This window comes from Primorskyibacter flagellatus (assembly GCF_048268605.1).
Classification (GTDB): Bacteria; Pseudomonadota; Alphaproteobacteria; order Rhodobacterales; family Rhodobacteraceae; genus Primorskyibacter; species Primorskyibacter flagellatus.
Map to the genome: position 1 here is coordinate 1 of NZ_JBLWVF010000019.1, position 57671 is coordinate 57671.

39 protein-coding genes (1 of these 39 running past the window's edge) are annotated in these 57671 nt (G+C 60.9%); 24 read left to right on the top strand and 15 right to left on the bottom strand.

The genetic code is table 11. The annotated features are described in order from the left end of the window. Window positions 1-52: 52 nt before the first annotated feature. Window positions 53-802: a hypothetical protein gene (locus ACN0WV_RS16165; protein WP_417607145.1), complete on the bottom strand. Its 750-nt coding sequence runs from the start codon at window positions 800-802 to the stop codon at window positions 53-55. A 261-nt stretch (window positions 803-1063) separates the two neighbouring features. Here ACN0WV_RS16165 and ACN0WV_RS16170 point away from each other — a divergent pair, with 261 nt between their 5' ends. From ACN0WV_RS16170 to ACN0WV_RS16185, 4 genes are read left to right on the top strand one after another with little or no spacing between them, the layout of a single operon-like run. Further along, window positions 1064-1231: a hypothetical protein gene (locus ACN0WV_RS16170; RefSeq protein WP_198662713.1), complete on the top strand. Its 168-nt coding sequence runs from the start codon at window positions 1064-1066 to the stop codon at window positions 1229-1231. A gap of 46 nt (window positions 1232-1277) precedes the next feature. Beyond that, the gene (locus ACN0WV_RS16175; protein ID WP_232825028.1) at window positions 1278-2426 is read left to right on the top strand and encodes a Gfo/Idh/MocA family protein; all 1149 of its coding nucleotides are present in this window, start codon (window positions 1278-1280) and stop codon (window positions 2424-2426) included. After that, a complete protein-coding gene (locus ACN0WV_RS16180) occupies window positions 2423-3472 on the top strand; it encodes a Gfo/Idh/MocA family protein (RefSeq protein ID WP_269801568.1) in 1050 nt (349 codons plus the stop codon). The genes ACN0WV_RS16175 and ACN0WV_RS16180 overlap by 4 nt, the downstream gene beginning before the upstream one ends. Window positions 3473-3518: 46 nt before the next feature. Then, window positions 3519-4688, top strand: coding sequence for a glycosyltransferase family 4 protein (locus ACN0WV_RS16185; RefSeq protein WP_157960649.1), 1170 nt, complete (start codon window positions 3519-3521; stop codon window positions 4686-4688). 132 nt (window positions 4689-4820) lie between these two features. Here the strand turns inward: ACN0WV_RS16185 and ACN0WV_RS16190 are convergent, their stop codons facing one another. Beyond that, a complete protein-coding gene (locus ACN0WV_RS16190; RefSeq protein ID WP_417607148.1) occupies window positions 4821-5522 on the bottom strand; it encodes a hypothetical protein in 702 nt (233 codons plus the stop codon). 393 nt (window positions 5523-5915) lie between these two features. Between ACN0WV_RS16190 and ACN0WV_RS16195 the strand changes: the two genes are divergently transcribed. From ACN0WV_RS16195 to ACN0WV_RS16240, 10 genes are all read left to right on the top strand, one after another. Continuing rightward, window positions 5916-7007 (top strand): Gfo/Idh/MocA family protein, encoded by a 1092-nt coding sequence (locus ACN0WV_RS16195; protein WP_198662714.1) that lies wholly within the window; start codon window positions 5916-5918, stop codon window positions 7005-7007. Window positions 7008-7019: 12 nt separating this feature from the next. After that, window positions 7020-7889: a hypothetical protein gene (locus ACN0WV_RS16200; protein WP_116599816.1), complete on the top strand. Its 870-nt coding sequence runs from the start codon at window positions 7020-7022 to the stop codon at window positions 7887-7889. Between the two features lie 44 nt (window positions 7890-7933). After that, complete coding sequence (locus ACN0WV_RS16205; RefSeq protein WP_157960651.1) at window positions 7934-8683, top strand: WecB/TagA/CpsF family glycosyltransferase; 750 nt, start codon at window positions 7934-7936, stop codon at window positions 8681-8683. Between the two features lie 446 nt (window positions 8684-9129). After that, complete coding sequence (locus ACN0WV_RS16210; RefSeq protein ID WP_116599818.1) at window positions 9130-9813, top strand: sugar transferase; 684 nt, start codon at window positions 9130-9132, stop codon at window positions 9811-9813. Between the two features lie 183 nt (window positions 9814-9996). Beyond that, window positions 9997-12459: a tetratricopeptide repeat protein gene (locus ACN0WV_RS16215; RefSeq protein WP_116599819.1), complete on the top strand. Its 2463-nt coding sequence runs from the start codon at window positions 9997-9999 to the stop codon at window positions 12457-12459. A gap of 72 nt (window positions 12460-12531) precedes the next feature. After that, on the top strand, window positions 12532-13497 hold the full coding sequence (locus tag ACN0WV_RS16220; protein WP_232825029.1) for a glycosyltransferase family 2 protein: 966 nt from the start codon (window positions 12532-12534) through the stop codon (window positions 13495-13497). Window positions 13498-13736: 239 nt separating this feature from the next. Continuing rightward, window positions 13737-14897: a DegT/DnrJ/EryC1/StrS family aminotransferase gene (locus ACN0WV_RS16225; protein ID WP_116599821.1), complete on the top strand. Its 1161-nt coding sequence runs from the start codon at window positions 13737-13739 to the stop codon at window positions 14895-14897. Continuing rightward, the gene (locus tag ACN0WV_RS16230; protein ID WP_116599822.1) at window positions 14888-15949 is read left to right on the top strand and encodes a glycosyltransferase 61 family protein; all 1062 of its coding nucleotides are present in this window, start codon (window positions 14888-14890) and stop codon (window positions 15947-15949) included. Before ACN0WV_RS16225 ends, ACN0WV_RS16230 begins: the two co-directional genes overlap by 10 nt. Further along, window positions 15946-17166, top strand: coding sequence for a glycosyltransferase (locus ACN0WV_RS16235; RefSeq protein ID WP_116599823.1), 1221 nt, complete (start codon window positions 15946-15948; stop codon window positions 17164-17166). Before ACN0WV_RS16230 ends, ACN0WV_RS16235 begins: the two co-directional genes overlap by 4 nt. A gap of 16 nt (window positions 17167-17182) precedes the next feature. Further along, window positions 17183-17974: a YdcF family protein gene (locus ACN0WV_RS16240; protein WP_116599824.1), complete on the top strand. Its 792-nt coding sequence runs from the start codon at window positions 17183-17185 to the stop codon at window positions 17972-17974. A gap of 248 nt (window positions 17975-18222) precedes the next feature. On the opposite strand, the gene ACN0WV_RS16245 is transcribed toward ACN0WV_RS16240, so the two are convergent. Further along, window positions 18223-19245, bottom strand: a complete 1023-nt coding sequence (locus ACN0WV_RS16245) for a replication initiator protein A (protein ID WP_116599825.1) — start codon at window positions 19243-19245, stop codon at window positions 18223-18225. A gap of 462 nt (window positions 19246-19707) precedes the next feature. Between ACN0WV_RS16245 and ACN0WV_RS16250 the strand changes: the two genes are divergently transcribed. Both ACN0WV_RS16250 and ACN0WV_RS16255 read left to right on the top strand, forming a co-directional pair. Further along, entirely contained in the window at window positions 19708-21123 is a 1416-nt protein-coding gene (locus ACN0WV_RS16250; RefSeq protein WP_116599826.1) for an AAA family ATPase, read from the top strand. Window positions 21124-21151: 28 nt separating this feature from the next. Then, window positions 21152-22141: a ParB/RepB/Spo0J family partition protein gene (locus tag ACN0WV_RS16255; protein ID WP_116599827.1), complete on the top strand. Its 990-nt coding sequence runs from the start codon at window positions 21152-21154 to the stop codon at window positions 22139-22141. A gap of 117 nt (window positions 22142-22258) precedes the next feature. Here the strand turns inward: ACN0WV_RS16255 and ACN0WV_RS16260 are convergent, their stop codons facing one another. From ACN0WV_RS16260 to ACN0WV_RS16280, 5 genes are all read right to left on the bottom strand, one after another. Continuing rightward, window positions 22259-25495: a calcium-binding protein gene (locus ACN0WV_RS16260; protein ID WP_116599828.1), complete on the bottom strand. Its 3237-nt coding sequence runs from the start codon at window positions 25493-25495 to the stop codon at window positions 22259-22261. A 350-nt stretch (window positions 25496-25845) separates the two neighbouring features. Continuing rightward, the gene (asnB, locus tag ACN0WV_RS16265) at window positions 25846-27795 is read right to left on the bottom strand and encodes an asparagine synthase (glutamine-hydrolyzing) (protein WP_116599829.1); all 1950 of its coding nucleotides are present in this window, start codon (window positions 27793-27795) and stop codon (window positions 25846-25848) included. Further along, window positions 27795-28226, bottom strand: coding sequence for a hypothetical protein (locus tag ACN0WV_RS16270; protein WP_157960652.1), 432 nt, complete (start codon window positions 28224-28226; stop codon window positions 27795-27797). The genes asnB and ACN0WV_RS16270 overlap by 1 nt, the downstream gene beginning before the upstream one ends. A 197-nt stretch (window positions 28227-28423) precedes the next feature. Further along, entirely contained in the window at window positions 28424-29734 is a 1311-nt protein-coding gene (locus ACN0WV_RS16275) for a TonB-dependent receptor (protein ID WP_116599831.1), read from the bottom strand. Window positions 29735-29801: 67 nt separating this feature from the next. Beyond that, window positions 29802-30413: a polysaccharide biosynthesis/export family protein gene (locus tag ACN0WV_RS16280; RefSeq protein WP_116599832.1), complete on the bottom strand. Its 612-nt coding sequence runs from the start codon at window positions 30411-30413 to the stop codon at window positions 29802-29804. A 417-nt stretch (window positions 30414-30830) separates the two neighbouring features. Here ACN0WV_RS16280 and ACN0WV_RS16285 point away from each other — a divergent pair, with 417 nt between their 5' ends. The 5 genes from ACN0WV_RS16285 (at window position 30831) to ACN0WV_RS16305 (ending at window position 37171) form a co-directional block, all read left to right on the top strand. Further along, a complete protein-coding gene (locus ACN0WV_RS16285; RefSeq protein WP_116599833.1) occupies window positions 30831-31715 on the top strand; it encodes an ExeA family protein in 885 nt (294 codons plus the stop codon). Between the two features lie 25 nt (window positions 31716-31740). Further along, window positions 31741-33255, top strand: a complete 1515-nt coding sequence (locus tag ACN0WV_RS16290) for a GumC family protein (protein ID WP_417607154.1) — start codon at window positions 31741-31743, stop codon at window positions 33253-33255. A 39-nt stretch (window positions 33256-33294) separates the two neighbouring features. After that, entirely contained in the window at window positions 33295-34104 is an 810-nt protein-coding gene (locus ACN0WV_RS16295) for a tyrosine-protein kinase family protein (RefSeq protein ID WP_116599835.1), read from the top strand. 93 nt (window positions 34105-34197) lie between these two features. Continuing rightward, a complete protein-coding gene (locus tag ACN0WV_RS16300) occupies window positions 34198-35625 on the top strand; it encodes a mannose-1-phosphate guanylyltransferase/mannose-6-phosphate isomerase (protein ID WP_116599836.1) in 1428 nt (475 codons plus the stop codon). Between the two features lie 127 nt (window positions 35626-35752). Then, window positions 35753-37171 (top strand): oligosaccharide flippase family protein, encoded by a 1419-nt coding sequence (locus tag ACN0WV_RS16305; protein ID WP_116599837.1) that lies wholly within the window; start codon window positions 35753-35755, stop codon window positions 37169-37171. Here the strand turns inward: ACN0WV_RS16305 and ACN0WV_RS16310 are convergent. Next, window positions 37141-38001: a hypothetical protein gene (locus ACN0WV_RS16310; protein ID WP_417607157.1), complete on the bottom strand. Its 861-nt coding sequence runs from the start codon at window positions 37999-38001 to the stop codon at window positions 37141-37143. The genes ACN0WV_RS16305 and ACN0WV_RS16310 overlap by 31 nt on opposite strands. A gap of 225 nt (window positions 38002-38226) precedes the next feature. On the opposite strand from ACN0WV_RS16310, the gene ACN0WV_RS16315 reads away from it, so the two are divergent. Further along, window positions 38227-39339, top strand: a complete 1113-nt coding sequence (locus ACN0WV_RS16315) for a glycosyltransferase (protein ID WP_157960654.1) — start codon at window positions 38227-38229, stop codon at window positions 39337-39339. 106 nt (window positions 39340-39445) lie between these two features. Here ACN0WV_RS16315 and ACN0WV_RS16320 read toward each other — a convergent pair whose 3' ends face one another. From ACN0WV_RS16320 to ACN0WV_RS16335, 4 genes are read right to left on the bottom strand one after another with little or no spacing between them, the layout of a single operon-like run. After that, a complete protein-coding gene (locus tag ACN0WV_RS16320; protein ID WP_116599839.1) occupies window positions 39446-40087 on the bottom strand; it encodes a 4'-phosphopantetheinyl transferase family protein in 642 nt (213 codons plus the stop codon). Further along, window positions 40084-44781: a MupA/Atu3671 family FMN-dependent luciferase-like monooxygenase gene (locus ACN0WV_RS16325; RefSeq protein WP_116599840.1), complete on the bottom strand. Its 4698-nt coding sequence runs from the start codon at window positions 44779-44781 to the stop codon at window positions 40084-40086. Before ACN0WV_RS16325 ends, ACN0WV_RS16320 begins: the two co-directional genes overlap by 4 nt. Window positions 44782-44805: 24 nt before the next feature. Beyond that, complete coding sequence (locus ACN0WV_RS16330; protein ID WP_116599841.1) at window positions 44806-45831, bottom strand: glycosyltransferase family 2 protein; 1026 nt, start codon at window positions 45829-45831, stop codon at window positions 44806-44808. Beyond that, entirely contained in the window at window positions 45828-52250 is a 6423-nt protein-coding gene (locus ACN0WV_RS16335) for a type I polyketide synthase (protein ID WP_116599842.1), read from the bottom strand. Before ACN0WV_RS16335 ends, ACN0WV_RS16330 begins: the two co-directional genes overlap by 4 nt. 457 nt (window positions 52251-52707) lie before the next feature. Between ACN0WV_RS16335 and xrtD the strand changes: the two genes are divergently transcribed. Next, on the top strand, window positions 52708-54258 hold the full coding sequence (xrtD, locus tag ACN0WV_RS16340; protein WP_332871582.1) for a VPLPA-CTERM-specific exosortase XrtD: 1551 nt from the start codon (window positions 52708-52710) through the stop codon (window positions 54256-54258). A 250-nt stretch (window positions 54259-54508) separates the two neighbouring features. Then, entirely contained in the window at window positions 54509-56467 is a 1959-nt protein-coding gene (locus ACN0WV_RS16345; RefSeq protein WP_417607161.1) for a hypothetical protein, read from the top strand. Between the two features lie 378 nt (window positions 56468-56845). On the opposite strand, the gene ACN0WV_RS16350 is transcribed toward ACN0WV_RS16345, so the two are convergent. Next, window positions 56846-57349 carry an SGNH hydrolase domain-containing protein gene (locus ACN0WV_RS16350; RefSeq protein ID WP_332871583.1) on the bottom strand — a complete coding sequence of 168 codons (504 nt, stop codon included), beginning with the start codon at window positions 57347-57349 and terminating at the stop codon, window positions 56846-56848. A gap of 50 nt (window positions 57350-57399) precedes the next feature. Further along, window positions 57400-57671, bottom strand: the final stretch of a protein-coding gene (locus ACN0WV_RS16355) for an O-antigen ligase family protein (protein ID WP_116599846.1). It continues 1159 nt past the right edge of the window; only the last 272 of its 1431 coding nucleotides appear in the window; its start codon lies beyond the right edge, outside the window; it ends in the stop codon at window positions 57400-57402.

The window sequence follows — 57671 nt, forward strand, 5'->3', positions numbered from 1 at the left end:
CTGGGGGCTTTGCGCCACATAGGGTGGGTCAAATTTAATCGCTGAAACCGGGTCAGTTTTGAACGCTCATTGACACCATGTAGAGCAGGTTCGGCGCTTTGAACGCCACACGCCCCCCGCCCATATAGCCCACGATCAGCTCGCGGCTGGGATTGAATTCGAGACAGGGCGAGGTTTCGAACACGATCTCCCAGTCATCCGGCCCGGCCTGCACATCCTTGATCGAGCTGACGTCAGCCGCGATCCGCAATCCGGCCAGACGGGACCGGTAACATTCATTCGCGACATCAATGTAGGTATAGGACGAAATCAGCCCCCGGAAGGCTTCGCTGTCGATGAACTCGATATCCATGAAGCGCAGCGCGTCTTCTTTTGCCCATTGATCGGGGTATTTTTCCGCCGCCAGCGCGACATATCCGGCTATTCCCGTCTCGGGCGGGCGGATCCCGCTCTCGATCAGCCCGTTGCCTTCTTCAAGGTAGTAGATGGTGCCGTGATGGTTGATCATCAGGACATCCTCACCCCATTGGGTCAACCCGCCGCCATTGAGGAAATCGTTGTCATCCCTGGTGTATGTGGTGCCCAAGAGGGTCAGAAAGGCGGTTTCGACGCGCTGAACCCGTACGGCGGTTTCGCTGGGCATCCCGATTTCGCGGCGGACCTTGCGGATGACACGTTCAGCCAAACCATAAAGGGGGGCGATCTGTTCGCGGTGGGAAAAATAACCCAAGGCACCGACGCCCGCAGCGACTGCTGCCAGAACGCATGAGCAAAGGACAACACCGGCAAGCCAGCGTTTCATGGGAAAACCTCGGTTGGCCTTCTGTTTGTATATTGATATTTGTTTGAAAAGTCACGAAAGGTTGCAACCTCTCTGTGGACGATTCTGCACATGTCTGGTCCGGATACGACTTGTCACATAAACATCGCCGTGCTGCGGGCCTTTCAGGCCAAGGTCAATTTACCAAATGACACAAATGTCTGACATCAGAGCCAATGGGTCAGTTTAGGGTAATTTGATAAGAGAGGATTCCTGTCTCATCGTAACCACCAAGGGGTGAAGATGAGACAGCAATCCGGAACACGCAAAAGCCACGGCAACGCAGGCCGTCACGAACTTTTGGGCAGTTTCGGGCAGCCTGATCCCCTCAAGGATATCAAAACCCCACCTGATATGCGCGATGGGTCGTCAGGGTTGGAATTGCTTGCTGCTTTGCAGCTTTTGACGTAGTGATCTGCGTGAAAAATCTATTGAAATTCGAATATTCCGGCGTGGCATGGTAAACAAGATGAACTCTGTAGTGATCGTGGGAACCGGGTTCGTCGCCGACCTTTACATGCGATCCCAGGAGCTGCATCCGGACGTGGAGATTATTGGCGCTTTCGATATTCGACCTGACCGTCTTGCGGAATTTTGCAACCACTGGAAGGTGCAAGAGTTTGACAGTTTGGAAGCACTTTTAGACAGGCTGCCAGAAAACGGATTGGTGTTGAACCTGACAACGCCATCAGCACACTACCAGGTCACTCGCGACTGCCTTCTGGCAGGAAAACACGTTTATTCAGAAAAGCCGCTGGCGACTGATTTGAAACATGCCGAGGAACTTGTCGATCTGGCCAGGTCTCGAGGGTTGCAGCTAGGTGGGGCGCCCTGCTCCTATCTGTCCGAGGCGGCCATGTCGCTTGCAGAGGCGGTACAGGAAGACATATGTGGTCCGGTTCGGCTGATATATGCGGAAATGGATGACGGGTTCATCCCACAGGCCCCTCACGAAAAGTGGTTCAGCGAAAGCGGGGCGCCCTGGCCCTATGAGGATGAAATGCGGACCGGCTGTACGCTGGAGCATGCCGGTTATGTGCTCACATGGATGATTGCAATTTTCGGATCGATCCGATCGATAACGGCTTTCTCAGCACCGACGATCGACAAAGGGCTTGATCCGGCATGTCATACACCTGACATGTCGGTGGGCATATTGCGATTTGAGTCCGGTCCCATTCTGCGTCTGACCATTACCGTCGTTGCACCGCACAACCACGAACTGCTTGTGACCGGCGACAAGGGCATCCTGCAGATGAAGGATACATGGAACAATTATGCCAAGCTCTTGTACCGCCGACGCTTTCAGATCCGGAGGCGTCTCATGGAGTCGCCGCTACCCAAGCGATTGCGTTTTGGCAGGCGGCAGAGTGGCGCGCGCGCCTCGCGGCGGGGATCGTCGACCATGGATTACTTTCTAGGGCCGGTTGACCTTTTCCACTCCATTTCCAGGGGTGACGTGGATACGCGCGCAACGGAACTGGCCTTGCATACAACGGAAGCCACACTGGCCCTCCAGAATGCAGGCGAAGAGGGTGCCGTCTATCACATGCAATCAAGATGTGACCCGCTGCCGATCCTGGATCAGAAGGCCGCCGCGCCTTGAGCAGAGTATCCGCCCAAGAGAGTGTCCGCCTGGGAATTGTCGGGACCGGCGCAATGGCGTCCGAGATGGCGCGGGCGACAGCGACCATCCCGCAACTTGCGGTCACTGCAGTGCTTTCCCGAAGCGCCGACCGGGCGGATGCATTCTGCAAACTCCACTCGCTTGATGCCATAGGTTGCAGCGACATTGGTGACTTTTTCGACCAGACAGACGCCGTCTATATAGCGACCCCGCCGGGACAGCATGCGGCCCTGCTGGACAATGCGATTGATGCGGGTAAACCCGCTTTGTGTGAAAAGCCTCTGACCGGGTCACCGGAGGAGACAGGGAGAGTGCTGTCCAAGGCCCGGGCGCAGGGGGTCCTGGTCATGGAAGCGATCTGGACACTGGCCTTGCCTGCGTATCGCGCCCTGAAAACCAGAACGGCGCATTCTCGGCCGGGTTTTTTACAGTTTGATTTTTCTTATCCCCTGAACGCCAGCGATAAATCCCATTATCTAGATCCCGAAAATGGCGGCGTTCTGTTAGACCGGGCCGTCTACGGCTATGCAGCGGCCATCCACCTCCTGGGAGACGTGGTGAGCCAATCGGTCTTCGTAACCCGCAACGCGGATGGGCTTGATACCAGCGCAGAATTGCGTCTGGAACATGAAGGGCACGCACGATCTTTGATTACACTGGCTTTTGACCGGGTTGGCCCCAATCTCCTCCATCTCTCAAACGAATTCGGGTTACTGACCCTCGGGCCAAGCTCTCTGGCGGGCGAAACGCTTGTGCACAGGCCCTACCCCAAGCTTGCGCCATCTCAGGATGGACCAAAGCGGATAGGGCTCAAAGACAGGCTGAAATCCATGCCGGCCCTGCGCCGCCTGAAGGCGCGTGTGCCAACCCAGCCGGAATTCTTTGGTTTCGGCGCTTCAAGTTATGCACCGATACTTCAGGAATTTCAGACCACAATCGCGCAAGGCAAAATACAAAGCAACATTGTCCCGCATGATCTCAGCGAACGGGTTTCCCGGCTAACCCACGAAGCCCGATCACAGTAACAGGATTGACGGCATGAATTTTGCCTATCTCATGAATGCGTACCCCATGACCAGCACGACCTTTATCCGGCGTGAGATCGAGGCACATGAGCGAGCCGGTTTCAAGGTAAAGCGCTTTGCAATTCGTCCTTGGGATCAAAATCTCGTTGACCCAAAGGATATCGAGGAACAGAAAAGGACTTACTACCTTCTTGGGCAAGGGTTTTTCACCCTTGTGATGGCCTTCTTACGGGAATCTTTCACCAACCCCGCGGGGCTGTTGCGTGCGTTCCGCGCAACGCTGCAGATGATGGCAAACACGAATGCCAAGAAGTGGAAACAATTCGCCTATCTTCTGGAAGCCGTCCTGCTGAAACAGCAGACCGTTGCGCAGGGCATTCAACACCTGCATGTGCATTTTTCCACCAATTCCGCAAGCGTGGCACTGCTGTCCTTTTTACTGGGCGGACCATCTTACAGCGTAACCGTACATGGCCCCGACGAATTATTCGAGATGACGGAAAATTCTCTGTCGTTGAAAGTCGAGCACGCAACATTTATCGCGGCAATTACGGATTACTGCCGCAGAATGGTTGATTCCCATACGGGTGGACACAACACTGACAAAATCCACATTGTCCGTTGCGGTCTGGATCTTGCTGAATTTGCAGGGGCCACGGATGTCCCCCGGAATTTGAACCTTGTCTGCGTAGGGCGTCTTTGCACAGCGAAAGCACAGCATCTTCTTGTCGAAGCTGTCGGCGAGATCGCAGCCCGATATCCGGAGATGAAATTGGTCCTCATCGGTGATGGGGATCAACGCCCTCTGGTTGAGGCAACAATTGATCGGCTCGGGCTACAGCACCATGTGGAATTGGCGGGCTGGAAGACAAATGAAGAGGTGCGGGATGCTCTGCGCAAGTCACGGGCGCTGCTTTTGCCAAGCCTCGCGGAAGGTCTTCCCATCGTGATCATGGAGAGTTTCGCGTTGGGCCGCCCGGTCCTGACGACCCGAATCAATGGTATCCCGGAACTTGTCGACGCATCCTGCGGATGGTTGGCGCAGCCTGGTGATAAAGAGACACTGGTTGAATGCCTCGACGCGTTGTTATCAAAACAAACCGATGATCTGACGCGGATGGGTCAAACAGGACGAAAGCGTGTTCTTGATTTTCATGACCAGGATACAAACGCTGGACAACTTCGAGAACTGCTTGTGGCTCACCAATCCGAATGAAGCTGTGAAGCGGGCACAGAAAACCGGATAGTTGGCTAGGGCCATGACACAGAAGGGACCGGCCGGGGCGGGCTTGCGCTTTGGCCGGGATCGATCCGCGCGTAATATCCGGCGGGACCGCCGCTCGTGGTGCTACCGGGCAGCACGCCTGCGAGCGGCCCCCGCGCCCATCAACCCAAAGGCAGACGCGAACAACAACAGCGACGCTGGAAGCGGGACCGACGAAAGGTCACCCGATATTGACAGGCTGTCTAGGTCCGTGCGGAATTGCAAACCGTTGGACAGCCCGCCGCCACTCAGCCCACTGAAGTCGATTGACATAAGTGTGTACGCATCCGTCGCGCGCTCATGGCCAGCAAGCTTGAACCCTTTGGAATAGGTCACATCGATTACGCCTTCCGGATCATCGTCTCCGGCCACTTCAAAGGCGTAACCGCCCTTCGTCCCATAGGTGTCTTCGCCGGGCTGTGTGGACCTGCTGATGTCGAAGACAGCGTTAGCAGCGCGGACGTCCAGGGACAAAGACAAAAGCGACTTTGTCACGGACAATTCGAATGGCCGCCACCCATAAATCAAGCTAAATCCGGATCCAACAGACTGGCCAAAAGAATTCCTTGTCGGGCTCCAAGTAACCACCTCGGTTGTACCGTCAACATAAGACGCGGTCACAACCATTCCCGTCAGGTCGCGGCCTTGCGTGACCGTATTGTCTCTAATTCCATGGAAACTTTGGTACTGCTCTCCGATGGACTTATGCGTGACATTCACGGTTGACGCCATCGCAGCGCAAGGAATTGCAAGAAAAATCAACGGCAAAAGGAATTTTTTGAACACAAAAAAATACTCCGTAAACAACAAAAAATTATTTCTAAATCTGCGATAATGTAGCCTACACCGGCTTGTCAAGGAGCCTGTGTAGGCTCTGCCTCCGGAAAACTGGACTGTTGGGATCTGGGGTTGCCCGGGCCCGCTCACGATGACGGACCGGACGCGTCATGCCGTAAAAGAGCCACGGCGCATAACATTGCCCCAAGATCAGGATCCACAAAGTTTGGCATGCATCATATTTTACCATGGCCGCATAAATCCTGCCGCGCGGTTGTAATTTGCGCTATTGGACTTGCAACTTGCGTGGCGAGGAAGAATGCCCGATACACCGGGCGATTTCATCAAGGTCTGGTCTCTGTGACCGGCTGACATTTTTTACAAGAGGTTGAGGGCAGGATCGTGGAAAAACTGAAAGTCGGCGTTGTGGGGCTCGGAAAGATGGGCCTCAGCCACTTCGCCATGGTCAATGCGCATCCGGATGTGAAGACCATCGCCTGTGACGGTGCGGGGTTCATGGTCGATGTGCTCAGCAAGAACATCGATACGCCCATCTACCGTGATTATGACGAGATGCTGGCGAAGGAACCGCTCGACGCGGTGGTGATTGCCACGCCTTCGCGGCTGCATGCGCCGATGGTGACGGCGGCGCTCGACAAGGGGCTCCATGTCTTTTGTGAAAAACCCTTCTGCCTTGACTGGGCCGACAGCCAGCGGTTGACCGATGCGGCGACCCAGAAAAATCTGGTGGCGCAGGTGGGCTATCACTACCGCTATGTCGGTGCTTTCCGCGAAATGAAGCGGCTGATCGACGCCGGGGCCATCGGGCGCATCACCCATGTTCTGGCCGAGGCTTATGGCCCGGTCGTGCTGCGCCCCAAGCGCACAACCTGGCGCACCGACAAGGCCGAGGGGGGCGGTTGTCTTTACGACTACGCCGCCCATCCGCTGAACCTGCTGAACTGGTTCTTCGGCGCGCCCGACCGGGTGATGGGATCGCATCTGGGGCAGGTCTTTTCCGAAGGCACCGATGACGAGGTGTTCTCGACCTTGCGCTGGAACGAAGGCCCCACCGCGCAGCTTTCGGTAAACTGGTCGGACGAGAGCCACCGCAAGATGTCCACCAAGATCAGCCTTATCGGCACCAATGGCCGGCTGTATGCCGACCGGCAGGAATGCCAGGCCTATCTGCGCAAGCCCGTCGACGGGCTGGAGGGCTACGATGAAGGCTGGACGGTGAAATACACCACTGAACTGACCGAGGATCGCTGGTTCTATCTGCGCGGCGAGGAATATTCCGGCCAGCTTGACGATTTCATCTGCGCGGCGCGGGACGGCAAGGCACAGGCGTTGGAAAACGGCTTTGCCTCGGCCACCGAAACCGACCGCACGATGGCGATGATCATCGAGAACGCCGAAACCGGCAACGCTGTGGGCGAGGCCCGTACCGGTGCACCCCAGCCCGCGAAAAAGCGCGGCTGGTTCGGTCGCTGAGGAGGAAAAGAGATGGACAAGCTTCTGTTCGGCGACAATCAGTTCTTCGGCATCAACCACATGTCCGAGGAAAAGGCCCGCGCCCAGGCCATGCGGTTCCAGAAAACCCAAGCCATCATGGATGTGCTCGACGTGGCCTATGATGCGGGCATCAACACCTTCATGTGCACCACCCATGACCGCATCGCAGAAATTGCAAAGCGCGTGAAGGCCGACCCGGTGCGCTACGCCGATTTCCAGTTCTACCCCTGCATGCCCTATGCCCATAAATACGCCAACGCGGTGACGGAACATGGCATGGTGGGCGCGCTTCGCGAATTCATGCCCAAGGACGGGCTGCTGGCAACCGCGCTGACAGGCACCAAGGCGCTCGCGACGAAAGAGGTCGACGGCATCGCCAAGGTGCTGATCGACATGGAGATGAAGATGTTCGAAGGCACGAAGACGCCTGTCGTCTTCATCCAGAACGTCTTTACCGACCTGCTTCTGGGGATGGGGTTCACCCGCGCCCTGCGGATCTTTGACGATCACATCCGCGAGAAATGGGGCGCAGAGCCTGCCTATATCACCATGAACATGCCGATGCTGCTTGATGCGCTGGAAAAGGAAGGGATCGAACGCCCGATCATCTGTTCCAACATCAACAAGATCGGGTTCCGCATGTCGGGCGGGTTCGATGCCTATCTCGACGCGCTGAAGTCGGGCCGCGTGCGGGCGGTGGCAATGTCGGTCTATGCCTCCGGCGCGATCCCGGCGGATGAAGCCATTCACTGGATTTCGGAACTGCCCGGCGTGGAAAGCATCGTCTTCGGGGCCTCTTCGGCCGGCAATATCCACGGAACGAAGGCGCTGGTGGACAAATATATGGGGCAACCTGCGTGATGGCGGATGCAAGCAATACGGAGACAGCCGCGGGACTGGGTGAAATGAAGCGTGTGCAGATGCTGAACGCTTATGTCCATGACGTCTCCATGGACGATATCGTGGAGCATTTCCGCGAGGGGGTGATGCTCACGCTGCATGTGGACATGATCATGAAACTCCAGAAGGACCGGGAGTTCTACGACCTGCTGGAGCAGTTCGACGTGATCACCTGCGACAGCCAGATCATGTATTTCGCGACCAAATGGCTGGGCACGCCGGTACAGGAGCGGGTTTCTGGCAGCGACTATTTCCCGAAATTCTACATGCGATATGCGAATGACCCCTCCATGACGGTCTTCCTGAGCGGCGGCAAACCGGGCGTGGCAGATCTGGCCGCCAGGAATATCAACGCGAAAGTCGGCCGCGAGATGATCGTGGGCACAGACAGCCCGTCCTTCGATTTTGATCGCGATCCGGCCGAGATCGAGCGCATGATTGCCGCGATCAACGACAGCGGCGCAACGGTCTGCCTTGTCGGGCTCGCCGGCGGGCGGCAGGAAAAGTTCATCATGAAATACCGCGACCGGATGCCGGGCGTGAAGCTTTGGCTGCCTTTGGGGGGCACCATCGATTACGAAAGCGGCACGTTTGATCGCCCACCGGTCTGGATCACCGAATGGGGGTTCGAATGGCTCTACCGGCTGATCAAGGAACCCCGCGCGCGATTCCATCGTTATGTGATTCACGAACCACCCTTCCTCTGGGCCGTGCTCAAGCAGAAGCTAGGCCGTTACAAGGATCCCTTCGCCTGACCGGGTGCCGGATCCTTTCTGCACCATTCGACCTGAACCGTGACGTAACGGAACTCTGTGTCGGATTGCCGGGACAAATTTGAACAGGACATTCCGTGACACCAGCAGCCGAGACGTCTCCACGGCCCTCAGCTGCGCGGCCTTCGGGATGTCCATTGTCACACCCACGAGGCTAACGTCCCGAAATACAACAATTTAGCCCGTTTCAAACCAGCCTGTCAGCAACCCGACCTGTGTCCGCTACCAAGCAAAAATTGCGCCGCGAGGAAGGGATGCGCTCTGCACAAACATGCGGCAGCGGAGTGCGTTCCACGGGAATTCTGGGCCATCTTTCATTTGCAATTTTCTAAATATCTCGTTAATTTACAGAAATCATTTTGATAGTGTTGTGCCATTTACTGCGACGGATTTTTTTATTACCGAGCGTTTTCAGGAGTTAAGATATAATGACGATGTATTATCCGGATGTTTCCGCGGATGCGGAGGCTGTCCAATTTGGGATAGGCCAGTCGGATCGCGCTGCTAGCTTCTACCATCAAAACACGAAACGCTGGATCGATTTCGTTCTTGTGTTGCTGACCCTGCCTGTCGTGGCCCCCCTGATTGCACTGATGTGCCTGCTCGTCATGCTCGACGGGCATAACCCGTTCTATTCGCAACAGCGTATCGGCCGTGGCGGACGGGTATTTCGCATGTGGAAGATGCGCACCATGGTGCCCGGCGCAGGTGCCGCGCTTCAGACATATCTGGATTCCAATCCCAAAGCCCAGGCAGAGTGGAACGCCACCCAGAAGCTGCGCAACGACCCCCGGATCACCCTTGTCGGCCGCGTACTGCGCAAGACCTCTCTGGATGAGCTGCCGCAATTGTGGAACGTGCTGAATGGCACCATGTCTTTGGTCGGGCCGCGCCCGATGATGGTCTGTCAGCAGGACCTCTATCCCGGCCGTGCCTATTATGCGCTGCGCCCGGGCATCACCGGTTTGTGGCAGGTCTCTGATCGCAATGACAGCACCTTTGCCGGGCGTGCGGTGTTTGACGACCGCTACTCGCGCAGCGTGTCTTTCGGCACCGATCTGCGGGTGCTGGGTCAGACCGTTGGCGTCGTGCTGCGCGCGACCGGACACTGAACCAGCCACAGCTTTCAGACACGGCTGTCCAGCCCGTCTCAAAACCCGATCCGGAACGTTCATGACGTTTGCGGTTCGGGTTGTTTTTCTTGAACACCAGCATGTATATGAAGCACCATTCATCCTGAGCGCGCGCCCTCAGGGGGTGTACTCAATTAACAAGGTATTTCTGGAGGCCCTGCCATGTATATCCGCCCTCTTCGCAAAGCCTTGTTGATCTGTGGCGTCTGTCTGGCGCTCACTGCCTGCAAATCCGAGGAAGAAAAGGCTCAGGCCCATTTCGAGACGGCGCAGGAATTGATTGCCGCCAATGATCCCGACAGGGCGATTGTCGCATTGCGCAATGTCTTCGAACTGGCCCCCAACCATGAAGAGGCCCGGCGGACCATGGCCCGGCTGATGGTGGACACCGGCAATATCCCGGGTGCCTATAATCAATATCTGCGTCTGGTCGAACAATTGCCCGACGATGTCGAGGGGCGCACGGTGATGGCGGAACTCGCTTTTGAGGCCCGCAATTGGGAAGAATTCACCCGCCACGGCACGCGCGCCGTCGAACTGGCCCCCGACGCGCCGCGCAGCAAGGCGATTGAACTGGCGCTGCAATACCGTGCCGCAGTCCTGGAAGACGATGCCCCCGCCGCCGAGGCTCTGTTCACCCGCGCCGAGGACCTGGCGGCACAAATGCCCGAGAATGGCCTGCTGGAACAGATCCTGTTCGACAGCTACCTGCGCGCCGCCGACACCGAAAAGGCGCTTGCCCAGCTGGATGCGATGATCGCCCGCAAGCCCGAGACGCGCCGCTATTACAATCAGCGGCTGATGCTTTTGCGCCAGACCGGCGACCGGGCAGAGATGGAGGCGCATCTGCGCAACGTCATCGAGCGCTTCCCTGATGATGTCGATGCCAAGGGCACGCTGGTGCAATACCTGATGGCAACCGGTGATAACGAGGGTGCCGAGGCGTTCCTGCGCGATATCAGCAATCCCGCCGATGCCGATCCGGTCTTCTTCATCAGCCTTGTTCAATTCCTCAAGGATGAACGCGGCATCGAGGCCGCCCAGGCAGAACTTGACGCCGCAATCGATGTCAATTCAGAACCGAACCGGCTGCGGATACTTCGCGCTGCGCTGGATTTCGAGGATGGAAAACAGGACAAGGCCATCGCCGACCTGCAAGCGATCCTCGACAGTGTCGAGGATACGACCGAACCGTCGGATGTGAACAACGAGGTCCGGATCGCATTGGCACGCATGCTGGTCTCCACCGGCAATGACGTGGGGGCCCAACGGCTGGTGGACGAGGTGCTGGAGGCCGACAGCGACAATGTATCGGCATTGAAGATGCGCGCCGCGCGCCAGATCGCGGCCGATGACACGGATGGGGCCATCGCCAATCTGCGCCGGGTGCTCAATACCTCCGCCGACGACGTGCAGGCGCTTTCGCTGATGGCCAATGCCTATACCCGCGCGGGCAGTTCCGATCTGGCCCGCGATTTCCTCGCACAGGCGGCGGATGTGTCGGGCAATGCGCCAGAGCCCTCACTGCGCTATGCACAGATGCTGTTGGCCTCTGAAAGCTACGATTCCGCCGAAGAAGTGCTGCTGTCAGCCCTGCGACGCGCGCCCACGAACGAGGATATCCTGACCCTGCTGGGCGACATCTACCTGACGACAGAAGATTTCGGCCGGGCAGAGATGGCGGTGACAGAGCTGCGCAAGGCCGGCTCGCAGAGCAGCCAGGCGGCGGCCAACCGTCTTCAGGTTCAACTGCTTGCGCGGCAGGAGGGCACGGACAAGGCGTTGTCCTACCTCGAAGAGATGGCCCAGGGTGCCGAGGCCGGGCTTGAGGAAAAGATCAACCTGCTGCGTGCGCGCCTGTCTTCGGGCCAGCGCGACGAAGCCCTGAACATGGCCGAGGAGCTGGCCGCTGAATTCCCCGAAAGATCGGAACTGCGCTTCCTGCTGGCAACCACCCGGGCGGCCACGGGCGATCTGGAAACCGCCCGCGCGGAGATGCGCGCGCTTCTGGACGAAGACCCCACCCGTGTCAGCATCTGGCAACAGCTTATCCGCATCGCCCAGGTCCAGGGCGATGCAGAGGCCGCCGGTGCCCTTCTGGATGAAGCGCTGGCCGCGGTGCCGGACGCCCCGGCCCTGCTTTGGGCCAAGGCCGCGGAACACGAAACGGCCGGTGACATTGATGCGGCCATCGCGATCTACGACACGCTTTATGCCCGCGATACCGGGTCGGTGATCTTCGCCAACAACCTCGCCAGCCTTCTGGTCACCTACAAGGATGACACCGAGAGCCTTGACCGCGCCTGGGAAATCGCCCGGCGGCTGCGCGACACCGATGTGCCGGCCTTTCAGGACACCTATGGCTGGCTGGCATTCCGGCGCGGCGATACCGAAACCGCCCTGCCCTATCTGGAGAGCGCCGCAACCGGCCTGCCAGACGATCCGATCGTGCAGTATCATCTGGCCGAGGCCTATGCCGCGCTTGACCAGTCGCAGGACGCGATCACGGCATATCAGAATACGCTGGACGTGGCAGGAACAGACGATGCCCGGCCCCAGATCGCCCGCGCGCGAGAGGCCCTGGCGAAACTGCAAGAGGCGGCGCCAGATCCTGAGAACCAGTAAGATCAACGCGACAGCGGGCCCGGCCCTGACGCGCCCCATATGCCTGAAGGCCATGTCGACGGGAAAGAACGCATGAGTCTCGCTGTCGTCATCATCGGACGCAATGAAGGGGCGCGGCTGATCCGGGGGCTTGCCTCCGTGGCAACGGCCGACCGCGTGATCTATGTGGACAGCGGCTCGACCGATGGGTCGCAGCAGGCCGCAACAAAGGCGGGCGCAGAGGTTGTCGCGCTCGACATGTCGCAGCCATTCACGGCCGCGCGGGCGCGCAATGCGGGGCTGGAACGTCTGCGCCTGCATGGCCCGCGCCCGACCCTGGTGCAGTTCATGGATGGCGATTGCGAATTGCAGCCGGAATGGCTGCCCGCGGCCCGGACGTTTCTGGACAGTCACCCGGAGGTGGGCGTGGTTTTCGGCCGTCGCCGGGAACGCTTTCCCGATGCAACGATCTACAACCGGATGTGCGACTGGGAATGGGATGTGCCCTTGGGCGAGCAGCGTGCCTGCGGCGGCGACGCCTTGATGCGGATGGACGCGCTTGATGAGGTGGGCGGCTACAACCCCGCGCTGATCGCGGGAGAAGAGCCTGAAATGTGCGTGCGGCTCCGCGCAGCGGGCTGGAAGATCTGGCGCATAGACACGGAAATGACCCTGCATGACGCGGCCATGACCCGGCTGGGGCAGTTCTGGTCGCGGGCGCGCCGGGCGGGCCATGCCTGGGCCGAAGGTGCCGTGCTGCACGGTGCCCCCCCCGAACGCCACTGCGTGGATCAGGTGCGCCGCGCCTTGCTCTGGGGTGCCGTCGTGCCCTGTGCGATCATCTTGCTGGCGATCGGGCTGCACCCCTGGGCATTGGCGCTCTTTGTCCTCTACCCCCTGCGCGCCCTGCGTTTCGCCCTGCGCGAAGGGGCCACACGCGCCGCCTGGGAACGGGCCTGGCTGCTCAGTATCGGCAAATTCCCCGAAGCCATGGGCGTGATCGAATACCACCTGCGCCGCCTCGCAGGCAGGCCCCGCGGGCTTATCGAATACAAGTGATCCCGAAACCCGGGATACATCGGCTCTGACGTCACAGAAATCCGGCGAAAAAACCATACTGCATCTGATTTGTCCCAGCGGAATTGTCGGGAATAACCTTCGTCATCTGCGCGGCATCAAACATACGCCCTATGAAAAATATATTGTGATCTTCCCGAAATAAGTCAGAATACTAGGCTCATACTATATTTATTCTGCTTCTATTTTCCGGTTGGCGGCACCACAGGGTGGGGTTTTAAATGCCCGAAAACATTATCTACGTTACCTGTCCGACATTGCCCCCGCGCGCGGACGTGATCTCGTTACTGGACGAGATATGGGACCGGCGTTTTGTGACCAATTTTGGCCCTGTTCACCAGCGCTTTGAGGCTGCTCTGGCCGCCTATCTGGACGTGCCCTATGTCACCGTGACGGCAAATGCGACCCTGGGATGCATGCTGGCCTTGCGGCATCTGGGTGTGTCCGGCGAGGTGATCACCCCCGCCTTTTCCTTCGTGGCGACGGCCCATGCTGCACGTTGGGTCGGGGCCGATCTGGTCTTTGCCGATATCGACCCCGAAACGCTGAGCGTCGATCCCGAGGATGTCGAGCGGCGCATCACGCCAAAGACCCGCGCCATTTTCGCGGTGCATTGCTATGCCAATCCCTGCGATACGCGGGCTTTGGCGGATATTGCCGAACGCCACGGGCTGGCCCTGATCTATGACGCGGCGCATTGTTTCGCAGCGAAGGACGAGGGCGGCAGCCTGCTGCGCCATGGCGACCTGTCGGTGGTCAGCTTTCACGCCACGAAGGTCTTCAACACGCTTGAGGGCGGTGCGATCATCTCGCATGATCCTGAAACGAAACAGGCGCTCGACCGGCTGTGCAATTACGGAATCCTCGACGAAAACAACATCGAGAGCATTGGACTGAATGCCAAGATGAGCGAGATGCACGCCGCGGTGGGCCTGGCGCAGCTTCCGCATGTTGAACACGACATCGCGCGGCGCGGGCAGGTGGTTCAGCGCTACTGGGACCGGCTGAAGGATATGGACGGGATCCGCTGTATCTGCCCGCCCGACCGGCCGGGTCGGAACAACTATGCTTTCCCGATATTGATAGGGCCGGACTACCCGCTGCCCTGTATGGCACTGCATGAGAGGCTGAAGGCGGCTGGAATCCATGCGCGGCGCTATTTCCATCCTCCGCTTTCGCAGCTTCTCCTGTATCGCGATCTGCCTTCGGCAGATCCGCAGGGCCTGCCCTGTGCCATCGAAGCGTCCGAGCAGGTCCTGTGTCTGCCGCTCTATCCCGATCTCGCACCGCAGGATCAGGACCGTGTTCTTGATGTCATCTGCAATCCGGCAGGCCTTGCGCAGGAGGCTCAGGATCGCGTGACTTGCAATCCATGCAGCTGAACACCCCCTTTCTGGCTTGGGGAATGCGCCGTCTTATTGCGGGCCGCGCACCGAACATGGCCGACATGGCCACCCGGAGCTGGGAGATCTGCCCCGCAGAGTCGCATACTTGCCCGCCCGCGATCCACCTGCCCGACGCGCTCGACCGTGTCACCGCCCTGTCGCCCTGGCGGGATTGGCAGACCGAGCGGCGGTTCATCGAGGGCAGCATGATCGAACATGCCGCAACATGCGCCCATCTGATCGAGGATGTCGATATCGCCGGGGCTTACCTCTATCGCGGGACGGCCAGGATGCAGGCGGGCTTCGGCGCGCAGCAGGTGCTTCGCAGGGGGCGTGGTGCCACACAGCGACTTGCCGAGGCGCATCTTGTCTCCAACTGGGCCGGAAGCCAGTATTTCGGCATTTTTCTGCGCGCCGTGCTGCCGATGGAATTGCTGCCTGAAGTCGGCGCTCCGGCAATCTCAGTCGTCACCAAACCCTATGAGCACGAAGAGGGCTATCGCGAGGTCCTGTCCATGCCGCGTCCGTCTTGCGTGACGGCGGCGCGGGTCAAGCGGCTGACCCTTTATACGGATTTCGGGCAAAACGCGTCCAAGGCCGCACGCTATGCCGAACTGCGCGCGCGCCTGCGCCATACGCTTGGAACACCCCTGCCCGGCACGCGACCTGCGGGGGTCTATCTCAAGCGCGGGAACACCGGCGAACGCCGCCACCTTGTCAACGAGGCGCAGATCGAGGCCGTGTTGACGGCGCTTGGCTTCGATATTGTCGAACCGGCTGCCCTTGAGGCCCGGACGATTGCGCAGCGCCTGCTTGATGCGCCGGTGGTGGTCAGCGTGGAGGGCAGCCACCTGGCCCATGCGATCTACCCGATCGCCGAAAACGGTGCCTTGGTGGTGCTGCAACCGCCCGACCGGTTTGCCATGGCCTTCAAAGAGTTCACCGACCGGGCGGACCTGCGCTTTGCCTTCACGGTCGGCCACCCTGCCCCCGACGGGTTTTCCGTGGCTATCGATGATCTGAAACAGACGCTGGATATGGTCTCATGAAAGCGGACGCCCCCCGGGAACTTATCCTCCTCCCTAGTCTCAAGGCACGGAAAGGGTCGGAGGGTCGTCTGGTCCTGACGCAGAAATACCTCGACGGCGCGGGCGAATACGCCCGAACATGGCCGGGTCCGGTTACCTCGCTTGTGAACCTGGAGACACGCCCGGGCATCGACATGGACCAGGTCGAAACAGAACTTGAGCACCCGACATCCAAGCTGGAATTACGTCCGGGAGACATCGGAACATTGACCACCCGCCTTGAGCAAGCCGCCATTGTGCTGGCGCATCTGTCATCTTACGAAGCCGAGACCGCAGCGCTTTGCCACCGGACCGGCGTTCCCATCGTATTCACCAGCGAATACACGCCCCGGACCGAGATCCAGATCATCAATGCGTCGACACCCAATCCGTTGCGCAGGCTGCGACGCAAATTTTATATCCAAGGGGTTGAGCGACGGCGCCGCCAGATGCTGCGCGATCATGCCACCGGGCTGCAATGCAGCGGCACGCCGACTTACGATCTCTACAATTCGATCGCACCCAATCCAATGCTGTTCTTCGACAACCGGGTGCCGGCAGCGGATATCATCGACGACGGTGCCCTGAAGGCGAAATGTGCGCAGATGGCCTCGGGCGCGCCTCTGCGGCTGGTCTTCGGCGGACGGATCACGGCCATGAAGGGCGTGCTTGAATTGCCGCGCGTGGCCAAGGCGCTTGACCGGCACGGCGTACCCTACCAGATGGATATCTACGGCAGCGGCGACCTGGAAAAGGCGCTGCGCCGCGAGATCGCCCAGGCCGCGCTGTCAGACCGGGTGGCCTTGCATCCCCCGATGGATTTCCGCAGCGGCTGGATCCCCCTGCTGAAACGGCAGGCCGATCTCTTCGTGTGCTGCCACCCCCAGGGCGATCCCTCAAGCACCTATCCCGAAGTCATGTCCTGCGGCGTCCCGATCGCCGGATATGCCAACGAGGCCTTTGCCGGCATCGTGCGCGAATCCGGTGCCGGCTGGAGCGTGCCGATGCGTGACGCAACCGCGCTTGCCGCCCAGATCGCCCGGCTTCACGGTGATCGCGGCGCGTTGCAGGACATGGCCCGGCTGGGGCGCGGGTTTGCGCAAGACCATTGCTTCGAGGCCACTTTCGAAAAACGCACCCGGCACCTGATCAGGGCTTCTCGGCTGGCCGAGGCCGAGAAACCCTTGCACATCGCGTAACCCGCAGGAGACCCGCATGATCAGATCCCTTCTGGTGTTCATGACGACCCCCTCGAATTTCCTGATCCTGCTGGTCGTGGCGGGGTTGGCCCTGTTCCTGCTCCGCCTGCGCCACCTGGGCCTTTCTGCCATCGGGTTGGGCGCAGCGGGGCTGCTGGTCTTCGGCTATAGCTCGGCAAACGAATTACTTCTGGCTCCGCTGGTGTCACGCTTTCCGGCCATGACCGTGGCAGAGGCGCCAGAACCTTTCGGCATCGTGCTCGTGGGCGGCGGCGTCAACGAGGTGCATGCGCAACGCACCGGTGCGCTGATGGAGCTGACGGAGGACGGCGATGCGATCCCCATCGCGGCCCTGCTGGCCCGCCGCTTTCCCGATGCGCGGATCATCGTGAGTTCCGGCAGCGGTGCCGGCGGCCCCCCTGCCCCGCTGCGCCAGGCCGACGGGATGCGGCGCATCCTGCTGGAATTCGGCGTTGCCGATGACAGGATCGACGTCGAGGGCGCATCCAGCAGCACCTTCGAACGCGTGCGCAATTCCATCGCGCTGATCGGGGATGACAAGGACAAAACATGGTGGGTTCTGAGTTCCGCCCACCGGATGCCCCGCGTGATCGGGACCTTCAGAAAGCTTGGGATGGATCCGGTGCCCTACCCGGTCGATTTCCGGTGGATTCCGCCATTCGATCCCTTCTACACCTATCACTTCACCGACGGGCTGCGGCTGACGGATCTCGCAGTCAAGGAATGGCTGGGGCTGGCATCCTACTGGCATCAGGGCAGGACCGCGTCCTATTTTCCCGCCCCCTGACCCAGTGAGATCGTCAATCCGCCCAGCCAAACCGGGCGATAGGTTCGGTTTGGCCACGAAAAAAGCGCTCCGATAAGCGCCCGTATTCACGCCTCCATATTGCCACCCTGGCCTTGCGTCTTTTTGCACCACTCGCGCAAGCCAGTGTAGGACGAAGCGTTTCGCATGCGAAACGGCCATCTACAAGGCCCTGATATTGCGCTTTATTTTTAGTTTCTTGGTGGAAACCTTCCAGCGCAAGTCAGAGTTCAGCCCGCACTGCCACGCTTTTTCACCCAGCCCAGAAAGGCGCGGTCGGGGGATTTCAGGCGGGGGGCGCCGGAGGCGATCCAGACGGCCTGCCATTGGGCCTCAAGCGCATAGACATCAAGACCGGGCATCAGGGTGCGGGCGGCGGCAAACGTCTCGGGGGCAAGCTGTGGGGCGTGGGCGGTGGGCTCTATCACGGCGGCGATGGGCCGCACGCAGATCATATCCCCCTCTTCTTCGGTCAGCGTGTAATCGGGCAGGTGCGCATCGCGGATGATCTCGCGCAGCATCGCACGGAACACCCGGCGCGGGCTGGCAGAGCCGGATTTCTTGCACAATGTCTCGACCGACACCCGCCATTCCGGCTGCCGTCCGCAATGCTTGCGGCACAGTTCGTAGATCCGACGTTCCAGCGGCCGGCGCAGGGTGAAATAGTCCCGGCTGAGCGTCAGCACGGATTTCGACAGCACCGCGCGGTAAAGCCATTCCGACAGCGTCACCGCCACGCTGACCATGCGGCCCCCACGGGTGCGGCGGACGATCTCCCAGCTTTCGATCAGGCCAAAACCGGTGGTGACCTCGAAAGGGTCCGTCTTTGGGCCGGTGGTGATATTGGTGGTGACGCGCGTGCCGGCCAGCCGCTCGAACGCATCGCGCAGCCGCCGGTAGCCATCGCCGGAGGTCTCGCGTCCCGTGGCCAACAACAGATCATGCGCGGTCAGCGTCAGCGTGCGATGGGTGGCCCGGCCGGCATTGAGCGCCGCCATAAGCTGGGAGATACAGAAAATCAGGATATCGGCATCAAAGATCGTCGCCCGGCCCTTGACCGAGGGCGTGACCGTCACCTCGATATCGTTGTGGCGGTATTCGATGATCCGGCGATCGGGCCGCGTGGACAGCGAGAACAGCGGATGTTCCATCGAGGCAAGGTCGTGCTTGGGGACCGCCGCGAAAAAATCGCATACGAAAAAGTCACCCGCCGCCTGCGGGGACCCGGTGTTCACCGCCGCCTTGTCGCGCAGCCGCGACTCCGGTCTTCATCTGCCATGCTCTGCTCGCTCTCGTACCTGGCGCTTTTTTTTTCCCGTGGTCCGAAAACCCAGGGGCGCTCTTCGGTGTTTCAGTGACACCCACATTAGAAAGGCCGCACGATTCTGTCCACAAGCACGTCCGCTGAAATCGTGGGACCGGAGTCACCTGAGCGTGGGATCAGAGTCGCCTTTTCGTGGCATCAGAGTCACAGGAACTTTGTTAGAGAGGCAAAACCATTTTGAATACAGGGCTTTACGGGAAAGCCTCTGATCCTGTAACTAATTAATAACCAAATAATAACTAAGCAGCACTTTGAAGCTGCGCTTCTCGTCGTCGCAGTACATGCTGGCAAGCCATTGGATTTGCATAGAACCCCCATAGATGAGCAATGTTTTCTTGCATGTAGCGTGTTTTGCGGTATCTTGCAGAAAACACGGCATATCGAGAGGGTCATGAGCAGTACATCCTCCCCCCCACCCTATTTCAGAATCGCCCCCGATGCGGCGATGTCGGCAATGGAGGATCCGGTCAGAACGACGGATTTCGCCGAAATCGCCGAGGCCTGCCTGCGTGGCCGCAGCGACCTGGCCGGGCGCGGCATGAATCCGGATGGCTCCAAGACGCTGCGGCTGTTTTCCACTTGGGAGATCACCAAATATCTCATCCCCGTGGCGCCCGCACATTTCCGGCGCGTGCTGCGCGCCCATCCCGAATTGCCGCAAGGCCAGTCGGAAACCGATGGCGGTGCCAAATGGTTCACCTTCAGCGAAGTATTGCAGCTTCGGACGCATTTCGGGACGGAAGGCTCCAAGGCCAAGGAATACCTGCCCTACCGACCCAAAGGATTGCCGGCCAAGACCGTTGCAGTGGCGAATTTCAAGGGCGGCGTCGGCAAGACATCCACCGCCGCGCATCTGGCCATGTCGGCCGCGCTGGACGGGTACAAGGTGCTGGTGATCGATCTGGACAGTCAGGGGTCCATGACCTCGATCCTGAACGGGCAGGTGGCCGATGAATGGCAGACCGTCTTTCCGATGATTGCCAGGCATTACGCGGAATACCTGCGGGCCGAGAACCAGCGGCGCCTTGACCGCGGAGAAGCCCCCCTGCCCCTGGACGACACGCTGAGCGAGGCGCTGGAGATCAATCCTGCCGATCTTGTCCGGCCCACGCATTGGCCGAATATCGACCTGATCGGCGCGCAGCTCAATCTCTATTGGTCAGAGTTCCAGATCCCGGTCTGGCGCATGGCCGGGCGCAGCTGGAAGCTTTGGGATGCGCTGAGCGAGGCGCTGGAGAGCGGCGGGCTGCTCGACAGTTACGATCTTGTGGTGCTCGATACCCCCCCTGCCCTTGGCTATCTGACGATCAACGGTCTGGCAGCGGCGGATATCCTGATCGTGCCCACCGGTGCCTCTTTCGTTGAATTTGACAGCACCGGACGGTTCTTCGACATGCTGCATGCCGCCTTTCAATCGATCGAGGAAGGCGAGAACATGGCCGCCCGTGCCCTGGGGCGCCCTGAACTGCGTTTCGAATGGGATGCGGTGCAAACCGTGATCACCCGCTTCGATTCCAGCCAGCAGGCGGAAATGGCCGGGCTGATGCAGACCTATCTGGGCCACCGCCTGTCGCCTTTCCGGCAGGATTACACGGCACTGATCGGACAGGCCGGAGAGCGCGTCCACGGCATCTACGAGGCCGATTACCGCGATTTCAACCGTGACACCTATGCGCGCGGGCGCGCGGCCTTTGACGAGACCTATGCCGCGTTCAAGCGGCTTCTCGTGGGCAGTTGGCGCCGGGACGAACTGGCCCGGGAGAAAGAGGGCAGGGCGTCGCGGGATGCGGCTCTGAACGCGGGTTAGGGCCTGCATATACAGGAGGAACGGGATCATGGCGAAACGCAGGCGGCTGGAACCGGCAAACCCGGCAAGCGGGCAGCAGGGGCTGGAGACAAAGGGCTATGTGAACGGCTGGGCCGGGTCGCCACGCCGGGCCGCCCCGATTGCCGATATTGCGGATGATGCGGCGGGGCAGGCGGCCTTCGAGGAGGTCGCAGGCGCGCTGCAATCGGCCCGCGAAGAGGGGCGGCTGATCCAGCGCATTTCTCTGGACGAGATCCGGCGCGATCATCTGCTGCGCGACCGGCTTACGCTGGACGAAGAAGAAATGGCTGCGCTGGAGGCGAGCATCGCGAGCCGGGGCCAGCAAACCCCGGTGGAGCTGGTGGCGCTGCCTGCGGGGGGATACGGGTTGATCTCGGGGTTGCGGCGGGTCGAGGCGCTGCGCAGGCTGGGGCAGGGGACGGTGCTGGCGCTGGTGCGTGCGCCCGAAAGCTCCGAAGCTGCGTATCTGGCCATGGTCGAGGAAAACGAGATCCGGGCCAACCTGTCCTTTTACGAACGCGCCCGGGTCGCGGCAGAGGCTGCGGGCATCGGGGTCTACCCCTCGCCAAAGGTCGCTGTACAGGCGCTTTTTGCGCATGCCAGTGCCTCGAAACGCTCCAAGATCCAGTCTTTCGTGACACTGCATGAGGCGCTTGGATCCGCTTTGCATTTCCCGGAGAGCATCCCCGAAAAGCTGGGCCTGGCGCTGGTGAAGGCCATCGACACAGTGCCTGCCTTCGGGGTGCGGTTGCGCGACAGTTTGCGCAAGACCCCCGCAACGGATGCTGCGGCGGAACGGGCGGCGCTGGAACGCGCGCTGGCGCGGGCCGAAAGCAAGGCGACAGACAGGAAGGTTGCTTCCGGACCCCGTGGCGAAGAGGTGGCGCAGGGTCTGTTTCTGGAAACTGCGCGCGGAAAGATCGTGCTGCGGGGGCAGAGGCTTGATGCCGGGTTGGTGGAAGACCTGCGGCGTTGGCTGGCTGGACGCGACGCCTGATTTTCCCGAATTATTTCAGGAAAATTAAGTAAAAACAATATTTTGGAATATGGCGTTTCGCGTGCGAAACGAAAAACAACCCGGCCGCCGCAACGAAGCGGCGGCCGGGTCAGACGATCAGACGAGGAAATCGGCGAACCGATCGTAGATCAGATCCGAGGCAGTGCCGAAGATATCGCCAACATTCTGTTCGACCTCTGCCATGGTGACGTCGCGAAGCAGGATGTAATTTCCATTGTAGGAAATAACGGCATCGTTGTTGCTTTCGGACAGGGTGATGCCTTTGAAGCCCCGGAAGCCGTTATCCACATCGCCAAGGACAAGCTTGTCCGTGCCAACCTGGAAGTCGGTGATGACATCGCCCCAGTCGCGCCCGTCAACGGCGAAGACGAAGACATCGGCCCCCGCGCCACCGGTCAGGGTGTCGTTGCCCCATCCACCTTCGATCTGGTCACTGTCTTGCTCACCATAGAGGACGTCATCGTCACTGCCGCCTCTGAGCCAATCCTGGCCGGCTCCGCCCAGGATCGTGTCGTTTCCAAGCCCGCCATATGCCAGGTCCCGGTCTGCGCCGGTATTGATGAAGTCGTTGCCTGCATGGCCGCAGGCGATGTCGATGCCAAAGCCGGACCGGATGATATCATCCCCGCCATAGCCTTTGATCAGGTCATGGCTCGCGCCGGTGATGATTTCTTCGCCTATATTCGTGCCATTTATCTGGTTAACACTGTTGTTGCCCACCGCTTCTATGGAAGTGCCTCTGCCGTTCTCGATCTGAAGCTCCACCACGTCGGTGGTGTGATTGATGGTCAGGGTGGCGCTGCGATTGGCGGAAAGTCCAATGACGTCGAAGGAATCGATGTTGCCGGTGATTTCATCCGCGCTCATCAGAGTGTATGTGCCATTGGCCAGGCCGGAGGTCGCGGACAGGTCGACGACGATATCCGTCAGGGAGAGTTCGATATGGGAGTTGACCCGCGGTGCGTCCCCATAGGCACCGGAGCGGAACTCGGAAATCGATCCGAGGCCGGTGCCGTCGCTCATGAAGACCACTTCGGAGCCGGCATCGAAACAGATGACGCCCAACTGATTGTTATAGCCGTCAAAGCCGACCTGGGCATCGGCCCCGCGCACCACAAGGCTCTCTCCGGCACCCAGAGTGAAGTCGCCCCCATCAGCGCTGAGAAGGGCCTGACCGTCATCCACGAACAGGTCGACATTTCCGGTAATGACGCCAGTATTGGCAAAGCGCCCGCCATCCAGAGACACGTTCAGGGTCGCGGCTCCGATATGGCCTGTGCCGAGCCAGAATTGGCCTGCGGAGCTCAGATTTACGAAGCCGCCATCACCCTCTGCGTATGTGCGTGCAGTGACGTCGAGACGCCCATGCGAGATGTCGAGCTGTCCGCCGTCGCCAAAGCCAAGCGCGCGGATTGTGTTGGTGCCACCATAGACCACCCAGTTGCCGCCCAGATCCACGCCGTCGCCCGCCACTGTGCCGGGCAGATCTTCGGTGCTCCAGTTGATGCGGTTGTCCCAACGCACCCCGTCGCCAATTTCGTTGGGGATGAAGCGGATCTCTTCAGCGCTGGTGCGCGTGCCTTGCAAAACACCGAAAGCCTCTTGGAAATAGGCGTTGAGCTCGTCGGCTGATACGTCGTTCTCCGTAATCCAGTCGGCCAAGTCTCCGGCATCGGCGCGCGGATCGTTCAGCAGGGTCCGTGCAAGATTGGTGATGGTTGTGTCGTTGAGCAGATCGATGTCCAGCCCGCCGATGTTTTGCTGCAAGTCGTCAACCATCCCCCAATCAACAGCGTTTGAACCATACCAGTTATGGACGATGGTGTCGTTGTAGAAAGGGTCAAAGCTGTTGTTCAGGCCCCCGTGGCTCGAAGGCTGGTCCTCCAGCGCTCCGGGGTCGTTGGGATCCGTTTGATGGGCCACGATATTGTCGACCAGCGTTGTATCTAGGGCGTTGTTGGTGATTCCCAAGGCGAGTGCGCCAATACTGTTGGCGTCCTTGTAGCCGGCTGAGGTTATGACATTGCCCGAGAGCAGGGAGAAATTGCCGACTTGCCCGCTCCCTTGCCAATCGCCGCCACTGGTGACCACGCTAGCATTGTTCTCGTAGAAAAGATTGTCTTCGACAAAGCCGCCGCTTCGAAGGTTGGCACCGAAGGATGAGGCTTCGGCAGAGATGTTGTCCCGAAAGGTCAGGTCCCGTACCGAATGCTGCATGTAGACGTTGTGGGTGAGCATGCTTGGGGGTTGCGGGAAGTCCCCATCTCCGTTCGGATCATACCCGTCGCCCCAGCCGATGTGAACGAATTTGTTGTTCTCGATCAAGACGCCTGATGCACTGCTGGAGTAGATGCCATAGTCGCGATCAGGGCTCGGTTGCCAGTTGTTGCCATTTACCGGCGTGTCCTCACCGGTATTCGCGATGGTTGAATTGCGGAGCGTGATGCCATCCATTTTCTGCGCCGAGATTTCGCCATCTTCGGAAAAGGTCAGAGAATCGAAGATAACGTTCTTGCTATCGGTGCCATCTGGACCCACCAAATCAATCCGGTCAGTGAAATGCAGATCGTGGACAACAATATTTGAGAACTCATCACGAATAGCAGTTTGGCCGTTTTCGAGGACCGGCTGCTCGCCCTGCCCATAAGAGGTGATGACAATGGGGTGCAGCTCATCCTCGCCCGTTATGCCGTGCGGGAACAGGCCGGCGTTGCTCCCACCAAAGCCATCATAGCTGTAGCCTTTTTCGAAGCGCAGCCAGTGCGAGCCGGGCTCGGCCCCCAGATCTGCACGGGTCAGCTGGGTCCAGAGCATCGCGCCCGCGTCCTGCGCCAGCGCCATATCGGGATTGGAGCCATATTCAGGATGGGCCGCCAGCCATTCGCCATCTACAGCAGAGCGCGAGATGCCTTCACGCGCGGCAATATCGGCGACCGTCAGGGCATCAGCCGATGCGGAGACATAGACTTCGCGGTGATTGTCGCCGGTTTCGACGACCAAGTTGTCATTGGCATCGGTTTCCAGCATGTACTGGTCGGCACCGGTTCCCCAGCCAGCGGATTGAGACGGTGACGTGACTTCCAGGTTCACGGTCTGGCGTGATGTGGCACCGTTTGCCGCGGTGATTTCGACGGTGAAGGAGAGCGAGCCGGTATAATCGCTTCCGGTCATCACCAACGCCAGGGAGTTGTCGGGGTTGACGGTCAGGCGCCCCTCGTCCGGGGCGTCGATCACGCTGACATTGCGTGCGGTTTCGTAATTTCCGGGCAGAAGTGTTGTGGCCCGTCCCCCAGAGATTTGGGCATTTCCGAGATTGAGTAGCGAAAGTGGCATGTGAGCAAGCCCCTAGGTTTTCATCTTGCGACAGATATCTGTCGACAAATCTGTTTAAGGGGTCTGCAGGGCATACCCCATTCGGCGCGCGAATGGCCTGTGCCAGAGCGCGGATGTAAACTTCAAACGGAGATATGCTCTCCTGTTCCCTCGTGACTTTTACCGTCGGACAATGACCGGTGAGTGGCCGGTGAGTGTCCGCTTTAAGGCCTTTTAGGGAAATAATGGTTGCAGACAAGTTAACGGCGTACGCAAAGCGGCTGGTTTCCGCTGTGTGGCGGGAACCAGCCGACTAGGTTGCCGTGTAAGTGCGTAATTCCGCCAAGAACGCCCAAAACTTGGCTATCATCTCACTTGCTCAGGGTCTGCAGCCAGGCTTGGATCATCAGGACATTCCACAATTGCGGGCCCCAGTTGAAACGTTCCGAGAGATGCTGTTGCCAGAGGCGGTCGATCAGGTCGGCGTCGAAATTTCCTTCCCGGCGCAGGCGCACGGGATCGAGAAGCGCCGCAGCCCAGTCCTTCAGCCCGCTGCGCAGCCACAGGCCGATAGGCACTTCGAAGCCCATCTTGGGACGCTCTATGAGTTCTTTGGGCACATGACGGTAGAGAACCTGCCGCAGCGCCCATTTGGTGACGTCCCCCCGCAGTTTCTGATCTTCGGGCAGGCCGAGCGCGAATTCCACCACGCGGTGATCCAAAAGCGGTGCCCGGCTTTCGAGGGCCACGGCCATTGTCGCGCGGTCCACCTTGGCGAGGATGTCATCGACCATGTAGGTCAGCATATCGAGCTGCATCATCCGCTCGATATCGCTGAGATCCCCGCGTGGCGGCAGATGATCTGACAGCATCGAGGGAGGATGCGTCGCCCCTGGCACGGCGGCCTCTGGAAAGCGCCAAACTGACATCATGGTGCGGTGCAGTGTCTCCAGATCGGGCTGGCGTGCGTAATTGGCGAGGCGGTGCAATCGCTGGCCGATAGGCTCTTTGCCCTGCGGGGTAGGGATGATCGGTGCCAAGGCCGCGGTCAGTGCACCAGCAGGAATGGCCCGGATTGCACCAGCGCCCAAGGACCGCAAGGGGGCAGGCATCGCCGCCAGTTTTGCCCGCAGCTTGCTGGCATGGGCATATCGACCATAGCCGCAAAACAGTTCATCCCCGCCATCGCCCGAAAGTGACACGGTGACGTGCTCTCGAGCGAGTTTTGACACGAGAAAAGTCGGGATTTGCGAACTATCAGCGAAGGGCTCATCATACATGGTCGGCAGCATCGGGACGACGTCACGCAACTCCTGATCGGTCACATAAAGGTCGGTGTGATGCGTGCCCAAATGGTTCGCTACGGAGCGGGCGAATTCCGCCTCGTTGTAACGCGCTTCGTGAAAGCCGATGGAAAAGGTGTGGATCGGACGGTCCGAAAGATGCTGCATCAGCCCAACGATGGCCGAACTGTCGATGCCGCCCGACAGGAATGCCCCCAACGGGACGTCTGACATCATCTGCTGCCCCACAGCATCCAGCAGCAACGTCTCGAGGTCGTCCACCACCTGTGCATCGTCACGACGCGGCGGTTTGGGCGCGGCGGCGATCTCGGCACCGTTCCAGTAGAAATCATTCTCTATCTTGCCGGATTGAACCTCGATCGTGACGATCTCGCCTGGGCGCACCTTGCCGATACCTTCGTAAACCGACCGGTTCTCGCCGACATTGCCGTGACGGAGCACCTCCACCAGACTTGAGCGCGCGATGTCGCCCTCGAAAACCGGGTGGGCGCGCAAAGCCTTGAGTTCCGAGCCGAAGAGAAGCGAGCGCGCCTCGCCTTTGCCCTGCCAGCCATAATAGAGCGGCTTCTCTCCCATCCGGTCGCGCACCAGATACAAAACGCGGTTCTCGCGGTCCCAAAGCGAGATCGCGAACATGCCGATGACCTTCTCCAGGGTCTCGCGCAAGCCCCAGACATCGATGCCTGCAAGGAAGGTTTCGGTGTCCGAGGTTCCGCGCCAGCGAGGGGCGCGGCCCGTGGCCTCTATCTCGGCTCGGATCTGGCGATGATTGTAGAACTCGCCGTTGAAACACAGCACCCAGCGACCAGAGGCCGAGACCATGGGTTGCGCGCCAGCGGGGCTCAGATCGACGATGGCGAGGCGAAGGTGGCCCAGTGCGAGCCCGACCTCGGGATCATACCAATGGCCGCGACTGTCCGGGCCGCGATGAGATATGGCCTGCATCATGGGTGCGAGGATCTCTTCGCAAGCAAGCGCCGGGGCCGTGGTGGACAGATAACCGGTAATGCCGCACATCAGGAAATGACCCGCGCAGGATCGGCAAAATTAATGTTCTGGTCATTGACGTTGCACACCGGAACCAGCGTTTTGGCGAAAGAAGAGGTTTTCTTCAACGTCCCTTTCAGGCCCGAAGTAGCTGCGCGAAACGCAAGCCTGAGCGTCTCGACGAGGTGTCTCGGACGCGCTCGCTCTGCCGCAAGCATAATGACCATGAATGCAGGGCTCTTGCCTTTCTCCATCAAATGGAAAGTCGAGGCGCAGACTGCCTCCTCTTCCGGCCCGATTAGATGTACGTCTTTCGGTTGCCGGGCGGCGCTGATCCTTACAGCGAGGCTGGGTAGACGCAACTCGGTGACTGTACGCAGGATAAAGGTTTGGAATGCCACAGGACGAAGAGATGTCAAATAAGAGAGGCGAGGTAAGGCTGGCATCAAAAAGTCCTTCACTTGTGCGAAAATCTTATGCCGAAGGCTTGCAAATGAGTAAAGTCGGCTTGAACGCGTTCCGGGCGTCCATCGCGCGACTGTCAGCCGGTTGGAGCGGCCGCGGATCGCGTTGACCGACGAGAGCCGGGCAGGGCCTTCGGTGAGTGTACGCGTCTCGGAGAAGGAGCTGCTTGAGATGCCAGCATGTCTAGGAGCGCTCAGTTCCAGACAAGCTGTCTTTGCAGCCCGATGAAGACCGTGTTGGAATCGCGGTCGGCTGTGCCGTCCTCTTCGACGCGCACCATGGAGATGCCGCCGGTGAAGTCCCAGTCTTCTGTCACGGCGTGCCGGTAGGTCAGGCCGAGATTGTAGCTGCGGGAGTCGGTGCCGCTATCGGCGCGCTCGTCGCTGTCGCGCATGACGAATTGCACATCGAACCCGCTTCGGGTTGTCAGGTCCTGCTGGTAGCTCAACGACAGCTGGCTGTTGACGACTTCTGCGTCATCGCTATCCGTCGTGGCGACCTGTTCCAGGTCGACAGAGACCGCTCCGCGCGGCAACTCACGGCGCCAGGACAGCCCGAAAAGGGGCGCGGGGTCCAGATCTTCTGTCTGAGAGACGCCCAGCGAGTAGCGCAGGCTTCCAAGGGGCTGTTCAAGGCTGTGGATGAAGCGCAATTCGTTGCGCCGCCCGTTGGAGGTGATGCGCGACTGTGTCCGCAATTCCATGGTGGACCGGGGCAGTGCCTGGGTCAGGGACGCATCAAGAACCAGCCCGTCCCGGGTAAGGTCGCTGGTGCCGCTTTGAACGATTTCCTGCCATCCCAGCCCGATACGGCTGGACAATCGCGGCGTGATGTCCATGTCGAGATAGCTTTCGAGCCTGGAGGTGACGGTGTCGAGATCGTCCGGGCCTTCCTCGTCGAAATCCGTGTAGGCTGCGGTCAGGCCAAGGGTGATCCGCGGATCGAGTTCGAAATGCAGGTCGCCATCGAAGGACAGGCGGTCGGCATCCTGTAGGCTGGTGTCGGATGTCTCGATATAGCGGACCTGCCGTTGCGACAGCCGGTAGCTGCCGCCGAACGGTTCCTCGATGCCGAAAGCGCCGGTCAGCGACAGGTTGGCGGTCTGGCGCGCGCCACTGTCCACGGTGATGAAATCGGTGCTCTGGGTGTCTTCGTCGAAAGTTGTGCTTGTGGTGTTGCCAAGATCGACTTCACTGAAATCGAAGGCGGCCCCGATCCGGGAATGGCCGACATCACGCTGCCAGGCCAGGGACAGGCTGGGGCGCTCGAAGCCCGTGGCGTCGTCATTGGACACTTCCAGATCGCCACCCAGCGAGAACGAAAGCCGGTCGATCCGGGTGCGGCGTTCCAGCCCGAAGCGCAGGCTGGTGCGTGCCAGCAGGCGGTCCTCGCCGTCAATCGCGAGATCGGGGTTGTCGCTCCATTCGAGGCGTTGTGCGACATCGAGAGTGAACTGTCGGGCGCTGGCAGGGGTCTCCTGAGCCAGCGGCGTGCTGACACTCATCAGCACAGCCAGACCGGCGCCTCCTGCTTTGTGACAAGCCCGCCAGTTGCCCGGGCGCCGACGAGGTTTACTCGAACAGGCGGCGTTCTGGAACAAGAATAACATCGCCATCCCTAAGTATGATATCCTGGCGCAGGCCCGCGCCCTGCGACATGGCCCGGTAATTGATCGTGCTCACGCCTTGGCGGCCGGACCGCGGATCGGTGCGGCGCAGCTGGATGCGCTTGGTGGCGGCAAAGCGCGATGGCCCGCCGCCTATGGCGATCGCATGCAGGATGGTGCTGCCGGGTTCCAGTTCGACAAGGCCCGGCGCGCCGACCTCACCCAGAAGATAGACCTTGATCATTTCGGGTTCTTCGGGCGCGGCCGGCTCACGTTCGAGCGGCTGAACCGAGACGAAAACGGTCGGCGGGTTGGCGAAATTGCTGGCAATGGCGCTGCGGATGGCGGATTCGATCTGCGAGACGGTGCGCCCCCCCGCCCGCAGCGTGCCGGCATAGGGAAAGCTGAAATTGCCATCGGGCAGGACCGCGGTCGAGCGGTTCAGGCCGGGATCCTCAAGCACCTCGATCACCAGCATGTCGCCCTGCTGTACCCGGTAGCTGGATTGTGCGTTTGCAACCGTAGCCACGATGAACAGGCAGGCGGCGCACAGGCCGGATAGAATAAGACGTATCATGCTGGAAAAGACCCATGGTGACCGAGTTTCGATAACTGTCTAAAAGACGTTGACCTTATCGGTAAACAAACAAACACCCGAAGATGTCAACTTTCTGGTGGCTTGTTCTGTATTTGACACGCGCTGGTGGCGGAGTGATCCGTGACGCAACAGCCGCTCCGGGCTGTGTCCTGTCACGGTTTGTTCAAAAAAATTGTGGTCATGCCCTTTTCCTGGGCAGGTATGACCTGTCGCAATAATAAGATTATGACATATTTGCTGTCGGAAGGTATAATTCCGGTACGTTTTTTTGGGGTATCTGTCATTTTAAGCAAGCGGCCAGTTACCCTATGAAAAGCATATGTAGATGGTGTAAGGCCTGTAACCTGTGGCGTTCCGGAACAAACGGGCCGTCAGTGTGAACTTCGAGTGTGTGTTTTGAAACAAGATCTGTACCTGCAACATTTCGGTTTTTCGGAGCGGCCCTTCACGCTGTTGCCGGACCCGGATTTCATGTTCTGGTCCAAGGCACACAAGCGGGCGTTCTCTGTGCTTGAATACGGGTTGATGACCCGCGCGCCCCTGACGGTCGTGACCGGCGAGGTCGGCACCGGCAAGACGACGCTTTTGCAGGCGATGCTTGCCGATATGAGCGAGGATGCCGTGGTCGGGCTGATCTCGAACGCGCAAGGGGGGCGGGGCGATCTGCTGTGCTGGGTGCTCAACGCCTTCGATCTCGCTGTTGCGCCGGGCGCCGATTATGTGACCATGTTCCAGCAGTTTGTCGATTTTGTTCTGGAGCAATACGCGCACGGACATTTCGTGGTGCTGGTGATCGACGAGGCGCAGAACCTGACGCCGGAAACACTGGAAGAGCTGCGGATGCTGACCAATGTCAATTCCAACAAGGATGAGCTTTTGCAATTCGTGCTTCTGGGCCAGCCGGAACTGCGCGAGATGATCTCGCAGCCAGAGCTGCGCCAATTCGCGCAGCGGGTCAGCGTGAGCTATCATCTGACGCCGATGGACCGCGCCAATACAGGCGACTATATCCGGTTTCGTCTGCGCAGCGTGGACGGCACCGGAGAGGAGATTTCCGGGGAGGCCACCGACATCATCCACGAGATCAGCGGCGGGGTGCCGCGGATGATCAACAAGATCTGCGATCTGGCGCTGGTCTATGCGGCCAGCGCGGAGATGGAGCAGGTGGGGGGCGACATCGTCCGGGAACTGATGGAGGATGGCGTCATCCTGATTTCGCGCCCTGATCCGCTGGTCCTGTCCAAATCCTTCTGTATTCCCTCGTCGGAGGCTGCCGAGTAATATGTTGCCGATACGGTTTTACTGGATGCTCGTGCGGCGGCGGATGCCGCTCATGGTTGGCTTGGCGATGGTCTGCTCCGCGATCGCGGTTTATGCGGCGTTGACGTTGCCACCGGTCTATTCGGCCACGGCCCGCCTACAGGTGGAGGCACCGCAGATTCCCGACGACATGGTGGCCTCCATCGTGCGCACCGAAGCGTCCGAGCAGCTTCAGCTGATCCAGGAACAGCTGATGACGCGGGCGAACCTGCTCGAGATTGCCCGCAAGTACCGGGTGTTCGATAACATGAACGCGATGACGCCCGACAGCATCGTCGATGCGATGCAGCAGAATACGCGTATCCGCCGGTCAAGCGGACGCAACGAAGCCACGCTGATGTCGATCACCTTCACCGCCGCGCGGGGGCAGGTCGCCGCGGATGTGGTCAACGATTACACGACGCTGGTGCTGGAGGCCAACGCCACTTTCCGGCGCGACCGGGCGCAGAACACGCTGACCTTCTTTCAGCAGGAAACCGAGCGTCTGGCCGACGAGATCGACACCCAGAGCAACCGGATCATCGCCTTCAAGAACGAGAATGTGGACGCGCTTCCCGAAGACCTGAGTTACCGCCAGAACCGACAATCGGTGTTGCAGGAACGTCTGGGCCGGCTGGAGCAGGAACGGGCCGGGGTGATCAACCAGCGCAACGAAATGGTGTCCCTTTTCGAGGCCACCGGGCGGCTTGACCGGCCGGTGGCAGAGCTCTCTCCCGAAGAGCGCCGCCTTGAAGAGCTCAAGCAGCAGTTGCGTGAGCTTCTGGCGGTTTATTCCCAGACCAATCCGAGGGTCGTGCTGGTGCAGAACCAGATTGCCCGGCTGGAAGACAGCCTGACCGAGACGGCGGCCACCACCCCGGGGGAGGGCGGCGCGCCCGCGCAGGAGGCGTCGATCATCGACGTCACGCTGGCCGAACTGGATCAGCGGGTGGTCGAGATCGATCAGGAAATCACCCGCGTCAACGACGAACTTGAACGGCTGGCCCGCGCCATCGCGGCGACGTCCACCAACTCGATCACGCTGGAACGTCTGGACCGCGACCTTGAGAGCATCCGGGCGCGCTATAACACCACGCTCAACAATCTCAACCAGGCCCGCATGGCCGAGCGGGTCGAGGTCAACGCGCAGGGCCAGCGCATCAGCCTGATCGAGGGGGCTGTCGTGCCGCAGGATCCGTCCGGGCCGCCGCGCAAGAAGATTGCTGCGGCCGGCGTGGGCGGCGGGCTGATGCTGGCCATCGGTGTCTTCGTGCTGTTCGAGCTTTTGAACCAGAGGGTGCGCCACCCCGCCGAGATCAAGGCGCGCTTCAATATCGTGCCGATCGGGGTACTTCCCTATCTGGAGACCCGGGGCGAGCGCTTGCGGCGGCGCAGCCTGCAGGTTCTGACGCTGGTGGCGGTGCTCACGCTCGTGCCGGCAGGGCTTTATTATGTGCACACAGAGTTCATGCCGCTCGAAATCCTCGCCGATCGTGTCCTGCAAAAGCTGGGATTGACCTGATGATGCGGGTTGGCGGACTTCCGGAAGGACGGATGTAGAATGGAAAAACTTCAGGCCGCTCTGGCCAGGGCCCGAAATCAGCGCGACGGGCGCGCGGATCAGACCAAAGCCCCCCGGCGGCACCAGGCAGGGCTGCCACAGACCGTGCCAGAGCCCTGGGAGGCGCTGGAAAAGGTCGATCTGTCCCATGTGGGTCTGCGCCAGCACCGGATCGTGGCGCATGATGCCGGTCGCGGGGCGACGAATTTTGACATTCTGCGGACCAAGATCCTGATGCAGATGCAGCAGAACGGCTGGACCCGCCTGGCGATCACTTCGCCGGTCTCCTCAAGTGGCAAGACGACCGTCGCCTGCAACCTCGCGCTTGGTCTTGGACGCCAGGGCAATCTGCGCACGATGCTGTTCGATTTCGATCTGGGCGATCCTTCGGTCCATGAGTTTCTGGGCATTGAAAGGTCGCAACGGCTCTCGGATGTGCTGTCCGGGCGGGTGTCTTTGGGCGACCATGCGATACGCGTGCGTGACAATGTGGCGGTCGTGACGTCACCAGAGCCGGAGCCCGATCCCACGCAGTTCATCCTGTCGGATCGGATGGAGACGTTTCTCAATATCACACAGGAAAACTACCAACCCGACATCATGATCTTCGACCTGCCCGCCATTCTCAGCGGTGACCGGGCGCGGGCATTTCTCAATACGGTCGATTGTGCCCTGATCGTGGCGCTGGCGGGCCGGACCAAGTTCAGCGATCTCGATGCCTGCGAGCGCGAAGTGGCCGAAAGCACGAATGTGCTGGGTGTGGTGATGAATGGCTGCCACCCCAGCGCCATGCCCCGCGAGGACCTGTGATCCGTCACGATCCCGCCAACGCCGCGTCGATTCAAACGTGGACAACCACACCTCCGCGATCCTAAACAAAACCCATTCAAAGAAAGGTCTTTCATGGTGAAAATGACTCCGGTGCTTTTGTGTGGTGGGTCCGGTACGCGGCTCTGGCCACTGTCGCGCAAATCCTATCCCAAGCAGTTCTCCTCGCTCATGGGCGCGCAGAGTCTGTTTCAGGCCTCCACGCACCGGTTGTCAGGCGATGCGTTCGCGGCACCCCTGATCGTCACGGGCGAGGATTTCCGTTTCATCGTGTCCGAACAGCTTGCTGCCATTCATCAGCAGGCACAGACCATCCTGATCGAACCCGAAGGGCGCAACACCGCCCCCGCCGTGCTGGCCGCGGCGCTGTGGCTGGCAGAACATGACCCCGATGGGCTGATGCTTGTCGCGCCCTCCGATCACGTCATTCCCGATGCGGAAGCTTTTGGCGCGGCCATCGCCGCTGCCGTGCCGCGGGCCGAGGCCGGCGATCTGGTGACCTTTGGCATCGCACCCACCCGGCCCGAAACGGGATATGGCTATCTGGAGCTTGCGCCCGGTGCCGATATGTCGGTTTCCACGCCGCAACCATTGGCCCGCTTCGTCGAAAAACCCGATGCGGGGCGCGCGGCGGAAATGCTTGGCGCAGGTAATTTTCTCTGGAACGCGGGCATCTTCCTGTTCTCGACCAGGGCCATCCTCACGGCCTATGAGGCGCATGCCCCCGAACTGGTGGCGGGCGTCCGCGCCGCGGTGGCCGGATCGGCGCGGGATCTGGGTTTCACCCGCCTGGCCGCAGAGCCCTGGGCAGAGCTTGCCGAAATCTCGATCGACTATGCGATCATGGAAAAGGCCGACAATCTCGTGGTGATGCCCTATGGCGGCGACTGGTCGGATCTGGGCGGCTGGGACGCAGTCTGGCAGGAAAGCGGGCCCGACGATGCGGGCAACGTTGCCTCGACGAACGCCACCGCCATTGATTGCCGCAACACGCTTTTGCGCAGTGAGGCCGAGGGGCTGGAACTGGTCGGCATCGGGCTGGATGACATGATCGCCGTGGCCATGCCGGATGCGGTGCTGGTGGCCCATAAATCCGACAGCCAGCGCGTGAAAGAGGCCGTCGCGACCCTGAAGGAGAAAGGCGCCAAACAGGCAACCACCTTCCCCGTGGATCATCGCCCCTGGGGCTGGTTCGAAAGTCTCGTTCTCGGCGATCGCTTTCAGGTCAAGCGCATCGTGGTGCATCCCGGCGCGGCCCTCAGCCTGCAAAGCCACCATCACCGTTCCGAGCATTGGATCGTGGTGCAGGGCACCGCCAGGGTCACGGTGGATGACGAGGTGAAGCTGGTGACCGAGAACCAGTCGGTCTACATCCCGCTGGGCGGTGTTCACCGGATGGAAAACCCCGGCAAAGTCGACATGGTATTGATCGAAGTGCAGACCGGTTCCTATCTGGGTGAGGACGACATCATCCGCTACGAAGACGTCTATGCGCGCAATTGAAAGTGACTTCGGATGATCAAGTGCGGATTTGCCGTGACCGAGAAGGTTTTCCTGCGCGATCTGTTAGTGGCACGCAAATGATGTGCATCATACGGGTTTGCCGCGTCGCCTGCACTGAGCATGTGCCATGCTAGGGGTCATCCGAACCAAACTGTCGGGCGACGGCTTGGGCGCGCGGGTCATGCGCGGCTCGGCCCTGACATTCATGGGCTTCGGCACCAGCCAGTTTCTGCGGCTGGGATCGAACCTGATCCTGACGCGGCTGCTGTTTCCCGAAGCCTTCGGTCTGATGGCGATCGTGACGCTGTTCATGACCGGGCTGCAGATGATTTCGGATATCGGTCTGGCCACCTGCATCGTGCGCTCGAAACGGGGTGATGAGCCGGTCTTTCTTAATACGGCCTGGACGTTGCAGATCATCCGCCACACGGTTCTCGCGCTCATTTGTTGCGCCGTGGCCGGGCCTGTCGCGGATTTCTACGATGAACCGATCCTGCATGGGCTGATGTACGGGATCGCTTTGTCCGTCTTCGTGATGGGGCTGCGCTCGACCCGCATCGCCACGGCGAACAAGAAGATCCTTCTGGGGCGGCTGACGCTGATGGATCTGAGCAGCCAACTGCTGATGATCTTGACCATGGTTGTGCTGGCACTGGTCTGGGAATCGGTCTGGGCGCTGATGATCGGGATGATCGTGTCAAATCTGTCGACGGCGATCCTGTCGCATATCATGCTACCGGGCCATCCCAGCCGGTTGCAATTCGAACGCGCGGCATTTCTTGAACAGTTCCATTTCGGGAAATATCTCTTCGTCAGTTCCGGCGTGACATTCGTGGTCGAGAATGGTGACCGGATCCTGCTGTCGAAATTTCTCAGCCTTGCCTATCTGGGCTTTTACAATATCGCCTTCTTCTTTGCGTCTGTTCCGATGACGCTCATGGGGAGTTTCGTGAGCCGGGTGGTCTTTCCGCTCTACAGTGCCCGCCCGCCAGCAGAGTCCGCCGCCAACCGGCGCGCTATTTCCAAGACGCGTTTTGGCCTGACGGGGGGCATGTTCACGCTGCTTTTCGTGCTGGGGCTGATGGGGCAATGGCTGACGGATTTACTCTATACTGAGGAATATCAGGATTCCGGCCCAATTCTGGTTCTTCTGGCCGTGTTTCTGATGCCCAGCCTGATCATCCACAGCTATCCCAATCTGCTGCTATCGGTTGGAAAATCCAAGACCTATATGGGCTTTCAGGTCTTTCGTTTGGTCATGCAGGTAACGCTTCTTGTGTTTGGTCTGACGCAATTTGGCTTGATCGGTGCAATGATAGCACAGCCCATCGCAGCACTGCTGATCTATCCGGTGCTGATTTACCTGATCCGTCCCTACCGGGGAGAGGATTTCCTGCATGACAGTGTTTTTTCAGCGCTTGCAGTGATTTGCACGGCAATTGTCTTCTGGGTCAATGGTGACGCGCTGGACCGCGTGCTTGCCATCTCGGTCGAAGGGGCTGCGGAGGTAACCGTTCAATCCTCGGCGACGCCGCTTGGGGAATAGGCCGTCACGACCTGCCAGACGGTTTCCTGCATCGCGCGGGCAGCCTCTGGTCCGGGATCGGCGGCGGGCGTGCCGTTGGCCTTGTCCAGCGCGTGCGCCAACCCTGCCGGAGAGCGGCCATAGAGCACCGCGTAATGGGTCAGCGCCATCAGATAGGCACCGTAATCGTTGAAGTGGATCTGGTCCTTGAACAGGTCGTTGCGGCTCTGGATCGGGCCGATCCCGCCCGCAGCCTCAACCTGGCGCACGAAGGCCGCCATGACCTGCCCGCCGGGGATCACATAGATCGGCCGGGTGACGTCGTCATGGGCCAGCGTGCGGCGCAGGATCTCGCCCTCCCAATAAAGACCCAGATCGCGGTCGAGCCGGGCCAGCCAACCCTCTTCATCATCAAGATTGTGCCAGGTTTCATAGAGATAAACCCGTGCTTCGGGGTTTCCGTCCCGGGCGGCCCTGGCCCATTTGCGCAAGTATTCCTGCGAATCTTGATACTTGATACTGTCGCGGATCTCGACGGTTTCGGTCAGCACCACCACGTCATATTCACCCGAGGCCAGCGCCTCATGTGGATCGCGGAATTGCGCATGGGTGTTTTCCTGTTCGAATCCTTTCACGGGAATATCCGGTTCCCAGTGCTCGCGCAGATTGGCCCCCCAGCCCAGTTGGCTGTTGAAGCTGTGACCGTCCTCCGCCAGTTGCGCCAGCATCACCGGCATGTCCCTGCCCACAAGGCTGTGCCCCAGATGATAGACCCGGAGCGGGGCCTCCGCAGACGCCAGAGGCGTTTCATACAGCGCCTCGAATGCCCCCTGATCGAGCGGCGCGGGCACGCAACCGCGTGTCGCAAGCCCACAGGCTGACAAAAACAGCAGGGCCAATGCGGAACTCTTGCGTTTGAACTTTTGCAGCACGGAGGTGACCGTCGTTTACAATCCGGTGGATTTTATGGTAGCGGACAGGGTAATGATTTCAATAGTATATGGGCCAATATGGCCAAAAATATCTTGATTTTGCAAGGATTTGAGGCAGCGGTGGACCTATCCTGGATCGATAGCTTGGCTGGGCGATACGCAACCCGGCGTAACCTCTCCGGGCCCGCCGCGCGCGCCCTGGGCCGTCCGTTCTCGCGGCGTGCGCCGCTGCGCATGGCGATCTATTACGAGCCGAACGCGATCAGTTTTACCCAGATCTTTCCGTTTCTCTACCATTCCCGGCAATTGCGCGACCGCTACGGCGTGGAACTGCGCTGTTACCCCTCGACGGATCTGGTCGCAGGGAAAGCCCCTCGGGCGGACGGGGCCGATATTGTCTTGCTTCAGGTCTGGTTCACGGCCACGCCGGAAACGCTGGAACGCGTGTTCGGTCTTCTTGCCAAGGCGCATCCCGGGGCTCGCATTGCCTTTGTCGATTCATTTGCTCACAGCGATATCCGGATGGCAGCCCAGCTGGAGCCCGAGATCGGTTTCTATCTCAAGAAGAGCCTCTTTCGCGACCGTGAAAACTTTTTCCGCCCCTTCAGGGGCGATACCAACCTGACCGAGTTTTATGGTGATCTCTATGGAATTTCCGCCGAGCCGGTGGATTGGAACGTGCCGCGCGCGATCCTGCCCAAACTGCGCCTCAGCCCCAATTTCTTCACGGCGCCGCGGTTCCTGCGAACCTTTGCCGCCCAGGAGATGCCTTCGCTGGAAGATCGGCCTCTGGATATCCAGACCCGCTTCGGCAAACGTGGTTCGCCGTGGTATCAGGCAATGCGCGAGGATGCCTTGGCCCGGGTAAGAGCAATTGAGGGGCTGTCGCTGTCGCCGACAGAGCGGGTGTCCTATCCCCAATACATGCAGGAGATGCGGCAGTCGAAGCTCTGTTTCAGCCCGCATGGCTACGGTGAATTATGCTGGCGCGATGTTGAGGGCGTGCTGTCGGGTGCAGTGCTGATCAAGCCCGACATGAGCCATCTTGAAAGCCTGCCCGACATTTACCAGCCGGGCGTGACCTATCTGCCGGTGAAATGGGATTTCTCGGATCTCGAGGAAGTGGTGCGCCGGGCGCTGGCCGATCCGGACCTGCGGGCCGAGATTGCGGGCAATGCCTACCGGATGATCGCGGATTATGTGCGCCAGGCCCGGTTTGTCGAGGATATGGGATTTCTGTTCCAAGAGGCCCAATAACGCGCGGCACACCCTGATGTTATCGGTTTTATACGGGTGCCGTTCCCGGCAAACCTTGCCGTGGAAGCCCTGTTGAAGTCATGCGTTCGATAAAGGTCAGCCGGTTTCAAGCCAGCCGTACGCAGCTCAGGATCACCCCTTCAGCGACCCGGTGAAGGCCGGTGACATGTCGATCAGGCAGGTCGGCTGAAAATGCCTCTGATCCTGCGTGAATAACAACGTCGTGGAACCGCAGCATCCGCCCGGTCAGCGGGTATTGGGCTTTGTAGACGGCCTCCTTGGCGGAGAAGATTGCCTTGGCGTGGCGTCCGCGGGTTGGTTCGGGCTGGCGCATCAGCCAGTCCACTTCTTGCGGCGTCAGAATGTCGGGCCAGAGATCGGCGTCCAGCGGTGTGTCGTCCTCGATGTCGATGCCAAGGGCTGTTGCCGTGTCGTGGTGGGCGACAACCGCGACGGCCGCCCCGGCGCAATGGGAGATTGATCCGCACAGGCCTTCTGGCCAGACGGGCGCGCGATCATGGCCCATGGGGATGGCCACAGGCGGCAGGCTCAGTTCCGCCATGGCGGCGCGTGCGGCGGCGCGGCCGGCGGCGAATTCCCTGTGGCGTTTTTCGACCATTTTCCGGGTTGCCGCAGTTTCTTCCGCAAATAGCGGGTCGGATATGCCACGGGGGTCGGCGACCCCCACGCCGATACCGGGGCCCGCGCAGGCGCGCAAGGCAGCGGCCAGCGCGGGCAGGTCGGTCATTCGGGCTGCCGGGACCGGCGGGCGCGCATTTCCCGGCGCCGCGCCATGGCATCGGCGCGGGCATTGCCGGTTGCAGGGGCAGAGCCCGCTGTCGCACTGGGCGGGGTTTGCGCCACGGGACTGGCCGATTTGGCAGGTGCCGCGCCACCGCCAAGCTTGCCGTGCACCGCCTCGGCAAGGTCACCCAGAACGGGAAACCGGAAAATATCGGTGATCGACAGTTTGGTGACACCCAGACGGGTGCGGATTTCCCGGTGCGTCTGCACCGCCAGAAGCGAGTGCCCGCCCATATCGAAGAAATTGTCCCGCGCCGAGATATCGCCCACGCCAAGCGTTGCCGCCCAGATGGCCGCGATTTCGGCGGTGACCTCTTCCAGATTGCGGGTTTCGCCTGCTGGCGGCGCAGCACCGTTTCCGGCGGGGGCAGGTTGCGGCGCGGGCCGGGGCGCGGCGGTGCGAACCGGGGCCGGGGGCACGGGCAGTGCCTTGCGGTCCACCTTCTTGTTGGGGGTCAGCGGGAAGGCGTCGAGCGCCACGAAACGCGCCGGGATCATATGCGCGGGCAGATGCTCGGCCAGCGCGGATTTGAGCTTGGCTTCCTCCACCGGATTATCGGTCAGCAGATAGGCCACCAGTTGCTGCATGCCGGGTTGATCCTCGCGCGCGACCACCACCGACTGGCGCACCCCGTCCAGCGTGTCGATGACGCTTTCGATCTCGCCCAGTTCAATCCGGTAACCGCGCAGCTTGACCTGGAAATCCGTCCGGCCAAGGAAATCGAGCGTGCCGTCCATGCGCCAGCGCATCAGATCGCCCGTGCGGTAAAGCCGCGCGCCGTCCCGGTCCGAGAAGGGATCGGGGATGAAACGGTCCGCCGTCAGGTCGGGCCGTTCCCAATAGCCGCGTGTCACCCCGTCGCCGCCGATGAACAGCTCGCCCGCAGCGCCGATGGGCAGGGGTTGCAGCTTGTCATCCAGCACATAGACCTGCGTATTGGCGATGGGGGTGCCGATGCCCACCACGCCAGCGCCGGGCGCGGCCGTCTGGGTGGAGGACCAGATCGTGGTCTCTGTGGGCCCGTACATGTTTTCGATATGGGCGCGGGTCAACCCGCCCAACTCGCCCACCAACGCGCCGGGCAGCGCCTCTCCGCCCACTATCAGATGTTTGACATGGGCCAGCGCGTCACTGGCTTCATCGTTCATCACCAGCATCCGTGCCATCGACGGTGTGCATTGCATATGGGTCACGCCATGCCGGACGATCTGGGCGGCGATGGAATAGTCATCCTCGGCCGGACCTGCGCCTTCATTGGCGATGCGCAGCACCTCTGCCAGCGGTTCCAGCCCGGCAAGGATCGTGTCCACATCGATGCCGTAATCGATCAGGCAGGCAATCTCGGTCACGCCGAAGCTCTTGACCTGCGCAACCCGCGCCAGCGCGTCCTCGACCGTGCCAAACAGCCCGCTATCGTTGAAATAACGCTCAAAAGCGAAATCGAGGATACCTTCCAGTTCCTCTTCGGTCAGCGAACCCAGATCCAGCTGGAAAGCATTGTCCACGCCTTTGGGTTTCTTGAAGGCGGGGAAGGCCCAGGCATATTGCTTGATAAGCCCCGCAGCCGAGCGCAGGTAATCCTTCATCGGCTCGCGCGCGATTTCGCGGGCCTCGTCGCGGGTGTCTGCCAGGAAGCTGTGCAACATCAGCGTCACCTTGAAGCGGGCCGGATCATGCCCGGCTTCGCGCAGCGCCTCGTGGTAAAGCTTGATCTTCTCGCCGACCTCTTCGACGGATTGGCCCAACAGGTGGGTCAGCACATTGCAGCCGTTGCGCCCGGCTTCTTTCCAGGTCTCGGGGTTGCCCGCCGTGGTCACCCACAGATCCGGGGTTTTCGAGATCGGCCGCGGCTGGGTGATGACCGCATGCATCTGCCCGTCCTTGCGGGCAAATTCCACCGGCTCGCCCGCCCATAGCTTGCGCAGATCGGCGATCTGGCGGAACATCGCGGGCTTGTTCTCGGGCGGGGTGTTTTCGGGGCGCAGTACGAAATCATCCGGCTGCCATCCGCTGGCAATGGCCAGACCCGCGCGCCCGTTGGTCAGGTTGTCGATCACCGCCCATTCCTCGGCGATGCGCGCGGTATGGTGCAGCGGCGCCACGCAGGACCCGGCCCGCACGCCGATATTCTTTGTCAGCCCGGCCACTGCCGCGCCGGTGACCGAGGGGTTGGGATAGGGGCCGCCAAAGGCGTGGAAATGCCGCTCGGGTGTCCAGACTGCGCAGAAGCCGTTTTCATCGGCGAATTTCGCGCCTTCCAGAAGCGAGCGATACTTGTCCCGGCCCACGCCATCGTCATTGCCCCAGTAATAGAGACTGAATTCCATACCGCCGAGCCCTGCACCCGAGGGCGCATCGCCGGACACCAATGCGCGGCTTTCATCGCCCGAAAGCACCAGCTTGAAGCCGCGCGCCAGCGTCCAGAAAATCTCCAACACCGAAATGTCGAAGGACAGCGAGGTGACAGCGAGCCAGACCCCGCCGGGCTTGTGATCAATCCGGTCATCCATCCCGGCAAAGAAATTGGCCACGTTGCGATGTTCGACCATCACCCCCTTGGGCCGCCCGGTCGAGCCGGATGTGTAGATCATATAGGCCAGATCCGCGCCCGTAACGCCGCTGTCGGGGGCGGTTTCCGGCTGGGCGCTCAGGTCGGTGGCGATGTCGAGGATTTGCGCGGCGCTTTGCGGCAGGGTGGCGGCCAGTTCGGCATTGGTCACGATCACCGCGGCGTGGCTGTCCTCGATATACAGGGCCGTTCGGTCGGCGGGGTAGGCGGGATCCATCGGCAGGTAGGCCCCGCCGGCCTTCAGGATGGCAAAGGCGGCAACAACCAGCTCTGCCGAGCGCGGCAGGTGCAGCCCGACGATGCTGCCGGGTTTCACCCCCATCGCGATCAGTTGGTGGCCCATGCGGTTGGCTGCCGCGTCAAGCGCGGCATAGGTCAGGCTTTTGCCCTCGAAGGCCAGCGCTTCGGCCTGCGGGCTGCGTGCCGCCTGTGCTTCAAAGGCCTGATGTACGCAGAGATCGGCCTCATAGGGCTTGTCGGTGGCGTTCCAGTCCATGACGACCTGCTGGCGTTCGGCATCGGGCAGGATCGGCAGGGTTGCCGGATCGTCGCTGTCCTCCAGATGCGCCAGAAGATGTGTCAGCCGCGCGGCATAAAGATCAAGCGCCGCGTCGCTGATCCGGGACTTGTCGGCAAAAAGCATCGCCGCTCCGGACCCTATCGCGAAGGTCAGCGCGGTTTGGGCCACGAGGCCTGCTTCGGGATCTTCGGACAGGCCCAGAACTGGCAGGGCGGGGGGCTCGGCACCGGGCAGGCGGGCGATCAGGTCGGCGGCAAAGGGTCCGCGGGCGCGGGCCTCGGCCATGGCGGTGTCCAGCGCAGAGGCCATTTTGGCAAAGCTGTCGCCCTGATCGACGCGCAGCGGCAGCCAGTCGGCAATATAGGCTGCGCCGGGGCCTTGCGGGGCTGGTGCATGCAGCGCCAGATCGACGCGAAACGCCCCGGATAGCCGCGCGCCCAGAAGGGCAAAGGCGGCACGAGCCTTGTCCTGCGGCAACCCTTCGGGCAGAGCCACGGGGCGCGCGATAGGCTGGTGCGGACCGTCAGCGGGCTGCAAGAGGGGCAGGTCGAGCGGGTGTATACCCTCAAGCGTGGCGCGCCATGCGGGATCGGTGGCCGCAAGTGGTGCCAGGGCTTCTGTCAGGGCCGTTTTGGTCTGGGCCGCAAGCGCGGGCAGGATCGCCCCAACGCGAGTGATGTCCTGCGGCGCGGCAGGCGCGCCGTTGCAATCGGTGATCCGGGTCAGGACCAGATCGCCCGCGCCGGTGGCGACGGACAGCATATCGGCATCGGCGGCCAGCACCGCGCCGGGGGCAGCGCCGGATGTGCTGGTGGCCACATGCGCCTCATGTGCCAGCCAGACCCGCCCTCCGGCCTCGAACTTGGAGATGCAGAGCGGATTCCAGTAATCGCCATGATCCAGCGCCCGCACCATCCGCGCCAGATCGGCGGCGGGCCGGGTGAAATCAAGCCGCGCGCCCGCCTCGGGCCGGTCATCGCGGGCGAAATAGCTGCGCCGGGACAGATCCTGAGCCTGCCTTGCAGGATCCGGTTTTGCCAGTTCCGCCACCACGTTGGGGAAGCTGTCGATGGCTGCGGCATAGCATTTGGTGTTGAGCGTCAGCGCCGTATCCGCGTCAGAGACGGGGAAGCGCGCGGTTGCGATCAGGTCGCCCTCGTCCAAGCCGCCCTCGATCATGTGCCAGCTGATGCCGTGTTCGGCCTCGCCTGCCAGCGCCGCCCAGACCGGCGCATTCAGCCCCGCATAGGCAGGCAGCGGCCCGTCATGGAAATTCACCGCGCCGCGTTTGGGCATTGCCAGCACCGCCTGCGGGATGATGTCGAGATTGGCGATCGACAACAGCCAGTCGAAGTCTTGCCCCGCCAGCCGGTCAGCCAGACCCGGCCCGGTCGCCACCACATTCAGACCATGCCCTTCGGCCCAGGCGTGCACATCGGCGTTGCGGGTGATGACGGCGCGGATCGGGTGATCCCCTTCCAGAAGCAGTTCACCGCATTGAATGACAAGGCTTTCGTTGCCGATAATGACAGAGCTAAATTGGGACATGAAAAACAGGCTGCCTTTTGAGAGTCAGGACTGGGAAATGGTATCGCGGCTTTCCTGCACTTGGGACGCGGCGGGCCGCCGCATGAGGGCCCGCATGTCGTGAACGACCATCGTGGTCAGGAAGCCGGGCGTCACTTTGCGTTCGCGACGGGTGACAAGGCAGCGCAGATAATGCAGCCCGCCGCCCAGAAGATGCATGGCGGTGGCACTGGCGGCATAGGCGCGGCCGTAATTCTTGGAAAAATAATGCCAGCGGCTGTCATACCAGTAGGAAGGCATGCGTTTCCACTCTTTCATCCCGGTGGAAACCGATCCGATATGGGTCACCTTGCTGGCGGGAAGGTAATCGGTCCTGTATCCGGCGCGTGCCGCGCGCAGGCAGAGGTCGGTTTCCTCGAAATAGAGAAAAAAGGTTTCGTCGAAGAGACCGATTTCATCCAGCACGCTTTGACGCATCATCATGCTCGCGCCGGCCAACCAGTCCACAGTTTGCGTCTGGGTCGGCGTCTTCACCGGCACCCGGTAGTTTTTCAGAAACCGGCTGACCGGGCCAAAGCGGATCGACCCCTCGAATTCGCTGGCGATCGAGGGAAAGCGAAAGCTCGTCAGATGGGTGTCGCCCTCGGGGCCGTGGATGTAGCTGCCGGCAAAGCCTGCCTTTGGCGTGGCCTCCAGGTGGTTTAGCAGAACGCGGATCGCGTCCGGGGCAGGGAAGGCATCGGAGTTCAGCACATAGACGTAATCAGGGGAGGATCCGTCCGGCAGCCCTGCGCGAATGCCGACGTTATTGCCGGCCCCGAAACCGCCATTGAGACCCGCCTGGATCACCCGGACCCGGGCACCAGCATCCCAGCCCTCGCTGGCGACATGCGCCGAGATCGCCTCGAACGAGCCGTCCTGGCTGTCATTGTCGACGATGATGATCCCGCCGGCGATGCCCTCCATCGCGATGCGCGCTGCGGCGACGGATTTCAGGGTCATTTCGGCGGTCTTGTAGTTCAGCACGATGGTCAGAACCGTCGGCGCTGAAGGGGCGGCAGGCGTCGTCATTCGGCGGCTTCCTTGTAATGCGGCGCTGCCCCCGGTCGGGCGGTTGCCTCGGCCCGTTCCAGAACGCGTTTGATCCGGTTTGCCAGAACCCGCACATTCGGTTCCAGCACCATGGAATCGTGATCGCCCGGCACTTCGAAAATCTCGATGCCAGGGACGTAGCGCGTCCAGTCATTATCGGGGAACATGTAATGCTTGTGCTTGTCCACAAGCCGTCCCGGTGCCACTTCCCAGCGGGCCAGAAGCGGCGGGCGGAAAAGCGTGAGCGGCGCGTCCGAAGACGTGACCTCGTAGCTGCCCACGCTTTGCAGGAAGGCAGCCTCGATCGCGGCGTCGTGGAATTGCGGACCCGTGTTGTCTTCCTCATCCGCCTCGCCGCGGCGCTTTTTCAGCTCCCACGCGATGCGGTTCTTCGCCCAGGTGGTGATATAGCCCAGCCCTTCCTCGCGGAAATTGAGCCAGTTGATCATGATCCGGTCCCGACGCGTCAGAGGTGGGCGCACCGGCAGCGGGGTATCCAGCAGCACGATGGCGGCCACCTCCTCGCCCGCGTCCCGAAGCTGGCGCGCAATCTCGTAGGCGGTGATCCCGCCGCCAGAGAATCCGCCGACCATATAGGGGCCCTTGGGCTGGACCTGCCGCATCTCGGCGATATAGTCGCGTGCGGCCTCGGGAATGTTCCGGTGCGGGTCTTCATCGCCGTAAAGCCCGCGCGCCTGTAGCCCGTAGAAAGGCCGGTCCGTGCCCAGAAGATGGGCCAGATGCCGCAGGTTGAGAACATTTCCGAACATGCCCGCCACCAGGAAGAAGGGCGTACGCGGCCCCCCTTCGCCGGAATGCATCGGCACCAGATGGGTGAACCGGCGTTCGGGCGTTGCGGTCTCCGCGGCAGAAGTAGCACCCTCCTGCCCGGACTCCGCGACGACACCGCGTTCGGCGATCAGGGCTGCGACCTTGCGGATCGTGGGGGCCTCGAACAGGACCGAAATCGGGAATTCCACGTTCCATATCTTGCGGATCTGCGCAAACAGCCGCACCGCGATCAGGGAATGCCCGCCCAGATCGAAAAAACTGTCCTCTGCCCCGATCTGATCGACACCCAGAAGCTCGCGCCAGAAACCGGCAAGCGTGGTCTCGATCGCGCCTTCGGGTTCGACATAATCGCTGTCGAGATCGGGGCGTTCGAAGGTCTGGCCACCGCCGCCGACCTCTTCGGTTTCGCCCGCCTGCGCGATAAGATCCGGCAGGTTCAGGGAACTGACAATGACCTGCGGCGTGTCAAGCGCCAATGCGCGCAGGAACAGATCGCCCCCTTCCTCGGCGCGTATGCCCTGCGAAAGATTGTGGCGCAGCCGTTCCTCGGCAGGTGAAAGCGGGCGCGGTGCCTCTGACGTGGTGGCGGCCCCCGCCTGCATATCCTCGGGCGCGGCGGCAAAGCCTGCGCTGCTTTCCATGCGGCGGATCGAGAAGCCGGTGATCTCGACGCAGATCTCGCCTTCGGGGGTGGCAAGGGTGACGTCGAAACTGGCGATCTCGCCATCGGCGCGGTTCTCGCCCGCGTTGCGCACCCAGCTCAGGACCCGAGGGGGCAGATCGCGATAGACCCGCACCGACCGATAGGACACCGGCACCCACAGATGGGACGGGGTGTAGCCCTCGATCAACTCCATCGCCCAGCCGGTGGCCAGATCCATCAGCCCGGGATGCAGCCGGTAGCCTGCTTCCGGGTCCCCCTCTGCCGCCTCCGGCAGGGCCAGTTCCGCAAGCCCTTCGCCTGACCCCAGCGCTGTCGATTGCAGCACCCGCCAGCGCGGGCCGAATTTCAGATGCGCCTCTTGTGCGCCGCGGATCCAGCCCCCCGGTGCCGCCTGTTTGGGGGTGCCGCAGCGCGCGGCGATGGCTCCGGGATCGATCGGCGCGGGGGCCGCCATGGGCAGAAGCGACAGGCTGGCCTGCGCGTTCATCTCGCGCGCGCCTTCCGGGCCGCTTTCGATCACCATGTCATAGCCGGTGCGGCTGCGCGGCAGGCGCAGATGCACCTCGCGCGTTTCGACCTCGCTTACCGCCAGAGGGCGCAGGAAATAGAGATCGCGGATTTCGAAACCGGCGGTTTCCCCCTGCGCGGCGAGCGCCTCTGCGGCCAGTTCCAGATAGCCCGTCCCCGGCAGAAGCGCATCCCCCGCCCCGGTGCGGTGGTCCCCCAGCACCCAGCGATCGGCCACGCGATACTGCGCCGTGAACAGCCGGTTGCCATCCGCGTCGAAGGTCTTGTCATCCAGAAGGGGCACTTCGGCGGGCAGAACAGGTGCGGCGTCGCGCGCGCCGGTGCGCATGGCCATGGCATCGGCGGCCATGCCCGTATCGGCCCAGATGCCCCAGCCCGTGGCCAGAACCTTTGTCTTGCCGCCCGCGCGGGATTTCGCATAGGCGTTGAGATATTCGTTGGCCGCCACATAATCCACCTGTCCCGCAGGTGCGGTGGCGGTGGAACTGGAGGAAAACAGCACCAGCCAGTCGAGCGTACCGTCGGGGAAGACCTCTTCGAGCACCTTGGTGCCATGCAGCTTGGGGGCGAACACATCCTCGATCTCGGTCATGCTCTTGGTCTGGATCAACCCGTCCTCGATCACGCCAGCGGCATGGATGACACCGTTTACCGGGCCAAGGCGGGTTTCGACCTCGGTGCGCAGCTCGCGCATATCCTCGACATTGCTGACATCGCCTGCAAGGCACAGAACCTCGCCGCCCGCGGCCTCAAGCGCGCGCACGGCAGAAATCCGGCGTTCCAGCGGGTCGCCCGGCGCGGTATTCTCCAGCACCTTGTCCCACTCGGCGCGGTCAGGCAGACCCCCGCGCGCGACCAGCACGATCCGCGCGCCCACCTCGTCGATCAGGCGGCGCGCCAGCGTCAGTCCGATGCCGCCGAACCCGCCGGTGATCAGGTAGATCCCGGCATCCTTCAGCATCGGTTGCGCGGCCTCGGGGGCGGGCAGGGGCTGCGCCCGGTAGCTCATCTCAAATCGTTTCGGACCACGCAGCGCCGCGGTAAGGGCCGCAGGCGGTGCCAGGATCTCTTCCAGCACCGGCGTGACAAAGCCGGACAGATCCACCTTTGCCCGCGCCCCACGCCCCTTGGTCTGCGGCAGGTCAAGGTCCAGCGTGGAAACGGTGACATTGGGGAATTCGCGCCCGATGACACGGGCCGGGCCGATCAGGGTCGCCTTTTCGGGATAGGGCAGCGCCTCGTCCGTCACCTGCGCCGCGCCCGAGCTTAGCACCGTCAGGTGCATCGGATGGCTCAGCCCTTCGTCGCCCATGGCCTGCATCAGGAAGAGCAGACTGAAGAACCCCTGTTCCAGATTGCGGTGAAAGAAGCTTGATCCGGGGCGGAAGCTTTCACGCGAGGTGGCCAGCCAGCCATGCAGGATGCGGGTGGGAAGGATCTCGCGTGCGACCAGATCGGCGATCAACGCATCATAGCTGTCGCGGCCGCGTTCGGGCGACAGGATATAGCCGGTCTCGCCGTCGCGGGCGAAGGTGTCGCCCGAGCGCACGGTCAGCACCGTGTGGCCCGCACCCCGAAGTCGCGTGGCAACCTGATCGGTCAGCCCCGCTTCGTCGGCGAAGACCAGCCAGGTTTCCGGTGTGATTGCGGAAAGATCGCCCGTCACATCGATATCACAGGCGGCATAGCTGGGACGCCACGCCGGACGCCAGCCCCAGTGATCGGGATCCTCGTCGCGCATCAGCCACTGGCTGGTGGTGTCGGTCTGCGTCTTGGTCGCCGGTTCGATGAAATAGGCGCTTTTCTGGAATGCATAGGTTGGCAGCGGCACCCGCAGACGCCGGGCCTCACCCCAGTATTGCGACCAGTCGAAATCGCCGCCAAGCGCCCAGACCCGGCCCAGCATGGCCAGAAAATAGGCATCGTCGGCGGTAGTGTCATCGGGATGGCGCAGCGATCCGATGACCTGGTTGGCGTCCACATCCGGGTGCTGGCCCGCCAGCGAGGCCATTGCCTTGCCCGGCCCCACCTCGATGAAAATGCGGTTCTTGTCGGCCAGCGTGCCGATGCAATCGGCGAAATGCACGGTGCCGCGTAGATGGCTGACCCAATATTCGGGATCGACCGCCTGTTCGGGCGTGATCATCTGACCTGTGCGGTTGGAGGTGAAGGGGATTTGCGGCGCGCTCAGTTGGATGGACCGCAGGTAATCGCCGAATTCCTTCAGGATCGGCTCCAGCATCCGCGAATGTGCGGCAATGTCGATCTGGATGCGCTGGCAATCGATGTCGCGCGTGTTCAGCTCTGCCTCCAGCGCGTCGAGCGCCGCCTGCGGCCCGGTGGCCACCGACAGGCCCGGCGCATTGACAGCCCCCAGATCCAGATCCTCGCCCAGAAGCGGGGTCAGTTCCTCTGCCGAAAGTGCCACGGACAGCATGCCCCCGGCAGGCACCGTGTCGAAAAGGCGCCCGCGCAGATGCACCAGCCCGATGCAATCCTCGAAGGACATCACCCCCGCCACGCAGGCGGCGGTATTCTCGCCCATGGAATGCCCGACCAGCGCTGTGGGTTGCACCCCCCAGCTTATCCAGAGCTGCGCCAGCGCGTATTCGCAGATCATGATCAGCGGGAGTTGTACCGAAGGTTTCTGAAGCCGCACATTGGCCGCGCTTTCCGTGCCCTTCTCCGGCAGCCAGAGGGTGCGGATATCGTAGTCAAGCCGGGGCGCGAGAATTTCCAGCCCCCGGTCCATCCATTCGGCGAAGACCGGCTCTGTCTCATAAAGATCGCGCGCCATGCCGGCATATTGCGCGCCGCCGCCGGGGAACATGAACACCGTATCGGGCCGGTCAAGCGCCACATGGGAAAACACCCGGCGCGGATCGTTCTCTTCCAGCAGGGCCGCGGCCTCTGTATGGGTTTCCGCCACGGCGACGCGTCTGCGTTCAAACGCATGGCGGCCTTCCTTCAGCGTCCAGGCCATATCAGCCAGGTCCTGATCGGGATGCGCGCGCAAATGGGCCGCAAGATTGGCGGCATTGCCTTCCAGCGCAGCCTTTGACCGGGCCGACACGGTCAAAAGCTGGAACGGCCAGTCAGAGGGTTCGGATGCCGCGCGTTCAGGCGCTTCCTCCAGCACGGCATGGGCATTGGTGCCGCCCACGCCCAGAGAGTTGATGCCGGCACGGCGTGGGCCCTTGTGGCTTGTCCAGTCCGACAGTGTGTCATTCACCCGAAAGGGGGAGTGTTCGAAATCGATGGCGGGGTTGGGGGCCTCATAGCCCAGCGAAGGCGGGATCTGCCGGTGATGCAGCGCCAGCGAGGTCTTGATGAGGCTCGCCACGCCCGCCGCGGTATCCAGATGCCCGATATTGGTCTTGACCGAACCCAGCTTGCAAAAGCCGGTCTCCTCGGTGGTCTCGGAAAAGGCCTGGGTCAGGGCGGCAACCTCGATCGGGTCGCCCAGATAGGTGCCGGTGCCGTGGCATTCCACGTAATCGATCGTGTCGGCGCTGACATCCGCCATTTGCAGCGCCTCGGCGATGGCGCCTGCCTGGCCGTCGACGGATGGTGCAAGATATCCCGCCTTGGCCGCCCCGTCATTGTTGATGGCCGTGCCCTTGATGACTGCCCAGATATGATCGCCGTCGCGGATCGCATCCTCCAGCCTGCGCAGCACCACCGCCCCCGCGCCGGAACCGAAAACCGTGCCTTGCGCGCGGTGGTCAAAGGCGTGGCAATGCCCGTCGGGCGACAGCACCTCGCCCTCCTTGTAGATATAGCCACGGTTCTGGGGCAGCTCGATCGTCACCCCGCCGGCGATGGCGGTGTCACACTCGCCGGTCATCAGCGCCTGACAAGCATAATGGGTTGCCACCAAGGAGGTCGAACAGGCGGTCTGCACGTTCACGCTGGGCCCGGTCATGTCGAAGATATGGCTGACCCGGGTGGCAAGGAAATCCTTGTCATTGCCGGTATGGCGCAGCAGGAACATGCCCACATCATCGACAAGATCGCGGTTCGAGCAGATGTTGAAATAGAAATAGCTGCCCATGCCGCAGCCGGCATAGACCCCGATCGGGCCTGCGGCTTTCTTCGGCGGATGGCCGGCGTTTTCCAGCGCCTCCCAGGCAACCTCCAGAAACTGGCGGTGCTGCGGATCCATGATGGCGGCTTCTTTGGGCGACATGCCGAAGAACTCGGCATCGAATGTCTCGAACCTGTCGAGCGGTGCGGCCGCAGGCACGTAATCGGGCCGCTCCAGAAGATGCGGCTGCTCGCCTGCGGCAAGCAACTCTTCACGACTGTAGTGACGGATGGATTCAATGCCGTCGCGAAGATTGGTCCAGTAAGCTTCAGGCCCATCCGCGCCCGGCAGATGCGCGGCCAATCCTATGATCGCAATATCATTCATGAACTACGGCTCGCTTGTAACAATACCAAACTAGGGCATCAATATCGTAAATTATACACTTATGAGCCCTCATGATGAATGTCCCCGGACGGCACCCCGGATCTCGATTGCTCGGTTCTGTACTATCATGCTGCACCAATTGTGCCACTGGCTAACGTCAAAGCGAGGTAACTTCGCGCTGGACATGTACATAAAACGATCACGGCACTGCGGGCAGGTCAGTTAGGCCCGATCATGTGCGAGTATCGGGGGCGTGCCCATCGAAATCAATCAGCGGCCTCCATGTTTCGTCGATGTGGTATACTCACTGAAGATTGCACTGACGCCGAAGATGCAAGCTTGATCTGTGCCAGACGTCTTTGTAGGGATCGGAGATTGGAATTTTTGAAGATTATGGGTTTCAGGTATGTCATTTTCAGATAGTGCAGCAGATTCCAAAATCAGGCTCGGAAGTCTCGTGAATTGGGGCATGTTCTGGCTGATCGTGGCCACGCTTGCCGCCCTGGTCTTTTTTGACGATGGGGTCAGGGCGCTTCTCGAGGCCTGGAAACTGCCCGAATACAGCCATGGCCCGCTTATTCCCGTCCTGTCCGCGTTGCTGTTTTTGCGCCAATTGAAGACAGTTCCGGAAAATCACGGCGATGCGGACCGGCGCTGGATCGGTGTTGTCCTCGTCGTGATCGCACTGCTGTTCGGGCTTCTGGGCAAGCTCGCCACGATTTCCGACATAGTGGCCTATGCGATGATCCTGTGGGTGGGCGGTGTGCTGCTGATCAGCTTTGGCTGGTCCACGGGCAAGCATTTCTGGCCGCCGGTCCTGCATCTGGTCTACATGCTGCCGCTGCCGGGGGTTCTTTACTACAAGCTGACCACCTGGCTGCAATTCGTGTCCTCGGAGTTGGGGGTCTGGTTTCTCAAACTTCTGGCGATTCCGGTCTTCCTCGACGGCAATATCATCGATCTGGGCGTCACCAAGTTGCATGTGGCCGAAGCCTGTTCTGGACTGCGCTACCTGTTTCCGATCCTCAGTTTCTCCTACGTCTTTGCGGTGCTCTACCGGGGCCCCACCTGGCACAAGGCGATCCTGCTGATCTCTGCCGCGCCGATCACGGTGCTGATGAATTCCGTCCGGATCGCGGTGGCCGGGTATATCGTGAACACCTGGGGCCTGGAATGGGTGGACGGGTTCAGCCATTTCTTCGAAGGCTGGGTGATCTTCCTGATCTGCATCCTACTTCTGTTCGGGCTGGCGCGGATCATGCTGCTGTTCAACCGCAAAAAAATGACGCTTGTCGATGCGCTTGATCTCGACACCCACGGATTGGGCACGCAGGCCATGCGGCTGCGTCTGGTGCAACCCTCTGCCGCGCTGATTTCGGCGGCGCTGATTTTCCTGGTCGCGGCCGGTGCCTGGCAGGTGCTGCCGTCGCGCGGAGAACAGCTTGCCGCGCGTGACAGTTTCGCCGTGTTTCCCCGTCAACTGGGAGACTGGCACCAGCAGGGCCCGCGGCAGTTCCTGTCTCCGGGGGTCGAGCAGGCCTTGGCGGCGGATGATTACCTGCAGATCGACCTGGTGCGTGACGATGCGACCCCGCCAATCGGGCTGTTCATGGCCTGGTACAACGACCAGAGCCAAAATGGCGTGCATTCCCCCGAGATCTGCTTGCCGGGGGCAGGCTGGGAAATCGCCTGGCTGGAACGGACAGACATCACCGCACAAATGAACAGCGCGATGCCGTTCAACATCAACCGGGCGATCATCCAGAAGGGTGAGCTGCGCATGATGGTCTATTACTGGTTCGAACAGAAAGGCCGACGCATCGCCTGGGACTTCGCCGCGAAATACTGGCTGATGGTGGACGGCATCCGCACGGGCCGAACCGACGGCGCGTTGGTGCGTCTGACGACCGTCATTTCGTCGGGCGAACCCGATGCCGCGGCAGAGGAGCGTCTGCAGGATGCCCTAGAGGACCTTCAAGGCGTCTTGCCTCGGTTTGTCCCGCTCTGACCTAGGGGTTAGCCCCCAACTGGGCCGTTTCTCGCCGACACCTGACCCATTTTTGTTGGAACGTAATTGACAGCGGGAGGCTCGACCAGCGACGAATATCGTTAGAAACGTTTCGGAGGTGAACACTCGCAACGATTATGGTGGAGGCCGACCCGTTGCAATGGCCGCTCTCTTCAGCAGCATAAGGTAAATCATGACGCCCATCACTTCCAAAAGCTTCGGAAACGGATCGACCGTCGCGACTGACGACATGATCATCAAGGCCTGGGGGCTGATGTCCGATGGCGGCACGATTTGGGACGAAGACCCGACACCAGAGGTGAGTGTCACGATCAACATGACCCGCAGCGATCACCGTGTCGCGCCAGAGGCCGTTTTCTTCGATACGGACCTTTCCGGTTTCGACACGAATACCGCATCAGGGATTGAGGATTACGATCCCAGCTATCACGACAAGGTATATCTCTGGGACTATGGCGAGAGCTACCGCTACACCGCCCCCACGCAGGTGATTGCGATGGATGCCGCAGATGGCGGCAACCGCACCGACAGCCGCTACAGCCGCGGTCCCCTTGGGGCGCATGTCTTCAGGACACCGGGACAACACACGGTTCGTCTGGTCGTGATCGAACCATCATCTGGCAAGGTCGGTTTCGGAACAATCCAAATTTCCGTCGGAGATCCCGATGCGTTCCACGCAGGGCGCAGCACGCTTTTCGTGGATACGACTGGCGGCTTCAGAAATGCTCCGGACGGAGCGCAGAGGTTCAAAAGCCTCACATCTGCCTTTGCGGCCCTCAATGCGGCAGTGACACCGCACCGGATCGTCATGGAGCGAGGACAGACACATACGATCAGCGAGCCGTTGGTCTTCCGCCCTCCTGCCAACGCAGCCGGCGTCAGTCTTCGCATCGAGGCACTTGCGGGCACCGACGCGCGGCCCGCCATCAAGGCCAGCGACAATTTTTCTGGTGACCAGCTTATCCTGGACCGGACCTATTTCGACGGAAGCGGATTCGATGCCGGTTCCACCTTCAAGGGGCTCGAACTTCGTGGCACCTGGGATGTGACAACCGAGACCGGGGATTGGGGAATAAACGGCATAACCTTCGGGGATTTCAAGGCAAATCATTGCTTGATGGATGATTGCGTGATTATGAATGTAAATACGGGCGTTCGCACCCTCAACCTAAGGGCGGCTATACGAAACAACAGAATAATCTGTGTCAACGACACGATTGTTTCGGATTGGTCGAATTACGGGTGGTTGGACGGTGAGCATTCCCACACATGCATCTTGGGGTCACGGTTTGCGCAAAATCCCGATGCCATTTCTGGGGGAGATCAAGGTGGCGGGCACAATAATCACGGTCCTTACCGTGTCGGTGCGCCAAATACCACGATACTTCTGGCTAGTGACTTTTTTTCCGCAACCGGATGGAGTTTGATCCGTTCAATCCGGGCAGTTCAACCCGCCATTCGCTGGAATACATCGCCTGCCAAGGGGCTAAGTTCTCAGCTGAACATGCAAAACTGCGCAGCTGAAAGTGCCGACGCACCTATTGTGATCTCCGCAGCATCTGCGAATGAGAGCAGTCGCGTGGTCAACGCAATCATTGAAGGCACGCTCGTAATCGGGGGCTTCAATGCCAGAAGATTGATCGGTGTGACACACGGTGGCTTAACCATTCGCAACAACGTGCTTGTGTTTTCAAACACTGAATATGACGCGACGCCAATTGGGGGGCAGTCACGACGCCCAGACGCTTTTGTGAGAACGCCAACAAACGGTGTCGGTGGCGGCACCGATACTGTAAATCTGACTGCCCCGATGAACATCTACAACAACACGCTCATCAACCTGTCGGATGCTGGCACTGCGGATGTGTATCAAGACGTCAAGATGGGTTTTGAGACGTGGAACGTCGTCAATAACCTCATTCACGAGCCAAATGCCGGGACGCCCAACACGCCATATACGCCTTTGACTTCAAGCGTGGCGTTCACTCCACGATACAAAGGCTACCGGCCAGATGCTTCCACACTTTACACTGCATATGCAAATCCAACAGACAGCGCCTCGATCTGGGCACCTGAAATCGGTTCACCAGCGCTCGGCGCAGCTCTGAAGGATCCCAACGCTTGCACTGACTTTCGGGGGAACCTGCGGCCGGAACCGCCTTCAATCGGGGCAGTGGAGGCCGACTGACTCATATTGTTTGAACAATAGATCGAATAGGGCCCGAACAGGCCACCCCATCCGCGCTGCCACTGTAAGCGGCGAGAGACCTGGACCACACGACACATTTTTGAGGTTATGGCCACGCGCACAGCCCCCGAATAGCGCAGCGGGTGGCCATAACCGGGTCTCAGGTCTCAACAGTGGCCTTCTTCCCAGCTTCCTGTTCCTTGATCATCGCAATGATCTGTTCATCCGTGAACCGTGCTTTCATTTGTCCGTTCTTTTGTTGGGGGAACGCTACACAAATCTGGAGGAGTTCTAGGGGCCGAGGTCACCGGCTGCACAGAGTGTTCGTGTAATAGACGTTATGTTATTTATGAGAGGCCGCTACCCGCGGGCACTCCGTCAGGATCCAGCCTCCAGGGTCAACACCACCCGGCGTGCGGCGGTCATGCTGATATGGGAACCGTTAAAGTACAGCACCTCATCATCACTGACGATCGGACAGATCTCCGGCCCACACAGGATCGGGGTCAGGACAATCCGGGTCACGGTGTCGTCGGCCAACAGGGCGTCAAGAATATCCTTGTTAGCCGCCTGACATCTCGGGCGGCTTTGCAGGTATACACCGGGTGTTGGCGGGCAAGCCGAGCCCGTGATCTGCCGTACGGCACGCCCAGATAGGGCTGCGCGCTCGCTCCAGGCATAGGTCAGTTCGACTCCATGGCTGTCTCCCCAGATAACCGTATCGGGTGCTACGCCCGCAGCGCCCAGAACACAGGTTGCGTCATAGCGCATGTCCTGCGCGGCAGCGCAGCGGGGAAGGCGTGAAAAATGACGATGGCCCCAACAGCCACGGCCCGCAGCCCCTAATGTCCTGACGATATCGGCTACCCTGGTGCGCCATATGGCCCCCGCCTCACTCTATAGCATCTCACCTATAACACCTCTATCGCTTCTCACGGACCTGCCCGTATTGACTTGCGTCGGGCCCGCCGTCCCGAAGCGGGCGTCCGGTTGCTGGCAAAGCGCGTATAATGCGAGACCGGAGCATCCGGCGCGACCACGTCGGCTTCGGCCTTGTTGGCCTCAGTCCGTGTCAACATGAATCCAGCCAGCGCCCCGAACATCACCCAGCCTGCTGGCGTCAGGCATGTCGTCGGGATCATGTAGATCAGGTTCCCGGTGGTGATGGCCATCAGAGCAAAGGTTTCGGGAGGTATTTCTTTCC

Coding starts and splice junctions, on each gene's coding strand:
- ACN0WV_RS16165 (WP_417607145.1), bottom strand. CDS start 802: ATGAAACGCTGGCTTGCCGGTGTTGTCCTTTGCTCATGCGTTCTGGCA.
- ACN0WV_RS16170 (WP_198662713.1), top strand. CDS start 1,064: ATGAGACAGCAATCCGGAACACGCAAAAGCCACGGCAACGCAGGCCGT.
- ACN0WV_RS16175 (WP_232825028.1), top strand. CDS start 1,278: ATGGTAAACAAGATGAACTCTGTAGTGATCGTGGGAACCGGGTTCGTC.
- ACN0WV_RS16185 (WP_157960649.1), top strand. CDS start 3,519: ATGACCAGCACGACCTTTATCCGGCGTGAGATCGAGGCACATGAGCGA.
- ACN0WV_RS16200 (WP_116599816.1), top strand. CDS start 7,020: ATGGACAAGCTTCTGTTCGGCGACAATCAGTTCTTCGGCATCAACCAC.
- ACN0WV_RS16205 (WP_157960651.1), top strand. CDS start 7,934: ATGAAGCGTGTGCAGATGCTGAACGCTTATGTCCATGACGTCTCCATG.
- ACN0WV_RS16210 (WP_116599818.1), top strand. CDS start 9,130: ATGACGATGTATTATCCGGATGTTTCCGCGGATGCGGAGGCTGTCCAA.
- ACN0WV_RS16215 (WP_116599819.1), top strand. CDS start 9,997: ATGTATATCCGCCCTCTTCGCAAAGCCTTGTTGATCTGTGGCGTCTGT.
- ACN0WV_RS16220 (WP_232825029.1), top strand. CDS start 12,532: ATGAGTCTCGCTGTCGTCATCATCGGACGCAATGAAGGGGCGCGGCTG.
- ACN0WV_RS16225 (WP_116599821.1), top strand. CDS start 13,737: ATGCCCGAAAACATTATCTACGTTACCTGTCCGACATTGCCCCCGCGC.
- ACN0WV_RS16230 (WP_116599822.1), top strand. CDS start 14,888: ATGCAGCTGAACACCCCCTTTCTGGCTTGGGGAATGCGCCGTCTTATT.
- ACN0WV_RS16235 (WP_116599823.1), top strand. CDS start 15,946: ATGAAAGCGGACGCCCCCCGGGAACTTATCCTCCTCCCTAGTCTCAAG.
- ACN0WV_RS16240 (WP_116599824.1), top strand. CDS start 17,183: ATGATCAGATCCCTTCTGGTGTTCATGACGACCCCCTCGAATTTCCTG.
- ACN0WV_RS16250 (WP_116599826.1), top strand. CDS start 19,708: ATGAGCAGTACATCCTCCCCCCCACCCTATTTCAGAATCGCCCCCGAT.
- ACN0WV_RS16255 (WP_116599827.1), top strand. CDS start 21,152: ATGGCGAAACGCAGGCGGCTGGAACCGGCAAACCCGGCAAGCGGGCAG.
- ACN0WV_RS16260 (WP_116599828.1), bottom strand. CDS start 25,495: ATGCCACTTTCGCTACTCAATCTCGGAAATGCCCAAATCTCTGGGGGA.
- asnB (WP_116599829.1), bottom strand. CDS start 27,795: ATGTGCGGCATTACCGGTTATCTGTCCACCACGGCCCCGGCGCTTGCT.
- ACN0WV_RS16275 (WP_116599831.1), bottom strand. CDS start 29,734: ATGAGTGTCAGCACGCCGCTGGCTCAGGAGACCCCTGCCAGCGCCCGA.
- ACN0WV_RS16280 (WP_116599832.1), bottom strand. CDS start 30,413: ATGATACGTCTTATTCTATCCGGCCTGTGCGCCGCCTGCCTGTTCATC.
- ACN0WV_RS16290 (WP_417607154.1), top strand. CDS start 31,741: ATGCTCGTGCGGCGGCGGATGCCGCTCATGGTTGGCTTGGCGATGGTC.
- ACN0WV_RS16295 (WP_116599835.1), top strand. CDS start 33,295: ATGGAAAAACTTCAGGCCGCTCTGGCCAGGGCCCGAAATCAGCGCGAC.
- ACN0WV_RS16300 (WP_116599836.1), top strand. CDS start 34,198: ATGGTGAAAATGACTCCGGTGCTTTTGTGTGGTGGGTCCGGTACGCGG.
- ACN0WV_RS16305 (WP_116599837.1), top strand. CDS start 35,753: ATGCTAGGGGTCATCCGAACCAAACTGTCGGGCGACGGCTTGGGCGCG.
- ACN0WV_RS16320 (WP_116599839.1), bottom strand. CDS start 40,087: ATGACCGACCTGCCCGCGCTGGCCGCTGCCTTGCGCGCCTGCGCGGGC.
- ACN0WV_RS16325 (WP_116599840.1), bottom strand. CDS start 44,781: ATGTCCCAATTTAGCTCTGTCATTATCGGCAACGAAAGCCTTGTCATT.
- ACN0WV_RS16330 (WP_116599841.1), bottom strand. CDS start 45,831: ATGACGACGCCTGCCGCCCCTTCAGCGCCGACGGTTCTGACCATCGTG.
- ACN0WV_RS16335 (WP_116599842.1), bottom strand. CDS start 52,250: ATGAATGATATTGCGATCATAGGATTGGCCGCGCATCTGCCGGGCGCG.
- ACN0WV_RS16345 (WP_417607161.1), top strand. CDS start 54,509: ATGATCATCAAGGCCTGGGGGCTGATGTCCGATGGCGGCACGATTTGG.